Source organism: Pseudoalteromonas sp. Isolate3 (assembly GCF_022398505.1).
Lineage (GTDB): Bacteria > Pseudomonadota > Gammaproteobacteria > Enterobacterales > Alteromonadaceae > Pseudoalteromonas > Pseudoalteromonas apostichopi.
The window spans coordinates 1-47,160 of the sequence record NZ_JAKEVN010000021.1; the positions used below are offsets into that span (position 1 = coordinate 1).

Genomic DNA, 47,160 nt, shown 5'->3' on the forward strand with positions numbered 1-47,160 from the left:
ATTTTGATATTTATAGGGTTAAATCGGGGAAAATAGCCATTTTGTTGCAAAATGGCGAATTGGTAGCCGGAATTAGCTGTCTAATACCGAAAGGTCAATTAAGTGCTCTTTCATAAACGCTTTCATCTCATCTTCACTTGTATCAAGCTGCACACCCAGCATAAAACCACCCGCTCTTTTGCGAACGCTACATACTGTGCCACTAAACTCTCGTTTACTGAGTGTGATTTGACAGCTTTGTCCTTTAAAAGCGGTTAAGTCGTTACTGCTATTAATATCAAACTGCACGCCCGTAAGTGAAATATCTTTAATAAGTCCCGCCAGTGTTTGCTCTGCAATCACTAAGTTTGCAGGGAATAACGTAGGAATACGCGCTTCACTACGCAAGCTATAAAGCTGTACTTGCTGAGGAAAGTCGAGAAAAATTAAGCGATGTGGATGCGATGCCAAGGCGTTTATTTGCTGACGAAAAGCAATCACTTGCCCACCTCCCGCTTCAAGTACGGCGCGTATAACGACCATTACACCGTCTTTAATGACATCACTACTATTCGCTAAACGCTTTGCTGATGGATAGTTAAGAATGATGTACTGATCATTCATCAAACCAATAAATTCTGTTTTTACCCGTTTACTGTCGGTTGGTGTGGTAATTTCAACATCCACCAAGCTACCTGCAGGGATACAGGTTAGTTTCTCAAGATTGCGTTGTTTTTGAGTTTTTGGCACAGTAATGCCTCCACTTCTTGATAATCACCTTGCTTTGGTTAGCCTCGCCAGAAGGTAGGCGTAAACAGTACTAGTAGGGTGAATATTTCTAAACGACCAAATACCATTGCAATAGTAAGTAGCCATTTTGCCGTATCTGAAATCGCCCCGTAATGAGCAGCGACTTCACCTAAACCTGGGCCTAAGTTATTTAAGCAAGCAGCTGTAGCAGAGAATGCACTGATGTTATCCATACCAGTGCCCATCAGCGCCAACATGATAATGACAAACACCAAAGCATACGCAGAGAAGAACCCCCAAACCGCTTCGACAACTTTATCTGGCAGTGCCTTTCGGCCTAATTTAATTGAGTAAATAGCACGAGGATGCACAAGGCGGTTAAGCTCTCGAATGCCTTGCAAGTATAACAAGAACACGCGAACTACTTTCATACCGCCACCGGTAGAACCTGCACAGCCGCCAATAAAGCTTGAAAAGATAAGTAAAATAGGTAAGAACAGTGGCCATGCCGAAAAGTTATCGGTCGCAAAGCCTGCTGTTGTACTCATTGATACAGCTTGAAACATGGCTTGATCAAGAGTCTCATCACCATCCGCATAAATATTATTTGATGACAACACAGTAAAGCAGACAATTACCAATGCTAATTGAATCAATAAAAACACTTTAAATTCCGGGTCTCGTAAATAGGCCCGAATGCTGCGTGACGATACCGCCGCATAGTGAAGCGAGAAGTTAATTGCCGCAATAAGCAAAAACACCACACAAATAAAATTAATTACAGGGCTATCGAACTGCCCCATTGATGCGTCATAAGTAGAAAATCCACCAATCGCGATAGTAGAGAAGGCATGACAAATTGCATCAAACCAATCCATTCCTGCAGCCCAATATGCCAGCGTACAAGCAATGGTAAGCGACACATAGATATACCAAAGATGCTTTGCGGTATCAGCAATACGCGGCGTCATTTTCGAGTCTTTAACCGGACCCGGTGTTTCTGCACGGTATAGCTGCATGCCACCGACGCCTAGCATAGGCAGGACCGCCACCGCGAGTACGATGATCCCCATACCACCTAACCATTGTAATTGTTGGCGGTAAAATAGGACTGATTTAGGTAGGTATTCAATGCCTGTAAGTACGGTGGCCCCTGTGGTTGTTAGCCCTGAGAAAGCTTCAAATACAGAGTCCGCTAGGGAAAGATTAGGTTCTTGTAAGAACACTAAAGGTACCGCTGCGAAGGTGCCTAGTACCAACCAGAACAATACGACAATCAGGAAGCCTTCACGAGCTTTTAAATCACCGTGCTCATGGCGGTTTGGGTAATAAGCCGCTAAACCAATCACTACACTAAAAATGAAAGCGAGAACAAATGGCACACCACCACCGTCTTTGTAGATCAAAGACACGAGTGCCGGTGGCACCATAGTGATACTAAATAACGCCACCAGCTGGCCGAGAATTTTTATTATGGTACGAAATTGCATCTAGGCGTATCGCTTTCTTATTAATTGTTTAGCTAATACAGTTTATTGTCTTACAGCCTTAATTGTAAGTAAACGCAATGTATTATTTTTAGATTTCAAACTTTTCTGACTTTTAGGCTAACTGCACCGTGAGTCAGTTCATGAATATCATCAACCGCTTGCTCCGCCTGACGGCTATCGATTTCGATTTGCCAAGTGATGTTTTCTGCAAACTGTTTTTCGATATGAAGCACCTGGTACTGATTTTTTAATAGCTGCTCTATAGCCCCTTGTACGCTGTAATCACTTTGACCTATCAGCTCAACACTAGGTACTTTGGTAATAGTTTTAAGCTCACGCATCGCATTATTTAAACTACCACCGTAGGCGCGCACAAGCCCACCGGTACCGAGCTTAATGCCACCGAAATAACGGGTTACAACCGCTGTAATTTCACCAATACCAGAGCCAGTTAGTACATTTAGCATTGGCTTGCCTGCAGTGCCATTAGGCTCCCCATCATCCGAAAAGCCATATACATGGCTACCACCGGGGTTCCCTGCAACATGCGCCCAGCAATTATGACGAGCATCGCTGTATTTATCTTGAATCTCTTTGATAAAGGCTTTTGCTGCCGCAAGATCTGGGGTGTGGGCAATATGCACAATAAAGGTGCTTTTTTTGATTTCTTCTTGGTAAAAAACCGGCTCAGCCGGATATTGGTATTCAGACATAATTGCTTATCTAAAAAAATGGGGCCTAATGGCCCCGATATTCACTAACCTAAATCGTTAATCTAAGTGTAGATCACGGGTCATGTTTTCTAGGCTATCTTCATGAACGATGATGTTATCTTCAATACGGATACCGCCGAATGGCTTAAGCGCTTCAACTTTTTCCCAGTTAATGAACTGCTTGTTGTCTGTTTGCGCAAGGTCACCTAATAATGAGTCGATAAAGTATAAACCAGGTTCAATAGTAAATACTTGGTTCTTTTCAATTAATCGAGTACAACGAAGGAATGGATGACCTTCTGGCGGAGCTTGGTGTGCACCAGTATCATCAGCCATAAAGCCACCCATATCGTGTACTTGTAAGCCAAGGTGATGACCAAGACCATGCGGGAAGAAAGTAGAAGTAATACCACGTTCAACAATTTCAGCTGCTGGTAATTTCACAATATTAAAGTCGCTTAGCACTTGCGCTACACGCTGGTGGCAATCTAAATGTAATTCACCATATAACAAGCCAGGCTTTAATGCTTTACCTAAAGCAATTTGATGCTCTGTCATTACTTTAATTAAATCGCTAAATTCACCCGACTTTTTATAGTCATAAGTACGCGTGATATCAGCCGCATAGCCATTAAAGTTCGCACCAGCATCAATAAGAAAAGAATGATGTGAATGCGGCGCTTTAGGCTCAAAATGCGTGTAGTGTAAAATTGCACAGTTTTCATTTAGCGCAACGATATTACCGTAAGGCATTTCGTTTTCACTCTGACGCGTCGCCATGAGGTAAGCTTGCTGAATATCAAACTCTGAACCACCAGCAAAAAAAGTATCACGTGCAGCTTTGTGGCCATCTACCGCGATTCGGTTAGCTTGACGTAAACACTCAAGCTCGTACTGGGTTTTATAAGCGCGATGAAAGTGTAGGTAATTCATTACTGGCTCTGGGTTCATAATGCTAAAGCCCAGCGCTTGTGCTACTTCTAGGTATTCACCGATATAGGCAAATTTTTCTTTATCATAAGGAAGCAGCTTTTCGACCTGATCTGGCTGTACTAATAATTCAATATCAAAATACTCAGCCCAAAAATCACGCGGTTCGTCAGGCACTTTATGCCAAAAGTCCACAGGACGATAAAAAATCAGTTTTGGCTTAGATGCACCATCAACCACAATCCAGCAATGTGGGTTGTCGATTACTGGTAACCAAGCTTTAAATTGCGGATTCACCTTAAACGGATAATACATGTCATCTAAAAACTGACGTTTAGCCTGACCTGAGTGAATTACTAACCCTTCTAAACCTTCACGCTCTGTGATTGTACGAGTGCGTTGTTGCAAGGTTGCAATATGTTCGGCGTATAACACCGCTAATTTATCCATAGTAAACCCATCTTTAGTAAATTTAACTTGTTAGCAGTCTAACATAGCCAGCACTATCCCCCAACTGAGGGAGGATAGTGTGACACATCTTGTTTAACCACCCATCGACATATCTAGGATCGGTGCCAATACATTGCCGTCACGGCCTAATCGAGTGTGATAAACCTGTCTGTAGGCAAACACATTCTTAACGTAGTTTCGTGTTTCGGTATAAGGAATTAACTCTATCCACAGTTCAGCTGGCATTGCTTGCTCTGGGATCCAGCGTTTAATGCGATGATAACCTGCATTGTAAGAAGCCGTAGCAAGGATTTCATTGCCATGATTTTTCTTTTTCAAATACTGCAAATATTCACTACCTAGACGTATATTAGTACGAGGCTGATATAACTGCCTGCGTGACACTGTACTCTTATTCATATACTTAGCAGTACTTGGTAACAACTGCATCAAACCATGAGCATTGGCATGAGAGCGTGCATCTGGCGCAAAAGAGCTTTCTCGACGCGAGATAGCAATACTCCAAGCAACATCGATATGGCTGCGGTTGCTATAAGTGGCAAACACATCTTTAAACGCAAATGGGAAACGTAAATCGACATAATCCCACTCTTTTATTTGCGCCAAGGTATAAATAGTGCTGTCGTACCAATCTAGCTCAGCAGCAAGTAAAGACGCAGCAAGCTTTTCTTCTTTAGTAGATGTATCCGTTAAATAATTCCATTCACGACGCGCAGATGTATAACGCTCAAGCTCATACAAGGCGCGAGCTCGCTTAAAACCAGGGGCATTTGCCACTTCAAGCTTAAGCTTATTACTAATATTGATATCTTTGTTATTTAAACTAACCGGAATACCCAAGCGTGCAGATGCTAAAAAGCCGTAATAATCACGCTCTTTAGCCACCGTTTGCCAAATTTCACGAGCTCGCTCGACGTCACCACGTTGATTTAAGCTATATGCCAACCAATATTGTTGACCCAAACTCAGGTTTTCTTTACCCGTGAAAAACGCCACAATGCCAGACCAATCTTGTCTCTCTAGCATGTTCCCTAGCTGCCATTGCATTAGTTTACGCGTTTGGCGCTCTTTAGGTACTTTGTTTAACCAAAAGCGTGCTTGTTGATGACCGCTCGAGGCAAGCGAAAGCGCAAAGCTGTAGTAAACATCGGCTTTTTGCTCGTCGGTGTAATCGAACATAGCTTCGAGCTTTTCCCAAGCTCGTAATGCCAAATCTTTATCTCGCCATACTAAGCGCTTAACCCCATAGAGTGCAATTTGTCCTTCTTTAGTCGACTTTTTCTTGTAGCGATAAAGACCCGCAGCAGCACTTGGGTCTCTTCGTACCTTTAAATATAAATCAGCTAAATATTGATCAGCCCGAGGCAATAATGTTTTTAAGTAAGGAATTAAGCTTGATGAGCCCCCTTCAGCGGCCAGACTAATACGCTGCCAAACTCGCTCTTGGGTTTGGTAACCCTTTTTCTTCCACAGCGAGAATAATCCATCACACTCTTTTGGCTGTGACTCCCCAACAACCCATAAATCAGTAACTTGGTTCATTATGGCTTTTTCAGGTGCCCCCAAGTCCAATTGAAAGCTTAAGTAAGGGCACGTTAATTCGTTATTGCTCGTTTCGCGATAATTTCGAATATATGCAGCTTTCTTGTTGTACTTTTTTAAGTAATTAAGCCATGCCTTTCGTACAGGCCATTCTAGTGGCGTGTTTTGATAAATATTAAGATAGTTCTCTATTTCCGTTTGGTGTTTAAGGCTTGGGTTGCGTTGCCAATATGCCTTTTCGACATAAGGTTTCAACGGATGATCAAGTCCATTTGCTGCCTCTTTCATGTCTTGATAATCACCGTAACGCGCCTTTTTTTCTGCTTTTAAAAAAGCGTCATGTTTATCGTTGGCTTCAGCTGCAAAAAAAGGAAAAAGTAATGCGGCAGCTGTCCAACCAAGGAGTTGTTTTTTCATGATGACCTTTAACAAAAATTAAAGAATTAATAACAAAAAACTTCTGCTACACCTTAGCACCAAACCAGCTATATTTTAACCAATCGCGATAAAGCGCAGTAAATTTTTCGTTGCATTTTCATTTTAAAGCAAGCACACTGATTGAAATGCAAACTCATCGTACCAGTCTTAGTTAATAAACTAGGGAGAATAATAATGTTATATAAAAGCGATTCATTTGAAGTTGCTTTCATCAAGGACAACATCGCCGAGTTTAAGTTCTGTGCAGACGGCTCAGTAAATAAACTTTCGCAGCAAACCTTGCAAGATTGCGCTTTAGCATTAAAAGAATTGGCAACAAACTCAGATATCAAAGGCATGGTGTTCACCAGCGATAAAGATCATTTCATTATCGGTGCCGATATTTTCGAATTTTTACCTACTTTCACTAAACCTCAAGAAGAACTAGTTGCATGGATCAAAAATGCAACTGATGTTTTTGACGCAATTGAAGATTTACCTTTCCCAACCCTAAGTGCGGTAAACGGCATGGCGCTTGGTGGTGGATGTGAGTGGGCACTTGCTACCGATTATCGCGTTGCTAGCTCTAACGCTAAAATTGGCCTACCAGAAGTTAAATTAGGCATTATGCCTGGTTTTGGTGGCACAGTTCGCCTGCCACGCCTTATTGGCGCTGATAATGCGATGACATGGATCACTACAGGTAAAGAAAACCGTGCTGCTGATGCCCTAAAAGTAGGTGCGTTTGACGCGGTAGTTAGTGCTGACAAACTTTTAGAGTCAAGTATTGCAACACTTGAGCAAGCAATTGCTGGCAAGCTAGATTGGCAAGCAAAACGACAAGTAAAATTACAGCCACTGAAAATGAACCGTGTTGAGCAAGGTATGAGCTTTGCTATGGCAGAAGGTATGGTAATGGGTCAGACAAAAGGTCATTACCCAGCACCTGTTATGGCTGTAAAAACAATCAAAGCTGCTGCAAACTGTGAACGCGCTGAAGCAATGGCTATTGAAAACGCTAACTTTGCTAAACTTGCAGCAACAAGCGAAGCTGCCGCGCAAACCGGTATTTTCTTAGCTGACCAATACATTAAAGGTAAAGCGAAGAAGCAAGCTAAACACAGTGGGCTTGAGATCAAACAAGCAGCTGTATTAGGTGCAGGTATTATGGGTGGCGGTATTGCTTACCAGTCTGCTTATAAAGGCACACCTATTATCATGAAAGACATCAACCAAGATGCACTTGATTTAGGTATGGGCGAAGCATCTAAGCTACTAGGTAAGAAAGTACAACGTGGCCATATGGCGATGGATAAGATGGTTGCCACCTTAGGCAAGATCAAACCAACGTTAAATGATGCAGACCTACAAAGTGCTGATATCGTTGTTGAAGCCGTGGTTGAAAACCCTAAAGTGAAGCAAGCTGTTCTTGCGGGTCTTGAAAAAGACTTACCAGCAGGCACTATCCTAACTTCAAATACGTCAACTATTCGTATTGACGAGTTAGCATCTGCACTTGAAAAACCAGAAAACTTCTGTGGTATGCACTTCTTTAACCCTGTGCCGAAAATGCCATTAGTAGAAATCATCCGTGGTGAAAAAACTTCAGAAGCAACAATTAATGCAGTTGTTGATTACGCATTAAAACTTGGTAAATCACCTATCGTTGTAAACGACTGCCCTGGTTTCTTTGTTAACCGCGTACTATTCCCTTACTTTGCAGGTTTCAGCAAACTTGTTGTTGAAGGTGCTGACTTCACTAAAGTTGATAAAGTAATGGAAAATGTATTTGGTTGGCCAATGGGTCCTGCATATCTACTTGATGTTGTAGGTATCGATACAGCTTACCACTGTACTGGTGTAATGGCTGACGGCTTCCCTGAGCGTATGGCTCGCCAAGATAAAGACCCTGTTACTGTATTTGCAAACGAAAAACGCTTTGGTCAGAAAAATGGTGCTGGTTTCTACCAATACGCGCCGGACCGTCGTGGTCGCCTGAAAAAAGCAAAAGATGCAACAGCAACTGAGCTACTAAGTGCTATCACTGATGCACCTAAAGATTTCGACAAACAAGAAATCATTGACCGTTGTATGATTCCTATGATCAACGAAGTACTACTTTGTTTACAAGAAGGTATCGTAGCGTCACCACAAGAAGCTGACATGGCGCTAATTTACGGCATTGGTTTCCCTCCATTTAGAGGCGGTGCATTCCGTTACTTAGATCAAACTGGTTTAGCGAACTTTGTTGCAACAGCAGACAAGTACGCTCACTTAGGTGCGATTTACCAAGTATCAGATGAAACTCGCAAGTGGGCCGAAGAAGGCCGTGTATTCTATAAGGTGGAAGGATAAGAAACATGAATAATCCAGTAATCGTAGATTGTATCCGCACACCAATGGGTCGTTCAAAGAACGGCGTATTCAAAAACAAGCGTGCGGAAGATTTAAGTGCTCACTTAATGAAAGGTTTGTTAGACCGTAACCCAGCCGTTGATCCAGCATCAATTGATGATATTTACTGGGGCTGTGTTCAACAAACGTTAGAGCAAGGTTTCAACATTGCCCGTAATGCGGCATTACTAGCCGGTATCCCTCACTCTGTACCAGCGGTAACGGTTAACCGTTTATGTGGTTCATCAATGCAAGCATTACATGATGCAGCACGCGCTATTATGACTGGCGCTGGCGATACCTACATCATTGGTGGTGTTGAACACATGGGTCACGTACCTATGACTCATGGTAATGATTTTCACCCAGGTTTATCAACGTCTGTAGCACAAGCTGCTGGCGTAATGGGTTTAACTGCTGAATACCTTGCAACGCTTCACGGCATTAGCCGTCAGCAGCAAGACGAATTTGCTTACCGTTCACACCAACGTGCACACGCTGCAACAGTTGAAGGTCGTTTCCGCCGTGAAATCCTAGCAATGGAAGGTCACGATGCAGATGGTTCTTTAATCTTAGTTGAAGACGATGAAGTAATTCGTCCTGAGACGACTGTTGAAGGCTTATCGCAACTACGCCCTGTATTCAATCCAGCATCAGGTAGCGTAACTGCAGGTACTTCATCTGCACTTTCTGACGGCGCGTCAGCAATGCTTGTAATGAGCGAAGAGAAAGCAAAAGAACTTGGTTTACCAATTCGTGCGCGTATTAAATCAATGGCTGTTGCAGGTTGCGATCCATCAATTATGGGTTATGGTCCTGTTCCGGCATCGCAAAAAGCACTTCAACAAGCAGGTATCACAATTGACGATATCGATGTTGCAGAGCTGAACGAAGCATTCGCAGCACAATCTCTACCAGTATTAAAAGACCTAGGTCTGATGGATGTGGTAGATGAAAAAGTTAACCTAAATGGTGGTGCAATTGCACTTGGTCACCCACTAGGTTGTTCTGGTTCACGTATTAGCACAACGCTTGTTCACCTAATGGAAGACAAGAACGCTAAATACGGTCTAGCAACTATGTGTATTGGTTTAGGTCAAGGTATTGCAACTGTATTTGAGCGCGTAGAGTAACGAGCTCACACCAAACATCTTGGTGATAAAAAGGCGCACTGATTTGCTCAGTGCGCCTTTTTTATTTGCTTTGCTTTAGGTTATTGAAACAGGCGGCAATAGAAAGTTAAAATAGCCGCTTATTAATTGTCTCTTTCATTCAAAAGGTCAGCCATGAGTTTTGATAATCCCGATCACCAATTAGATGCACTTGGCCTTCGTTGTCCAGAACCTGTCATGATGGTGCGTGGCGCAGTGCGTAAAATGAAAGATGGTGAAACATTGCTTATCATCGCCGATGACCCATCAACTACCCGTGATATTCCAAGCTTTTGTACTTTTATGGATCATACTCTAGTGGCTAAAGATGTAGAGCAAGCACCGTATCGATACTTGGTAAAGAAAGGGTTGTAACGGGCTCGTAGGTTGGGTAGAGCGAAGCGAAGCGAAACCCAACGTAACTGAAGGATGATAGCAACAAATTAAAGTTCGTGAAGTTCAACTTTTAATCGAAATTAAACTACTCTTATCATTTAACATTCAAGGATGAATGTATGCGATACAGAAGAGTATTAATCCCCGGGGGCACCTATTTCTTTACTCTAGCGATTGCGCAAAGAAACTCAGCACTTTTAACTTCAAACATCACTCTGCTACGTTCAGCTTATAAAAGTGTGGCAAAGTCACACCCTTTTAAAACGCTTGCCATTGTCATTCTTCCAGATCACTTACACGCTATTTGGCAACTACCCGTTGGGGATTGTGATTATTCAAAACGGTGGCGATTAATTAAGTCTAATTTTTCTAGACAACTAAATAATTGCGAGCATAAATCGCCTAGCCGCATTCAGAAATGTGAACGAGGTATTTGGCAGAGACGGTATTGGGAGCATTATATAAAGGACGAGCAAGACCTAATGAACCATATTAATTATATTTACTTCAACCCTGTAAAACATAAATACGTGAATCAAGTTGAAGACTGGCCATTTTCGTCTTATAGGAAATTGAGTAAGTCATCTGTTTTTAATTTGTCAGATGATGAGTTAGATATCGCACTTAATCTATATGAAGATTGATGAGAAGGCTGGCGCTTTGTTCTAACGCTAGCCTAATCAGTGTAGGTTGTGTTGAGAGCAACGAAACCCAACGTGATTGCTAGCAAATCCAACACTCCCGATAATTAATCCGTTGCAGAGTTAGATACGCCAGCTAATCTTCAAGGTGAGTGTATGCGTTGGGTTTCGCTCCGCTCTACCCAACCTACCAGCGCAGAGCTTTACTTCCGAGTTGCTGTCACTTTTGGTTGATTGCTATTGCGGTAATCGAAGCTCACTACATACTCGCCTTTTGCAGCGGGTTTGAGTACGTAGGTTGGGTTGAGAGCAACGAAACCCAACGTGATTGCTGGCAAATCAAACCCTCCCGATAGCTAATTCGTTGCAGTGTATGCGTTGGGTTTCGCTCCGCTCTACCCAACCTACCAGCACAGAGCTTTACTTTCGGGTTACCGTCACTTTGGGTTGATTACTGTTACGATAATCAAAACTCACTACATACATACCTTTTGCAGCGGGTTTAAAGCTGAAATAATTGTAGATAGTATTACAGTCGGCATTGGCAGCTTGGCCTAAAACCAATGATTGCCCTGCAGGGTCTATATCACTGTAACCGCAGTTATAGCCTTCGCTAAAATCAGCATCCGCTATTTTGAATTCATAAACCTTACCAGGTGTTGAAAACTTAACTTCGGTTTGGAATATACCTGGTGCAACTTGCTTTAATTGATACTGAGGTTCGGCATCCCACAAGGTAAAGTCACCACGTAAATACATAGTACGGTCAAGGTCTTTGCTTGGCAGAATATCATCGATGCTTGGCATTTGCATTTGGCTAGAACAGGCTGTTAATAAGCCTGCTAATGCTAAAGTAATTACACGTTTCATTACTATTCCTTATGCTACAAAAAAGCCAGCACTGAGCTGGCTTTTATTAATTGGCTACTGCTTACTTCTGAAGTACAGAGATATCAGCAATATCTAAAAACAGGCGGCTTAGTTGGCTTAACAATGCTAAACGGTTTTGTTTAACTGCTTCGTCATCGGCCATTACCATTACATTATCGAAGAAGTTATCAACACTCTCACGGATACCCGCAAGTTGTGACAATGCTTCTTGGTAATCACCATTTGCATATAGAGGTGCAAGCTCAGTTGCAAACTTCGCAACATGCGACGCTAATACTTTTTCTGCATCATCGCTTAATAGGCTCTCATTTACATCACCTTGTGTTGTGATGTCATTCTTAGCCAGAATATTGCTTACGCGTTTATTTGCTGCTGCAAGCGCTTCTGCAGCCTCTAATGTACGGAAGTGACTTACCGCTTTAACACGACGGTCAAAATCAACTGGTTTAGTTGGACGACGAGCTAGCACAGCTTGGATCACATCAACTTCGATACCTTCATCTTGGTACCATGCGCGGAAACGACCTAGCATAAACTCAAACACATCTGTTGATACGTTTAGGTTTGTTAGCTTCTCGCCGAATAGCGTTTGTGACTTAGCAACTAGATCTAAGATATCTAGCGGTAATGATTTTTCAACCATGATGCGTAATGCACCAATCGCTGCACGGCGAAGTGCAAATGGGTCTTTGTCGCCTTTTGGCGCTTGACCAATACCAAAAATACCCACCAGCGTATCAAACTTATCAGCAATTGCTACTGCACAGCTGATCACATTGGTTGGTAAATTATCACCCGCGAAGCGAGGCATATATTGTTCATTTTGCGCTAGTGCAACTTCTTCGGCTTCACCGTCGTGACGAGCATAATGCATACCCATTACACCTTGTACGTCGGTAAACTCCATCACCATTTCGGTCATTAAGTCTGTTTTACTTAATAAACCTGCACGCTTAGCCAGCTCGGCATCGGCACCTAATTGCTCCGCAATGTAACCTGCAAGTTCACTGATACGCTCAGATTTGTCTTTTAACGTACCCAATTGCTTTTGGAATAAAACAGTATCAAGCGATTCTAAACGGCTCTCTAGCGTTTTCTTCTTATCAGTTTCATAGAAGAATTGCGCATCAGCTAAACGTGGACGAACCACCTTTTCGTTACCAGCAATTACCACGCTTGGATCTTTACTTTCGATATTAGAAACAAATAGGAACTTGTTAAGTAAGTTGCCGTCTTGGTCTAATAACGGGAAGTATTTTTGGTCGTCCTTCATAGTATAGATAAGCGCTTCTGAAGGGACATCTAAGAAGGCTTCTTCAAATGTTGCTGTTAATGTTACTGGCCACTCAACAAGAGATGTTACTTCTTCCAGTAAGTCTTCATCCATCGCTACTTTTGCATTTACAGCTGTTGCTGCAGCTTCAATCTGTTCACGAATTTGTGCTTTACGTGTTTCGAAGTCAGCGACAACATAAGCAGATTTAAGAACATCAAAAACGTCATCTGCGTGGTTAATTGTTACTTTTTCTGGATGATGGAAACGGTGACCTTGTAATTGGTTGCCAACTTGCTTACCAAGGATTTCACCTTCGATTAGCGTGCTACCAAATAAAATAGTCGCAGTGTGCACTGGGCGGATAAATTGTGTTTTATTTGCACCCCAACGCATTGGTTTAGGGATAGGTAATTTAGCAAGTGCTTTGTTTACAGCATCGCTCATAAGCGAGGTAGTTGCTTGACCTTCAACCTGTGCTTTGTGTAATAACCAAGCACCTTTATCTGTTTCTAGCGTTTGTGCGTCGCTTACATCGATGCCACAACCACGAGCCCAACCCATTGCGGCTTTAGTTGGGTTGCCATCTGCGTCAAAAGCCGCTGCTACTGCAGGGCCGCGCTTTTCTACAACCTTATCACTTTGTTTAGCTTCAAGTGCAGTAACACGTAAACCTAAACGACGTGGTGATGCGTACCAATTAACGCCTTGATGAGCTAATTCTAAGCTTGCAAGCTCAGCTGCTAAGTTCTCAGCAAACGACTCAGCAAGTTTACGAAGTGCTTTCGGTGGCAACTCTTCAGTGCCAATTTCTACTAATAAATTTTCTGCTGACATGCTAATTCTTAATCCTTACAAAGCGGGAAACCAAGAGCTTCACGGGCATCATAGTAACTTTGCGCACATGCTTTAGATAAAGCACGAACACGTAAGATATAACGTTGACGTTCTGTTACTGAGATAGCGTGACGAGCGTCTAATAAGTTAAACGCATGTGATGCTTTCATTACTTGCTCATAAGCTGGTAATGGTAAGCCTGCTTCAATTAGCTTTTCGCTTTCTTTTTCACAGTGATCAAACTGTGCAAATAAGAACTCAACATCCGCTTGTTCGAAGTTATAAGCCGATTGCTCTACTTCATTTTGATGGAATACATCACCGTATGTGACACGACCCATAGGACCATCTGCCCATACAAGGTCATAGATGCTATCTACGCCCTGAATGTACATTGCTAAACGCTCAAGACCATACGTGATCTCACCTGTTACTGGTGAGCACTCTAGGCCACCTACTTGTTGGAAGTAAGTGAACTGCGTCACTTCCATGCCGTTCAACCAGATTTCCCAACCTAGACCCCAAGCACCTAATGTAGGCGACTCCCAGTTGTCTTCTACGAAGCGAACTTCGTCAGTTAGCGTATCGATACCTACCGCAGCTAAAGAGCCTAAATAGAGCTCTTGGATGTTCTCTGGTGATGGTTTTAATACTACTTGGAATTGGTAGTAATGTTGTAAGCGGTTTGGGTTTTCACCATAACGACCATCAGTTGGACGACGGCATGGTTGAACATACGCGCTCGACATTGGCTCTGGACCAATCGACTTTAAGAAAGTTAACGGATGAAATGTCCCTGCTCCCACTTCCATATCGAGTGGTTGAGCAATCACACAGCCTTGCTGTGCCCAATAGTCCTGTAAAGCCAGGATCAAACCTTGGAAGGTTTTAACGTCATATTTTTGCATATTTGGCTTATAGTATCTGGTGCGTTTAGTCTGAAAATTGCTCTCAGTATACCTTGTGTGCAGTAAGGTTTTAAGCAGTTTGTGCTTTTTCAGCAATAAAAAAAGGAGCCAGTTGGCTCCTTTTTAAATATCAATTCTAACTTTACACGTCTAAGTTAACTACACGTAGTGCATTCGTTTCAATGAAGTCACGACGAGGTTCAACTTGGTCACCCATTAGTGTCGCGAACAATTGGTCAGCTGCAACCGCATCTTCAATTGTTACTTTCAACATACGACGTGCGCCTGGGTCCATGGTGGTTTCCCAAAGTTGATCTGGGTTCATCTCACCTAGTCCTTTATAGCGTTGGATATAAAGGCCACGTTTCGATTCACTAATTAACCACTCTAATGCATCAACAAAGTTATCAACAGCATGAGTTTTCTCACCACGTTGAATATATGCGCCTTCTTCAAGTAAGTTAGCAATGTTAACACCTGTCGCTGCAATGCGTTTGTAGTCACGAGATGTAATGAAGTCGAAGTTCAATACATGCGCTTTGTCCACACCATGTTGGCGAATATTCACAACAGGATAATACATGTTGCGTTCTGTATCGTGCTCAGTGCTCGCGTGGAAAATAGTTGCATCTTCATCGCGTGCAATTAAGTCTTCAACAAGCGTGTTAGTCCACTCTTTTACTTTTGCTTCATTTGCTAAATCAGCTTCTGTAATTTCGCTTTGATAGATTAAACGTTCCATAACCGAATTTGGATATTTACGTTTTAAACGTTCAATTACTTTTACTGTATTTTGATAATCGTGAACAATTCTTTCTAATTCTTCACCTTCAAGTGCAGTTGCACCTTCACTCGTATAAAGTGCAGCATTGTTCAATGCTAATGATGTTAGGTAATCAACAAGCGCTGGGTCATCTTTAATGTAGCGTTCTTGCTTTCCTTTTTTCACTTTATAAAGTGGTGGTTGCGCAATATAGATAAAGCCTTTTTCTACAATCTCTGGCATTTGACGGTAGAAGAAAGTCAGTAGCAAGGTACGAATGTGAGAACCATCCACGTCCGCATCGGTCATAATAATGATACGATGATAACGAAGCTTTTCTGGGTCATATTCATCACGACCAATACCACAACCTAATGCTGTGATTAATGTCGCTACTTCTTGCGAAGAAAGCATCTTATCAAAGCGTGCTTTTTCAACGTTAAGAATCTTACCTTTAAGTGGCAAGATAGCTTGATTTTTGCGGTTACGACCCTGCTTAGCTGAACCACCTGCAGAGTCACCCTCCACTATGTATAGTTCTGAAAGTGCTGGATCTTTTTCTTGGCAATCAGCTAATTTACCTGGTAAACCGGCTAAATCCATTGCGCCTTTACGACGTGTCATTTCACGCGCTTTACGAGCTGCTTCACGAGCACGTGCTGCATCAATGATTTTGCCAACAACAGTTTTAGCATCAACAGGATTTTCTAATAAGAACTCTGTTAGTTTTTCTGCCATTGCTTGCTCTACAGCAGATTTCACTTCACTTGATACTAGTTTATCTTTAGTTTGTGATGAGAACTTAGGATCAGGTACTTTAACACTTACAACTGCAGTTAAGCCTTCACGAGCGTCATCACCCGTTGCATTGCTTGTTGTTTTCGCTTTTTTGTTAAAGCCTTCTTTTTCCATGTAGTTATTTAGCGTACGCGTTAATGCGGCTCTAAAGCCAGCTAAGTGCGTACCACCATCACGTTGTGGAATGTTGTTTGTAAAACAATAAATGCTTTCTTGGAAACCATCGTTCCACTGCATTGATACTTCTACACTAATACCGTCTTCTTCACGCTCATGAGTAAAGTGGAAAACACTTTTATGTACAGGTGTTTTGTTACGGTTTAGATATTCTACGAATGCCTGAATACCACCTTCATATTTAAAGTGGTCATTTTTAGCTTCTTCACGCTCATCGGTAAGAATGATACTTACACCAGAGTTTAAGAATGAAAGCTCACGCAAACGCTTTGCTAAAATATCGTAGTGGAAGTTTAAGTCAGTGAATGTTTCACCGCTTGGCCAAAAACGTAATTCAGTACCGGTGTCAGTTGCATCACCAATTACAGCTAATGGTGCATCTGGTACACCCATAGTATAAGTTTGTTGGTGAATTTTGCCTTCACGACGAATTGTCAGTTGTAGTTTTTCAGATAGCGCATTTACAACCGAAACACCTACACCGTGTAAGCCACCCGATACTTTATATGAGTTATCATCGAACTTACCACCAGCGTGAAGTACCGTCATGATAACTTCAGCCGCAGAAACACCTTCTTCTTCGTGAATAGATGTAGGAATACCACGACCGTTATCTCTTACAGAGACTGAACCGTCTAAGTGAATCGTTACAAAAATATCATCACAATGACCAGCTAAGGCTTCATCGATAGAGTTATCAACAACCTCAAACACCATGTGGTGTAGGCCTGTACCGTCATCGGTGTCCCCTATATACATTCCTGGACGCTTTCTTACTGCGTCTAATCCTTTAAGTACTTTAATACTCGACGAATCGTAATTCTCAGACATGGTTAATCCCACTTATCTTGTTATTAGGTTGCCATGTTTCACGTGGAACATTTTTAGTTCTCGTTGCATGGGTTCCACCACAGCAGAAATACTTTCAGATAAAATTGATGAGATAAAAAGTTGCGAATCGCAATGAGTCAAAAGCTGACCCACTTTTTCTTTTGTATCTTCACCCAGTTCTGAAGGTAAGTCATCTATTAGCAATATAGATTGCTTATCTGTTTCTGACTCAATTAAGCTATTTTGCGTTACTTTCAACGCATAAAGCAAGAGCTTCAATTGACCACGAGAAAATGTATTTTCTACACTGTTACCAGAAACACTAAAACTAAAATCAGCTTTATGCGGCCCCTTACTTGTGAAACCTTGTTTGGCATCACGTTCAAAGCTTTGCTCAAGCGCCTCTGAGAGCGTTTCACTCTCTTTCCAGCCCGCATGAAAGTTAATTTCTAAATCGCTTACAAGCGTTAATTCTGCACACATTTTATCAAAAAACTGCTGCTTAAACCTACTTATATACGCGATTCTTAAATTATTTATTTGTTCAGCTAGTCTAACAAATTCTTTATCCCAAAACTTGATCTGTTCGAAATAATCTCGAGGTTTACTTTTTAATAAAGCATTACGTTGTTTCAGTACTTTATTAAAGGACTGCCATAAATAAAAAAAGTCATGTTCCACGTGGAACAATCCTAAATCGAGAAATTTTCTACGCTCTTTTGGGCCACCAAAAAACAATGAATAGCTTTCAGGTGTAATAACTTGCACCGGTACTAGCTGCGCTAATTCAGAAATTTTTCGGCTCGTTTTTCCCTGAATCTTTAAAGATGTTTCACCCGCTTGGTTTTTACTAATACCAATTGGGATAGACAAGTCGTGTAGTGCTTTTCGACCATGTATCACAAACTTGTCTTGTTGATGCTGAATGATATTTTTATGTTTGGCGGTACGAAATGATTTACCGTGAGAAAGGAAATAAATCGCCTCAAGGAGACTAGTTTTTCCGCTGCCATTTTCGCCGTAGATAATGTTTATGCCATTAACCGGCTCAAGTGTCAGCGCCTCAATATTCCGAAAATTATTGAGGCTTAAATGACTTAAACTCATATAAGCTTATAGGCGCATCGGCATAACAACGTACATAGCTTCTTCGTCACCCGCACCTTCAATTAGCGCACTGCTATTAGAATCTGCAAGCGTAAACGTAACATCTTCTGTTTTTAATGTATTAAGTACATCAAGGACATAAGAAACGTTAAAGCCAATTTCAAGTTCGCCACCTTGGTACATTACTTCAACGACCTCTTCAGCTTGTTCTTGCTCAGGGTTGTTTGCTGTAATTTTTAATAAACCTTCAGACAGGTTTAAACGTACGCCACGGAACTTTTCATTCGATAAAATAGACACTCGCTGAAAAGCACTACGTAGCCATTCACGGTTAGCAGTAATCACCTTGTCACCACCACGCGGCAATACTCGACGATAATCAGGGAAACGACCATCAACTAGTTTACTGGTAAACGTAAATTCAGTATCAATAATACGAATATGATTAGCACCGAATTGAATGGTAACTAGCTCATCATCAGCCACCATTAGGCGCATAATTTCTTGTACACCTTTACGTGGAATAATTAACTGACGTTGCGTATTTAATGATTGCGGTAATTGCTTTTGTGCAATCGCCAAACGGTGACCATCTGTAGCCACTGTTTTAATATCTGCGTTATCAACTTCAAATGACATACCGTTTAAATAATAACGTACGTCTTGATTCGCCATAGAAAAATGCGTGCTTTCTAAAAGCTTGCGTAACTCTAAACGCGTTAGTTGAAATTCAACTTCACCATCCCACTGCTCAAGATTCGGAAAATCTTCAGCGGCAAGCGTTGTTAAAGAAAAACGGCTTTTACCACTGGTTAGTAGTAACTGATGATCTTGGCTACTTAACGTAAGGTCTGAGCCATCAGGTAAACTTTTACAAATATCGAGTAACTTTTTAGCTGGTAAAGTGAGTTGCGTATCAGTGGTATCTTCACCTACAAACACACTCGCCACTAACTCAATTTCAAGATCGGTACCCGTCATCGAAAGTTGTCCGTTTTCAACAACTAAAAGTACGTTCGATAAAATAGGTAAGGTGTGCTTACGCTCAATCGCACCAGACACTTGAACTAAAGGTTTTAAAAATTGCTCTCTTGATATTGTTATTTGCATAATAAAGTCGGCCTTAAGATGACAAGGTTCTTATTAAGTTTTGATAATCTTCTTTCACTTCGTGGCTTTCATCACGTAGTGATTTAACTTTACGACAAGCGTGTAATACAGTTGTGTGATCGCGACCACCAAAAGCGTCGCCAATCTCAGGTAAACTGTGATTTGTAAGTTCTTTTGATAATGCCATGGCCACTTGACGTGGTCTTGCTACTGAACGGCTTCGACGTTTAGATAGTAAGTCTGATACACGAATGCGGTAATACTCAGCAACTGTACGTTGGATATTATCTATCGTTACCAGTTTATCTTGCAGAGCAAGTAAGTCTCGCAGGGCTTCTTTTACAAAGTCGATCGAAATCGGACGACCAGTAAAGTTTGCATTAGCAATAACGCGGTTTAACGCCCCTTCTAATTCACGCACATTTGAACGCAATTTTTTAGCGATAAAAAAGGCCACTTCATGGGGTAAATTAATTTTACTTTGCTGCGCTTTTTTCATCAAAATGGCAACGCGCGTTTCAAGTTCTGGCGGCTCAATAGCAATTGTTAAACCCCAACCAAAACGTGATTTAAGGCGATCTTCAACCCCTTCTATCTCTTTGGGATAGCGGTCTGAAGTTAATATAATCTGTTGATTTCCTTCAAGTAAAGCGTTGAAGGTATGGAAAAACTCTTCTTGTGAGCGCTCTTTATTAGCGAAAAATTGAATATCATCGATCATCAATGCATCAACACTTCGGTAATAACGTTTAAATTCTTCAATGGCATTATTTTGCAGCGCTTTAACCATATCTTGCACAAATCGCTCTGAGTGCATATAGACAATTTTAGCGTCTGGCTTATTTGCCATAATACCGTTACCAACAGCATGTAATAAGTGAGTTTTACCTAAGCCCGTACCACCATATATAAATACAGGGTTAAATGCTGAACCTGGGTTATCTGCAACTTGAGTCGCTGCAGCTTTTGCTAATTGGTTTGATTTACCTTCAACAAAGCTATCAAAGGTATAATTTTCTTTAATGTTTGATTTATAACCTGATTTTGGTGCAGGTTCAACCGCTACTTTTTCAGGCTTTGGCTGTTGTTTTTCGGCAGCTTGTTGTGGAACAGATGCGCTAGCTTCTGAAGCAGCCGGTGCTGATGCCACTTGGGCATTTAAAATTGGTTTACTACCAACATCAAAACGTAGCTCAGGTGCTTCATCACCACAAATTTCAACGAGTAGTTCATTAATACGGTTTAAATACTTTTCTCTCACCCAATCCAAAACGAAACGGTTAGGTGCATATATAGTCAACGTATCTTCGGTACTTTCTGCTTGAAGTGGTCTTACCCACATACTGAATTGCTGTGAAGGCAATTCATCTTGCAATACATATAAACAACTTTGCCAAACCGACAGATACACAGTTAAACTCCCAGAGATTTAATTTTTATTCCCGTTCATCTTTAATGATGGAAAATCAAACATTTATTGCTAATCTTTGACCAACTTTCTTGGCCCAGACCGACTATTATGAAGGTACTTTATCCACAAGTACAAGATTGATTTTTATGAAAAATATGATCTCAGCAACATAAAAGAATAAAACACTGATTTTTAAGAAATTTATTTTTTAAGCTCGAACAGTGATCATAACAAATTTGCAGGCAGATCGCGATCAAATTCTACGATCGAATTGGCTTTTCCCAAGCTTTTATTCACTTTTTATACAGAGGCTGTGGAAAACTTCTTATTTATGATGATCCTATATGATCACGAAAAAGGATCCTTTATAATTACTACCTCTGCAGCGTTTTAATGATTGACTTTTATTGTCTTCATCTATAATATCTCGCGCTCGCAATGGCACCTGTGCCAGGATCGCGACCTGCATAGGATGTTTTAACCTTAACCGATCGGATGGAATTGTTATGAAAAGAACTTTTCAACCTAGCGTTTTAAAACGCAAACGTACACACGGTTTCCGTGCTCGTATGGCATCAGCAAATGGCCGTAAAGTATTAGCTCGTCGTCGTGCTAAAGGCCGTAAAGTTCTTTCTGCTTAATATAAGTGGAAGACTTTAGCTTCAGCAGGGAGTTACGTCTGTTAACTCCCTCGCATTACTCTCGAATCTTTAATGAACCAGCACGCGCTGCGACTCCTTTCTTTACTCTATTAGCTAAACGCAATGACCAAACTAATCCTCGATTAGGTCTTACGGTCGCAAAAAAACGCGTTAAAAAAGCCTGTCAACGTAATCGAATTAAACGACTTGCTCGCGAAAGTTTCCGTTTAAATCAACATAAAATCGATAACATTGATATTGTGCTTATGGTTAAAAGTGGTATTGATGAACAGTCCAACGAAGAGCTAACAAAGCAACTAAATAAATTGTGGCGAAAAATTAACGAACGCTGCAAGCCTGGTGCACCTAAACCACCACCATTTAAAAAACGCCCGAATAAATCAGCTAAATCTAATAAACAAGCCTGATAGCAATAGAATTACAGGCTTAATTAAGGTATCTTTAGCTCACCTTTTAATCATGCATTTAAAATTCTACGATGGGAATTTAAATTCATGGTATCCATTGACTAAATTAACGCAGGGGCAGACACATCATGAGGTTACTTAAACCACTTGTTGCTATTCCAAAGCGCTGTTTAGTCATGCTAATACGCGGCTATCAAAAATGGATAAGCCCACTATTAGGCCCGCATTGTCGTTTTAATCCAACCTGCTCTAGTTACGCTATTCAAGCAATTAATTTGCATGGAAGTGTAAAAGGCAGTTGGTTAGCTGTTAAACGCATATTAAAATGCCACCCTTTACATGCTGGTGGGGATGATCCCGTACCGGCAAAAAATCATATTAACCACCAACACGAGAAATAAGAGCTGTTATGGAATCGCAACGCACGTTTTTATTAATCGGCTTGATGCTTGTGTCGTTTTTATTATTTCAAGAATGGAATAACGACTACAACGCACCAAAAGCTGATCCAAGTGCCACAACACAAACACTAGGCGCAACAACACCAGAATCTGATGACTTTATTCCAGCATCATCTGACGGTGAAGTTCCAGCTGCTACTACAGCAAAGCGCTCAGTTATCGATGTAACAACTGATGTATTCACTGTTAAGATTGACACCCGTGGTGGTGACATCATTGAGACAGACTTACTTCAGTACGAAGAAGATAAAGGCAGTAACACACCTTATATGCTATTGGGTGAGTTTGATGGTAAACAATACTTCTCACAAAGTGGCTTAATTGGTTTAAATGGCCCAGATGCAACTGTTGAAGGCCGCCCTGTTTATAAAACCACACAAAAAGCATTCACTTTAACGGGTGATGAACTACGTGTACCACTAGAGTTTACTGACAGTAAAGGTGTGACGTTTACTAAAACTTATATCTTCAAAAAAGGCGACTACGCTGTAGATTTAGAGTACACAGTAAACAACGTAACAGCTGATCCAATTCAAGTGCAGTTATACACACAAGTAAAACGCACAGTACAAGAAAAAGGTAGTCTAGTAGATCAAAACTACTTAGGCGGCGCATATGGTACTGAAGAAGAGCCATATGAAAAATACAGCTTCTCAGATATGGCTGATAAGAACCTTAATATCACTACATCTGGCGGCTACATTGCATTTATTCAACACTACTTTGTAAGTGCATGGGTACCTAAGCAAGACCAACAAAACACTCTTTACACTAAGCTTGTATCTGGTAATGCGGCAATTATTGGTACTAAAGGTGAAGCAGTTAACGTACAAGCGGGTACGCAAGCAACACTTAGCTCAACTTACTACATGGGTCCGAAAGAGTCTGACGTACTAGAAGCAATTCACCCAGACTTAGATTTAACCGTAGACTACGGTTGGTTATGGTTTATCTCACAACCACTATTCGTATTACTTAAGTGGTTACACAGCATCCTAGGTAACTGGGGTCTAGCTATCATTGCAATCACTGTTATCGTTAAGACAGCAATGTACCCGCTAACAAAAGCACAATACACGTCAATGGCGAAGATGCGTGCATTACAGCCTAAAATGGCAGCTCTAAAAGAGAAGTATGGTGATGACCGTCAAAAATTCGGTCAAGCTATGATGGAAATGTACCGCAAAGAAAAAGTGAACCCTATGGGTGGCTGTTTCCCGCTGTTACTACAAATGCCAATCTTCTTAGCATTATTCTACGTATTCTTAGAGTCAACTGAGCTACGTCATGCTGAATTCATTTTATGGCTAAATGACTTATCAGCAATGGACCCATACTACGTATTACCTGTTTTATTTGGTTTAAGTATGTTCATCACTCAAAAGCTGCAACCTATGACGGTTACTGACCCTATGCAGCAAAAAATGATGACCTTTATGCCAGTAGTATTCTCTATTTTCTTCTTATGGTTCCCATCTGGCCTAGTACTTTACTGGTTAGTATCGAACCTTATCTCAATCGCACAGATGCTAATCATCTACCGCGGTATGGAGAAAAAAGGTATTAAGGTAAGAGGCTAAACTCTCTACCCAACAAAAAGGCGCAAACTGCGCCTTTTTTAATGCCTGAAAATAGCTAACCGAGAATAGGTGAATAAACCTGATTGGGCACACTTCGCTCAGTAAAGCTCAAACTCGTAGTTAGCAGCGAAGCAACCACCAAACCAATTGCAATTCCCCCAGATAATCCAAGCCACTTTCCAGCTGTTGTTTTACGCTTAACCCTAAGCCAACTCATATAGATGCCTGCAGCGCTTACAAAGCTCATCAATGCACCAAATAGCGCCCAAATAAGCTTGGTACCAATTCCTGCAAAGTTACCAAAGTGCAGCGGATCTGCGGTGTCTTTAATTCGAGGTAGCAGATGTAATTCTTCTCCTTTTTGTATACCAAGTACCTCACCTGAAATTGGTTTTACATAAACACGGTTGGCACGTAGACGCAGTAAAATATCATCGTTATAACCGCGCACTTCAATAGGCTGATTTGCTTCATTAGGATAACGAATATAGCGAATATCAAGGCTACTAAATGCCTGTTGAGCTGCTTCATAAGCAGCAGCTAAACTAATTGGCGATAGACCTTTGCGAGGACTTTGTTTTTTAAACTCACTCAAGGCTTGTGGACTAGATACATAGTGAGGTACCTTCGCGGTTTGCAGTCCATGTTCTATCAGATACCAAACCCCTGTGATGGCCATCACAGCAATAAACCATAAACTCCAAAGCCCTAACAGCTTATGCCAATCAGACCAACTACTGCGCTTATCAAGGCAAAGCGTAGCAGGTTTTTTTATAAAACCTTGCCACCAGCGCCGATACACATAAATACTCGAGACCAATAAAATAACAAGTAAAATACTCAAACTGGTGACGATTAATTTACCCGTCCAGCCCATCGACAAATTCATATGCCAGTTACGTAAAAACCGCGATATTCGCGCCCACTCTCCTTCACCGAGTAAGCGACCCGTTGCTGCATCTAAATACACAAAACGAAATGAATCACCGACTTTAAGGGCCGCTTCAGTGGCTAGGTAATCTTGCTTATGACGTTGTATATAGAGTAACTGAGCTTGCGGATAATGCTTATTAAGGGTGTTTTCGAGAGCTTGGTAGTTAGTAGAGGCAGAAGAAGTTAAAGCACGGTACTTAGCGTCTGTTAAGTATTCGAGTTCATGACTTAACGTAGCGAGTGTGCCCGATACGCAGGTAACAAAAAGCAGGACTCCAACAAAGAGTCCTGCCCATGAATGTAAGTTAAACCAACTTTTAGCGTTCACACGCCACCATTAAAAGTTGTATTTAGCACTTAAATAGACACGGCGTGGTTCACCAGGAAAGTGCCCTGTTCGCTCGATAAAGCCACTGCTTGCGTATTCTTTATCAAACAAGTTCTTAACTGATAGCTGCCATTGCCAGTTATCAACGGTTGTTTGCCACGCCATGTTGTAAATAGTGTAAGGTTTAACGCGTTGACCACCTAAACTAAGCTGTTCATCAACATAATCTAAACCAGCAGAAATAGATGACGATAAACTAGCTAGCTCATAGCGTGTCCATATACCTAAAGTATTTTGCGGTGCGTTGGCAAATTTATCGCTATCAGGAATTTGGTTACGAATACTGTCATTTGCTTCAGTAATACGGGCATCATTATAGGCGTAGCTTGCAGTAACCACCCAGCGCTCAGTGATATCACCAACCACTTCTAGTTCAAAACCTTTACTTTGAACTTCACCCACCGCAACTAAGTCATCAACGCCGTCGCCTGCAACATCACCCAATAAACTAGGCTGCAGAATGTTTTTACGTACGATATCGTACACAGCCATATTAACAGCAAGTGTGTCTTCTAATAATTTGGTTCTTAAACCTAACTCATTAATACGGCTAGTCTCTGGCGAGAATGGTCCGCCTTTTGCTGTTTCTTGATCACTGGCACCCTGTGGTACAAAGCCAGTACCATGAAGCGCATAAGGAAAGAACATATTGTTAATGTTATAGCTGGTACCAATACGGTAGGTTAAGTCGCTATCAGAAAACTCGGTTTGATTTAACAGATCTTTATCTTCAAAACGGTCATATCTTAAGCCAGCAGTAACACTCCAATTTGCAGTTATATCAAGCTGATCTTGCAAGTATGCACCAAAGCGAGTGCTATTTGTTTTACCTAACCTTGGTTTAATACTATCAAGATCATAATCATCAGCAGAGGTTAAACCATATTCAGGATCGTTAAGAGCAAGGCCTGGTACAGGGCCTCCTTTACTCTGTTGCTTTGCTGTGCGGTAAGCACTTTCAAAGTCATGCTCATACCAGTCACTACCAAGCAGCACTTGATGTTGCATGTCTGCAATTATAAATTCTGCAATCGCATTAGCAGTTAAACTAAAGCCTTCGTTTTCACGTACTTGATCACGAAACTCACGATGGCTCCAATCTACAATACCGTCGTCATCAGTATCTACAAGCCCTCTTGGCTCATGGTAGTTTTGTACTTCTTTGTTATCAAAATAGCGTGTTGTGACATCTGTTCGCCAAATATCATTAAACTCATGTTTTAAAGTAGCCTGATAGACATGGGCTTCAACATTTTGAAAGTCAGTAGCTTCGTTATGGTTCCAGCTAATATCAGTTAAAAAATTGCCATTATCATCAGCAGGGACTCCACGTAAACGTGCCCCACCCAACTCTTGCTCTATATAGGTATACTGAGTGGTCAATTCGGTTGCACTGTTAATAAGCCACGTATAACCAAGATCAACAATAGTATTATCGCTGCTAGTGTTAGCACGGAATGGCTTTTCAGTATCACGGTAAAGACCAACACGGTAAGCATGATTATCAAGTGATTCACTCAATGTTCCAGTGCTTTCTAATGCACCACTGAAGAAGTCATCATTACCTACTTCAACTTCAATACTGTGTTCACTGGTGAATTTAGGCTTCTTAGTTACATAGTTAATAATACCGCCTGGATTACCACTACCATATATAGCGCCAGCAGGCCCTTTTAAAACCGCAACTTGTTCAATATTAAATAATTGCGGTACAGCAAAACCATTGAAAGGGTCGCCCTTTACGCCATCATATAAAATCTCATCTTGGCGGAAACCACGGAATGTCACGCCCGAATAACTAAAAGCATTAACGCCAGCAATATTGCTATAAAGGTCGGTAATTTGACGAGCAGCCTGATCGCTGATCAGCTCCTGCGGCAGAATTTGGATTGACTGAGGAATTTTCTCTAAAGGTGTATTTGTACGAGTTGCAAAGCTTGACTCGGTTGGGCGATATAAAGAAAACGCACGGCCAACAACTTCTATTTTTTCGATCTCTTTAGAATTGGTTTGATCAGAAGTAGTAACTTCTGTTTGAGCATGGGCAATGGCCGAAAAACCAGCAGCAAGTGCAATAAAAACAGCAGAAAGACGCATAATAAAAAGGGACAAAATGAATAATGCGAAACATGTTAATGAATATAATTATCATTTGCAATGCCGTTTTTTATTAATCGGAGCTAAATAAAGTATTACTTACAATGCGCTTTTAACACTTCATTGGTTAAACAGCTATTCGCATGAAATTAAGCCATAGGTTACAATAGAGCCAGCATTCATTCTTTTATTGGCATTTTTCATCGCATGATTAATCAAGACACAATTGCAGCACAAGCGACCGCACCAGGACGTGGTGGGGTTGGTATTATTCGCGTCTCTGGCAGCTTAGCTAAAACAGTGGCAGAGCACATTATTGGCCGTTGTCCTAAAACACGTTACGCAGACTATGTGCCATTTAAAAGCTTGAGCGGTGAGCAGCTTGACCAAGGTATTGCTATATACTTCCAAGGACCAAATTCATTTACCGGTGAAGACGTACTTGAGCTGCAAGGTCATGGCGGTCCTGTTGTACTTGATATGCTATTAAAAGAAATTAGCCAAATTGACGGTGTTCGTTTAGCAAAGCCGGGGGAGTTCTCTGAGCGCGCATTTATGAATGACAAGCTTGATTTAACTCAAGCTGAGGCAATTGCCGACCTCATCAATGCAACCAGCGAACAGGCAGCAAAAAGTGCCCTCCAATCTCTGCAAGGTGAATTTTCTAAGCACATCGAAACGCTGGTGGAAAAAGTCATTCACCTACGTATGTACGTTGAAGCCGCTATTGACTTTCCAGATGAAGAAATCGATTTCCTATCAGACGGTAAAGTATCAGCAGATCTCAATGCCATTATTGATCAATTAGAGAATGTAACTCAACAAGCTAAACAAGGTAGCATCATGCGTGAAGGTATGCGTGTTGTTATTGCAGGTCGCCCTAACGCTGGTAAATCAAGCCTATTAAATGCATTAGCTGGCCGAGATGCAGCTATCGTTACCGAAATAGCCGGTACAACACGTGACGTATTGCGTGAACATATCCACATTGATGGTATGCCACTGCATATTATCGATACCGCAGGCCTACGCGAAAGCCCTGATAAAGTAGAACAAATTGGTATTGAGCGCGCATGGGAAGAAATTAACCAAGCCGATCGCGTACTATTTATGTTAGACGGCACAGACACATCAGCCACTGACCCTCATGATATTTGGCCGGAGTTTATGGCCAAGTTACCAGAGGGTATGGGCGTTACTGTGATCCGAAATAAAGCCGATATTTCAGGTGAAAATGTCGGAATGGATGAACATGAACAATATCCGGTGATCCGTTTAAGTGCCAAAAATGCAGAAGGTATAGAGTTAGTTCGTACTCACTTAAAGGCATGTATAGGTTTCCAAGGGGCAACTGAAGGTGGATTTATGGCACGCCGTCGTCACTTAGATGCACTTGATCACGCAGCCTATCATTTAAACACAGGCAAAGAGCAATTAGAGATGCATATTGCTGGTGAGATCCTGGCTGAAGAGTTACGCCTAACACAACAGTTCTTAAATGAGATAACGGGTGAATTTACTTCTGATGACTTGCTAGGAAAAATCTTTAGTTCGTTCTGTATCGGTAAATAAATTCCGGTCATCAATATTATAAAAAAGAGTCTTGCGACTCTTTTTTTTGTTTTTAATTCAGCAATCAATTATCGGTTCAGGGCCGAAACCAGCCAGTAATTAAACCCAAATCAATTAGTCTAGCGATGTCATTAAACGGAGGACGTCATGGACAAATATCAACTCTTTCATCAATTACACCACCAGCAAATAGGCTTTGTACTCGCTAATGCCTGGGATCTTAGTTCAGCACAATTCATTCAGGCCGCAGGAGCTGAAGCTGTAGCAACAACCAGCTGGGGCATTACTGAAAGTTTAGGTTTAGCTGATGGTGAGAACATCTCTTTTCAAACTCAGTTAGCGCTGGTTAAAAGCTTGACCAAATACATACATATTCCACTCTCTGTCGATATAGAATCAGGATACAGTAACGATCCGCTGCAAATTAGCCAAAACGTTCTTGCGTTAGCAAAATTGGGGGTTGCAGGTATCAACATTGAAGACTCAGACAAAGACACGAATGCACTGAGATCTACCGAGCAGCAATGCACTATTATTAGTGAGATAAAGAAAGTACTTAACGAAAATGGCTTCGGCAGTTTATTTATTAACGCCAGAACCGATACCTACTTTGTTAATGACAGCCCTTTTAAAGTCACATTGAAGCGCGCAAAAGCTTATCAAGATGCAGGTGCAGATGGTCTTTTTGTACCTGGCTTAACTAATATAGAGCACATAACCAGCTTAGCTAACGCGATAGATATGCCACTAAATGTGATGGCTATGAACAATTTTAACTCAGCAAAAGCCGCTTTCGCTGGTGGCGCAAAACGGTTTTCATTGGGTAATTCGCTCTATGATCTAGTCGGAAATACGATAAAAACCACCCTAACTCAGATCGCAAATTAACTTAGCGAGCTAAAAAATCAGATCAAAACATCTTTTAAGATCGACTTTAGCTAAAAATGTTATCCACAATTGAGGTGTTTTTAGATCTAAAGGCTGATTTGATCATAAAAAAACGCTGAAATTTGAACTTATTTACAAACAACAGCCCTTTTTGATAATTAATTTTCTAAAAAGCAGCCTTTATTTGCCATATTTAAGTTTTTTTCGATCTATTTTATTGATCGCAAATTACAAACCGATCGTTATCAACAAGCGATCTATCCACAAAACGATCATACTCTCCATTTTAATCCGATCTAAAAACTAAAGCGCTTACACACAATTAAAGATCAACAACTTAGCAAAGTTATACAGTTTCTAAATTTTAGCTTGATCAGAACTTTCCCCAAATTTATTAACAGCTTGATCAAAGGGTTTAATTTACGAATAAATATAAAAAACCATTAAAAACAGTAAATTATAAAAAACATTGAATTTAAGCCGTTATTTTAGGCAGAAAAACTTATTCAGATCGTAATTCAACGCTTTACTCACACCCTAACTTAGTTATCATGTGGCCACTTATTTCTATACATGATCAATCACATGCAATCAGTAAATATCATCGTTGGCAGCCAAATGGGATCTGCTGAATACGTGGCAGAGCAACTAGCAGAAGCCCTTGAACAACAAGGGATCCAAGTGCAGCTTCATGAACAGCCTGTATTTGATGATATTGATCAGCAAGATACTATTTGGTTGTTATGTACTTCTACATATGGCGCGGGAGACTACCCAGAGAACCTACTGCCATTTGTTGAATCTATTAACCAACAGGCTGATCTTAAAGGATTAAACTACAGTGTGATCGGATTAGGCGACACTAGCTACGACACCTATAACTATGCAGGCCGTAATCTAGATGAGTTATTAGCAAATAAAGGTGCAAACCGCGTGGCAGAACGCTTAGAGCTAAATATTCTTGATGAAGCGTTACCAGAAGACACAGCTTTAGCTTGGTTACCAAGCTGGATCGAGACTGTAGGACTCAATTAAGCCGATCGGTGTTGATCGTTGTAATAAAAGTTACCCACAATTTACTGATAATTTAGATCAGATTGTGGATAAACACTGATCTAACTGCGATTTTAACCTAGTTTATCCCTTGGATAAGATCCAACCGATATTGCCCTGTGTATAAATAGCCCTTTTGATCAAAGCTTTTACGCCGGAAGATCCGATCATACTAACACCTTTAGATCTGCCTTAAAGCAATGTTTTAAAAAGCAAATTGAACATTATCAACAGATCTAGCCCTCACTAGTAGTAAGAGTAATAAAAGATCTCTTTAAAAGATCCTTTATATTATTAGAGATCACCTACTTAGATCTTGAGCACTGTTTAATCATTTATCTTCTCTAAATTTCTAGGTAGAATACGCTCCCTTTACAAAGTTTTGCTGGTTGATTAGTAGGATCCCATAAATGATTTTTCACGAACGTTTTGATGTTATTGTTGTAGGTGGTGGGCATGCAGGTACTGAAGCTGCATTAGCATCTGCTCGCATGGGCATGAATACCCTATTGCTAACTCATAATATGGATACTCTTGGTCAAATGTCTTGTAATCCGGCAATTGGCGGTATTGGTAAAGGCCATTTAGTTAAAGAGATCGATGCACTTGGTGGTGCAATGGCTCAGGCTATCGATAAAGGTGGTATTCAATTTCGTACCTTAAACTCATCTAAAGGCCCTGCAGTACGTGCTACACGTGCGCAAGCTGACCGTGCTTTGTATAAAGCCGCTATTCAACACACTTTACAACATCAAGAAAATTTAAAGATCTTCCAGCAGTCATGTGACGATCTAATCGTTGAAGGCGATCGAGTAATTGGTGTTGTAACTCAAATGGGTCTTCGTTTTAGTGCGCCTTCAGTGGTTCTTACTGTGGGTACTTTCTTAGGTGGTCAGATCCATATTGGTTTAGAGAACTTCAAAGGGGGTCGTGCTGGTGATCCACCTTCAATTGCACTTGCAGAGCGTTTACGTGAATTACCGTTCCGTGTTGATCGTTTAAAAACAGGCACGCCTCCTCGTATTGATGCGCGTACTGTTGATTTTAGCAAGATGCAAGAACAGCCTGGTGATACTCCTACTCCAGTATTCTCATTTATGGGTAAACAATCGGATCACCCACAGCAGATCCCGTGTTACATCACTTATACAAATGAAAAAACACATGATGTGATCCGTAATAACCTGCATCGTTCACCTATGTACTCTGGTGTTATTGAAGGTATTGGTCCACGTTACTGCCCATCAATTGAAGATAAGATCGTACGTTTTGCTGATAAAGATAAACATCAAATCTTTGTTGAGCCAGAAGGCTTAACATCATACGAATTATATCCAAATGGTATCTCGACGAGTTTACCATTTGATGTACAACTTGAAATTGTGCAATCAATCACTGGCTTTGAAAATGCACATATTTGTCGTCCTGGTTATGCCATTGAGTATGATTTCTTTGATCCTCGAGACTTAAAGCAATCATTAGAAACTAAGTTTATTAATGGTTTATTCTTCGCAGGCCAGATCAATGGCACAACAGGCTACGAAGAAGCTGGTGCGCAAGGTTTAATTGCTGGTATGAACGCAGCATTACAAGTACAAGGTAAAGAACCTTGGACACCTCGTCGTGATGAAGCATATACAGGTGTACTGATTGACGACTTAGCAACATTAGGTACTAAAGAACCATACCGTATGTTTACTAGCCGTGCTGAATACCGTTTATTACTTCGTGAAGATAATGCCGACATTCGTTTAACTGCTAAAGGCCGTGAACTTGGCTTAGTTGACGATGCTCGTTGGGCTGCCTTCAACGAAAAAATGGAAATCATTGAAAAAGAAACACAACGCTTAAAAGAAACCTGGATCCATAAAGATCACGTGGCTGTTGATCAAGTAAATGCGTTATTAAAAACACCACTGACTCGTGAAGCGAGCCTTGAAGATCTGATCCGTCGTCCTGAAGTTCGTTATAACGACCTAATGGCGATCGATGGTTTAGGCTCTGAGTTCGATAACCAAGCTGCACTTGAGCAAGTTGAGATCCATACTAAGTACGCAGGCTATATTGCTCGTCAACAAGATGAGATCAATAAGCAGCTACGTCATGAACAAACTGTATTACCAAAAGACTTTGATTATTCAACTGTTTCTGGTTTATCAAATGAGGTTATCGCGAAACTTACTGATAGTCGTCCAGATACAATTGGCCAAGCATCACGTATTTCAGGTATCACCCCTGCAGCTATTTCGCTATTATTAGTCTATCTGAAAAAGCAAGGCTTACTGCGCAAGACTGCGTAGTTGGTGAGGAATACAGTGTTACAACAACAATTAACTTCACTGTTAGCGCAAACTGATATTGCGCTAACAGAAAAGCAGCAACAACAACTTGTACAATATGTTGAATTATTAGACAAGTGGAACAAAGCATATAACTTAACCTCTGTTCGTTTACCTGAAGAAATGATGGTTAAACATATCATGGATAGCTTAGTTGTTGCGCCACACCTTAAAGGCAAACATTACATTGATGTTGGTACGGGTCCTGGTTTACCGGGTATCGTATTAGCCATTGCTTTACCTGATACACAATTTGTATTGTTAGATAGTTTAGGTAAACGCGTGCGCTTTTTGATGCAGGTAAAACATGCACTTGGCCTTGAAAATGTAACCCCAGTGCAGTCTAGAGTTGAAGAATATCAACCAAGTGTTAAATTAGATGGTGTATTAAGTCGTGCATTTGCCTCTTTACAAGATATGGTTGACTGGTGTGCGCACTTGATTGATCATTCAGGTAAATTTATCGCCTTAAAAGGCGTATTTCCGAGCGAAGAACTAGACTCATTACCTAAAGGTATTAAGTTTGATGAAAAAATCAGCTTGGAAGTACCTGAGTTAGATGCGCAAAGACATCTAATCATTCTTTCTAAAGACTAGGGATCAGAGCACTGTGGCAAAAGTCATCGCATTAGCAAACCAAAAAGGTGGTGTTGGTAAAACAACCACCGCTGTGAATCTTGCGGCATCGATGGCCGCGACGAAGCGTAAAGTGTTATTAATCGATCTTGATCCGCAAGGAAACGCTACCATGGGTAGTGGTGTCGATAAATACGGTGATGTTGCGACTATTTACGATTTATTGATTGAAGAAACACCAATCGATGAAGTTATCAATAAAGAAACCTCAGGTGAGTATCACTTAATTGCTGCTAATGGCGATGTGACTGCCGCTGAAGTTAAACTAATGGAATTGTTTGCGCGTGAAGTGCGTTTACGTAATGCGCTTGAACAAATTCAAGACCAATACGATTTCATTTTTATCGACTGCCCGCCTTCACTTAACATGCTCACTGTTAATGCAATGGCTGCCGCAGATTCGATTTTAGTTCCGATGCAATGTGAGTATTATGCCCTTGAAGGTTTAACGGCATTAATGGATACCATTACTCAGCTATCTAAGCTAGTAAATCCAGCGTTAACAATTGAAGGGATTTTGCGCACCATGTATGATCCGCGCAATCGCCTTGCAAATGATGTATCAGAACAACTAAAACAACATTTTGGCGATAAAGTATATCGTACCGTTATCCCACGTAATGTCCGTTTAGCAGAAGCGCCTAGTTTTGGTGCCCCTGCCATGTATTATGACCGTGCATCAAGTGGTGCGAAAGCTTACTTAGCCCTAGCCGGCGAAATGTTACGTAGAAAAGAGAAAACATCTTCAGCAGTAGCCTAACTTCGAGGTAAAAAAATAACATGTCTGCTAAAAAACGCGGTTTAGGCCGAGGACTCGACGCTTTATTAAGTTCATCAAAACCTGCCCCAAGTGCAAATAATCAGCAACAAGCGACTGCAACACAAGAGCAAGTCTCTGAGGTCGTTGCAGAGCAAAGTAAAGGTGAGCTGCAAAAGTTAGCGATTGAGTTTTTACAATCGGGTAAATATCAACCGCGTAAAGACATGTCTGAAGAAGCGCTTGAAGAGTTAGCTAACTCAATACGTGCTCAAGGCATCATTCAGCCGATTGTTGTGCGCCAAATTGGTGCAGAAAAATATGAGATTATCGCCGGTGAGCGTCGTTGGCGTGCTGCTCAACTTGCAAAATTAGATGCTGTTCCATGTATCATCAAAGATGTACCTGATGAAGCGGCCGTTGCTATCGCGCTTATAGAAAATATTCAACGTGAAGATCTAAATGCGATGGAAGAAGCGATTGCGTTAAATCGTTTACTTAACGAATTTGAACTAACTCATCAACAAGTCGCCGAGGCAGTTGGTAAATCTCGTACTACTGTGACTAATTTACTACGCCTAAATAATCTCAATGAAGATGTTAAAATTTTGTTAGAGCATGGCGACATTGAAATGGGTCATGCACGTTGTTTATTAGCACTTGAAGGCGAAGCGCAATCAGATGCTGCTCGATTAGCCGTTGCTAAAGCTTTAACTGTTCGTGAAACTGAAAAGCTAGTGCGTTCTATTTTAGAACCAGCCCCAAAGAAAGAAGTGCAAGAAAAAGATCCTGATGTCAAACAGTTAGAACAAAAGCTTGCTGAAAATTTAGGCGCTAAAGTAGAAATAAACTACAATAAAAAAGGCAAAGGCAAACTGGTTATCTCTTATACAACTCTTGATGAGTTAGATGGCATTTTAAGCCGTATAAATTAAGACTATTCCCGTCATTAATTAATAACATGTCCAAAAAGAGACATTTGTGGTGTTTTTGCACTACAAAGGGTCGACTCAAGTTGCAAAACTGGTAGGAATCAGTATAATTTCGCCAGTTTTCATACCCTGACAATTTAACGTTCTAAAGGTTAACAAAACGTGACTAATAGGTTAGCAAGGCCGTATAGGCTTGCCGCATTTAAATTAATTTGTCTTCAGGGTATCGTAGCATTTATCGCTGCAGTAATTGTTTTTATAGGTTGGGGAGTCAATGCCGGCCAGTCAGCGCTTGCTGGCGGAGCTGTTGCACTACTCCCTAATTTTGTATTTGCTGTCTATGCATTCCGTTATATGGGTGCAAGTCGAGTAAATCAAGTGTATGCCTCGCTAAAGCGCGGCAACGGATTAAAATTTATGCTAACAATCGTTTTGTTTGCACTGATACTGAAGTCTTATACGGTCGTTTTATTACCGTTTTTCTGTGTGTATGTATTGGTGTTATTTAGCGGATTGTTTGCGCCCGTTTTTTTTAATCATTAACTTTTGGGATATAACATGGCTGCAGAAGAAGTAACTCTATCAAGCCATATTCAGCACCACTTAACTAACGCTAAGATGTGCTCGACCGACGCTGGTCTTGCCTTCAACAAAGCGTGTGCAGACAGTGGTTTCTGGACATGGAATATAGATACCCTCGCATGGTCAATCGGTTTAGGTCTGGTATTTTTATGGATCTTCCGTGGTGCCGCTAAAAAAGCAAATACCGGTGTACCGGGTAAATTTCAGTGTTTCATTGAAATGATTGTTGAGTTCGTTGGCGACAACGTACGTGACACATACCATGGTAAAAGCGCATTAATCGCTCCATTAGCTCTAACGATTTTCGTTTGGGTGTTCTTAATGAACTTAATGGACTTGATTCCGGTTGATTTCCTACCTGCATTAGCTGGCTTTGTTGGCGAGCAAGCATTTGGTATGGATTCTCACGACGTTTACATGAAGATTGTACCTACAACAGACATCAATATGACTGCTGCACTTGCTATTGGTGTATTCATTCTGATGATCGGTTATGCAATCAAAATCAAAGGGATTGGCGGATTCTTAGCTGAATTAACGCTTCACCCGTTCAGCTCTAAAAACAAGCTAGCGATGGTGTTCTTAATCCCATGTAATTTATTACTAGAAACAATCGCTTTAGTTGCTAAGCCGTTCTCGTTAGCATTGCGTTTATTCGGTAACTTATATGCTGGTGAGTTGATTTTCATCTTGATCGGCGCAGTTGGTTTAATGCAACTACCGTTGCACTTTATTTGGGCTGTATTCCACATCTTAGTAATCGTACTGCAAGCATTCGTATTTATGATGCTTACAATCGTTTACCTAAGCATGGCAAGCTCAGATAATCACTAATTTTTTACACTTTTAAATTTTAACTTTAATTTACAATTGAAACTTTGGAGAAAAAAATGGAACTAATGATTGGTCTTAAGTACATCGCTGTTGCTCTACTTATCGGCTTCGGTGCAATCGGTACTGCTATCGGCTTCGGTAACATGGGTGGTAAATTCCTAGAAGCTTGTGCACGTCAACCTGAGCTTGCACCTTCATTACAAGTTAAGATGTTCATCCTTGCTGGTCTAATCGATGCCGTAGCTATGATCGGTGTTGGTATCGCAATGGTATTGTTGTTCGTACTTTAATATTATTTTTTGAACAGCTTACTATTTTAAGGAGGAGCGGTCGTGAACTTAACAGCCACTCTTATCGGTGAATTAATTGCATTTACGGTTTTCGTACTTTTCTGTATGAAATACGTATGGCCACCACTAAATGGTGCAATTGAAGCTCGCCAGAAGAAAATCGAAGATGGTTTAGCTGCCTCTGATAGAGCCGAAAAAGACTTAGAACTTGCGCAAAAGAAAGCTGCTGAGCAGCTTAAAGAGGCAAAAGCTCAAGCGGCTGATATCATTGAACAAGCTAAAAAGCGTGCCACGCTAATCGTTGACGAAGAAACTGTTCGTGGTCAACAAGAGCGTGAAAAAATTATTGCTCAAGGGCACTCTGAAATCGAAGCAGAGCGTAACCGTGTAACAGAAGAACTACGTAAACAAGTAGCGACGCTGGCCGTGGTTGGTGCTGAGAAGATTTTAGAGCGCGAAATCAATCAAGCCGCACACAGTGACATCGTTGAAAAACTTGTCGCTGAGCTGTAATTAGGAGGGTATGAGCATGTCTGAATTGGCTACTATCGCTCGCCCATACGCTAAAGCGGCTTTTGAACTTGCCGTTGAAAAAGGCACTGTTGAAAGTTGGAACGACATGCTGTTCTTTGCTGGCCATGTTGCCAGCAATGAGCAAGCCGCTGCCGCGCTAGCTGGATTGCCTACTGCTACTGAAAAAGCAGATCTGTTTATCAAGATCTGTGCAGAGCAGCTCAACGAACAAGGTCAGAACCTAATCAAGGTGATGGCTGAAAATGGACGTTTAGTTGCACTGCCTGCTGTTGCAGAGTTATTCGCTGAATTTAAAGCGGACTACGATAAAGAAGTTGACGTTGACGTGACTTCTGCAACACCGCTAGCTGCTGAGCAGCAAGCATCATTGGTAGCGGCACTTGAAAAACGTTTCGCACGCAAAGTTAAGCTGAATTGTAGTGAAGATACTACAGTTGTTGGCGGTCTTATCATTAAGGCGGGTGACACTGTAATTGACGGCTCAGTACGTGGCAAATTAGCCCGCTTAGCTACATCACTACAATCGTAATTGGGAAAAAGAGCATGCAACTTAATTCCACTGAAATTTCAGATCTGATCAAACAACGTATTGAGCAGTTCGAAGTTGTAAGTGAAGCTCGTAACGAAGGTACTATCGTATCTGTTACTGACGGTATCATCCGCATCCACGGTCTTGCTGACTGTATGCAAGGTGAGATGATCGAGCTTCCTGGCAACCGTTATGCTATCGCACTAAACCTTGAGCGTGACTCAGTAGGTGCTGTAGTAATGGGTCCTTACGCTGACCTTAAAGAAGGCGTAAAAGTTAAATCAACTGGTCGTATCCTAGAAGTTCCTGTTGGTCGTGGTCTACTTGGTCGTGTTGTAAACACACTAGGTGCACCTATCGACGGTAAAGGCGCTTTAGATAACGACGGTTTTGAACCTGTTGAGAAAATCGCACCAGGCGTTATCGAACGTCAATCAGTAGATGAGCCAGTACAAACTGGTTATAAATCTATCGATGCGATGATCCCAGTAGGTCGTGGTCAACGTGAGCTTGTTATCGGTGACCGCCAAACTGGTAAAACTGCATTAGCAATCGATGCAATCATCAACCAAAAAGGTACAGGCGTTAAGTGTGTGTACGTTGCAGTTGGTCAAAAAGCATCTACAATCGCTAACGTAGTACGTAAATTAGAAGAGCACGGTGCACTTGAAAACACTATCGTTGTTGTTGCATCTGCTTCTGAATCTGCGGCACTTCAGTACCTAGCACCATTCTCTGGTTGTACTATGGGTGAATACTTCCGTGACCGTGGTGAAGACGCGCTAATCGTATATGATGATTTATCTAAGCAAGCTGTTGCTTACCGTCAAATCTCATTACTACTTAAGCGTCCACCAGGCCGTGAAGCATACCCAGGTGACGTATTCTACCTTCACTCACGTCTTCTAGAGCGTGCATCACGTGTAAACGCTGATTACGTTGAGAAGTTCACTAATGGTGAAGTGAAAGGTAAAACAGGTTCACTGACGGCATTGCCAATCATTGAAACTCAAGGCGGCGACGTTTCTGCGTTCGTACCGACAAACGTTATCTCTATCACCGATGGTCAGATCTTCTTAGAAACTGACTTATTCAACTCAGGTATCCGTCCAGCTGTTAACGCTGGTATCTCGGTATCTCGTGTTGGTGGTGCAGCGCAAACTAAAATCGTTAAGAAACTAGGTGGTGGTATCCGTCTAGCGTTAGCTCAGTACCGTGAATTAGCTGCGTTCTCGCAGTTCGCGTCTGACCTTGACGATGCAACACGTGCTCAATTAGAGCATGGTGAGCGCGTAACAGAGCTAATGAAGCAGAAACAGTACGCACCAATGTCTGTTGCTGAAATGTCTCTGTCGCTATTTGCTGCTGAAAAGGGCTACCTAAAAGACATCGAAATCGCGAAAATCATGGATTTCGAAGCTGGCCTAATTTCTTATGCAAACAGCACATACGCAGAGCTAATGGCTCAAATCAATGAAACTGGTAACTACAACGCTGAGATTGAAGCTCAACTTAAAGAACTTCTAGAGAAGTTCAAGTCGACGCAAACTTGGTAATTTAGTTATGAATGGTGAGCTTTAGGTAACTAAAGCCCACCTGATTCGGAGAGAGAGTCATGGCCAGCGGAAAAGAGATTAAAAGCAAGATCGGGAGTATCAAGAATACTCAGAAGATCACCAGCGCGATGGAAATGGTTGCTGCGTCTAAAATGAAAAAAGCGCAGGAACGTGTGGCGTCAAGCCGTCCATACGCTGAAAACTTACGCCAAGTGATTGGTCGTGTTGCTCAAGCAAATCTTGATTTTACTCACCCTTTCTTAGAAGAGCGTGAAGTAAAACGAGTTGGTTATATTGTTATCTCTACTGACCGTGGTCTATGTGGTGGCTTGAACTCAAACGAGTTCAAAAAAGTTGCCCTAGACGTGAAAGCGTGGAAAGAAAAAGGCGTTGAAGCTGAGTTTACTACTTTAGGTAGCAAAGCAGCTGGCTTTTTCCAACGTTTTGGCGGTAAGTTAGTCGCTAAAAAAGCGAACTTAGGAGATACACCTTCATTACAAGACGTTATTGGTCCTGTAAAGACAATGCTAGATGCATACTCTGAAGGTAAAATTGACCGCTTATACGTAGTATTTAACAAGTTCGTTAATACTATGAAGCAAGAGCCAACAATCGATCAGTTACTCCCTTTGCCAAAAGCTGAAGAAGAAGTATCTCAACATTCTTGGGATTACTTATATGAGCCAAACCCAGATGCGATTTTAGAAGCTCTGTTAGTACGCTTTATTGAGTCTCAAGTATACCAAGGTGTAGTTGAGAACGCTGCCTCTGAACAGGCTGCCCGTATGGTTGCAATGAAAGCTGCAACAGATAACGCAGGCGACCTTATGGATGAGTTACAGCTTGTTTATAACAAGGCTCGTCAAGCTGCAATCACACAAGAAATTAGTGAGATTGTTGGCGGCTCGGCAGCAGTTTAACGCTTCGGCAAAGTTTAATGAGAGGAATAGACATGAGTTTAGGTAAGGTCGTCCAAATTATCGGCGCCGTTGTGGATATCGAATTTCCACAAGACAACGTGCCAGCCGTATATGACGCACTAAAAGTAACAGATGGCGACTTAGCTGGTTTAACTTTAGAAGTTCAACAACAGCTAGGTGGCGGTGTGGTACGTGGTATCGCACTTGGTACTACTGACGGTTTACGTCGTGGTACTGCAGTAGAAGGTACAGGTCAGCCAATCCACGTTCCTGTAGGTACGAAGACACTAGGTCGTATCATGGACGTATTAGGTAACCCTATTGATGAAGCTGGTCCAATTGGTGAAGAAGAGCGTATGTCTATTCACCGTGCAGCACCTTCTTATGAAGAACAATCAAGTTCAGTAGAACTTTTAGAGACTGGTATCAAGGTAATCGACCTTGTATGTCCATTCGCTAAAGGTGGTAAAGTTGGTCTATTCGGTGGTGCCGGTGTTGGTAAAACCGTAAACATGATGGAACTTATCCGTAACATCGCAATCGAGCACAGCGGTTACTCAGTATTCGCAGGTGTTGGTGAGCGTACTCGTGAGGGTAATGACTTCTACCATGAGATGAACGACTCAAACGTACTAGATAAAGTATCTCTAGTATACGGTCAAATGAATGAGCCACCGGGTAACCGTTTACGCGTAGCGTTAACTGGTCTTACTATGGCAGAGAAGTTCCGTGACGAAGGTCGTGACGTACTTTTCTTCGTTGATAACATCTACCGTTATACTCTAGCGGGTACAGAGGTATCAGCACTTCTAGGTCGTATGCCTTCAGCAGTAGGTTACCAACCAACTCTTGCTGAAGAAATGGGTGTACTTCAAGAGCGTATCGCATCTACTAAGACGGGTTCAATCACTTCAATCCAAGCGGTATACGTACCTGCGGATGACTTAACTGACCCATCTCCAGCAACAACGTTTGCTCACTTAGATGCAACAGTAGTACTTTCTCGTGATATCGCTTCACTTGGTATCTACCCTGCGGTAGACCCACTTGATTCATCTTCACGTCAACTTGACCCATTAGTAATCGGTCAAGAGCACTACGATACAGCGCGTGGCGTTCAAACAGTTCTTCAACGTTATAAAGAACTTAAAGACATCATCGCAATCCTAGGTATGGACGAGCTTTCTGACGAAGATAAGCAAGTTGTATCTCGTGCACGTAAAATCCAGCGCTTCCTATCTCAGCCGTTCTTCGTTGCTGAGGTATTCACAGGCGCGCCTGGTAAATACGTGTCACTTAAAGACACAATTGCTGGCTTCAAAGGTATCTTAAACGGTGAGTTTGATGATATGCCAGAGCAAGCGTTCTACATGGTTGGCTCTATTGAAGAAGCTCAAGAAAAAGCCAAAAGCATGTAATTAGGAGGGTAGTATGGCGGCTATGACTGTACATCTTGACGTAGTAAGCGCAGAAGAGAGCTTGTTCTCTGGTCTGGTTGAATCGATTCAAGTGAGTGGTAGTGAAGGTGACCTTGGTGTTAACTATGGTCACGCTCCATTATTAACTGCCCTAAAACCTGGTATGGTACGTTTGGTTAAGCAATTTGGTCACGAAGACGTGATGTATATTGCTGGCGGTACGCTAGAAGTTCAACCGGATCGCATCACGATTCTTGCAGATACTGCAGTACGTGGTGAAGACCTAGACGAGCAAGCGGCTGAAAAAGCTAAACGTGATGCTGAAGAGCAAATGGCGAATACGTCAACTGCTGAGTTAGATTATCAACAAGCTGCAGTGCAACTTGCTGAAGCAATCGCTCAACTTCGCGTAATTCAACAATTACGTAAAAAGTAAGCCTACTCGGTTTTCAAAAAGCCCACTTAATGTGGGCTTTTTTGTGCCCGAAATTCACGGCTTTCTACCCTACTTAATATTTATACTTATATCCTTCATCAAAGCTCGCTACAATAGTGTAAATTAATAGTGAATAGCTGTTTCATCCAAGGTTCAGTCCAACTCATTAGGATTGCGTATTTACACATGATGTGACTTACACAACTTTGTATGTTTCCCAGAACTCACAAAATATTGCACACCTAAAACAAAGAAAGAAGGATATTGTTTTAATGTCTCTGACTACCGTTATTCTTGCTGCGGGTAAAGGCACTCGTATGCGCTCTGCTCTACCAAAGGTTTTACACAAAGTTGCTGGTAAACCTATGGTGCAGCACGTTATTGATAATGCCACTGCCCTTGGCGCTCGTGAAACGAACCTTGTTTACGGTCATGGCCGTGAACAGCTGCAAGATGCCCTATCGCACAATCAAGTAAACTGGGTATTACAAGAAGAGCAACTAGGTACGGGTCATGCCGTGGCAGTTGCTAAAGAACACATTGCTGATGACGACACTGTATTAATTCTCTATGGTGATGTGCCACTGACAAAACGCGCTACCTTAGAGAAGTTACTCGCAGCGACACCAGAAAAAGGCTTAGCTGTATTAACCGTTACCCTAGATGACCCATCAGGTTATGGTCGTATGATCCGTGAAAATGGCAAGCTAGTGGGTATTATCGAACAAAAAGATGCCTCTGCTGAGCAACTTGCAATTAAAGAAATTAATACCGGTATTATGGCTGCCAATGGTGAGCTACTTAAACGTTGGTTAGGTAACCTATCGAACAACAACGCTCAAGGTGAATACTATTTAACAGATATCGTTGCTATGGCACATAGCGAAGGTGTTGAAATTACTTCTGCACAGCCCGAGCACCCGATGGAAGTCGAAGGCGCAAATAATCGCGTTCAACTTGCAGCTCTTGAACGTGCATACCAAGCATGGCAAGCCGAAGAGCTAATGCTTAATGGTGCTACACTTGCTGATCCTGCGCGTATTGATGTGCGTGGTGAAGTTACTACCGGCGAAGATGTACTAATCGACGTTAATGTTATTTTCGAAGGTAAAGTAACACTAGGTAATAACGTGCAAATTGGCCCTAACTGCGTACTTAAAGATTGTACTGTTGGTGATAACGTTGTAATTAAAGCTAACTCACTTGTTGAAGAAGCGAGTGTGGCTGCTAAATGTACTTTAGGCCCTTATGCTCGCCTTCGCCCTGGTGCGATTATGGAAGAAGACTCGCATATCGGTAACTTTGTTGAGATGAAAAAGACTCGCTTAGGCAAAGGCTCAAAGGCAAATCATCTTACCTACTTAGGTGACACTGAAGTTGGTGAAAAAGTGAATATTGGCGCAGGTACTATTACTTGTAACTATGATGGCGTAAACAAATCAAAAACTATTATCGGTGATAACGCCTTTATCGGTTCAAACTCATCACTAGTAGCACCGGTGAATATTGGCTCAATGGCAACGATTGGCGCAGGTTCTGTTATTACTAATACTGTTGAAGACGAGCAGCTTGCAGTAGCTCGTGGCAAACAACGTAATCTAACTGGCTGGAAGCGTCCAACCAAAAAGTAGTGAGCTACCCTACTAATTTATAAATAAAAGCGAGTTTATACTCGCTTTTTTTGTGGCTAAATTTTGTTCTCATAAAAGTGCCATATAGTTGTAATGCCTGCGTGTTGTAATTGCCTCAATACAATACCAAGGAAAAATAATAATGTTAAAAAGATCAATTATTGCGCTATCACTTTTAACTATTCTTACAGGTTGCTCGTTAGACGGTGACGACGGCAAAGATGGCCTACAAGGTGAACAAGGTCCTGCAGGTCAAAATGGTACTAACGGAATTGATGGGGAAAATGGCTCCGATGGTACTAACGGAGCTGACGGAGCAAATGGTACAGATGCAAACGCGGCTTTAAGTATAAACCTTATCGGTCGTGCAGTGCTGAACGCAGAAAGTCCGGAAGGTGCAGCAGAGATTGTCGCTTATCAAGCTTCTAAACAACGAATTTTTGCGATCAATAGTTCCGGTGATTCGGCAGTTGTGAATATCATGAAAGCCGATAGCTTTGACCGTGCAGCTTTAGTTAAAGATAACGAAGGGGTTATAAACGGCACTAATTTAACCTCAGAGATTACCCTTGCACTTAATAAGTACAGTGCGGGTGATGCAAACAGTATCGCTATTGATGCTAATAATGAACTTCTTGCAGTTGCAATGGCCGCAGATATTACCGGTGATGAAGGTTTAATCGCATTTTATGATATCAGTGGCGATGAGCCTCTGTTTATTAAGAATGTAACGGTAGGCGCCCTACCCGACATGGTTACTTTTAGCCATGATGGCAATAAGGTACTGGTTGCAAATGAAGGTGAGCCTAATGGTGATTACAGTATTGACCCTGAAGGCTCAATTAGCATTATAAATATCAATGATGGTGTAATTGCAGATACTGCTATTAGCATTACTTTTTCAGCTTATAACGACAAACAAGCAGAGCTTGAAGAGCGAGGGATTGTATTTGCTAACCCGACAGGTCGAACAATCAACGGTAATTTGATTAATACAACCGTGGCTATGGATTTAGAACCTGAATACATCAGCGTTTCGAAAGATAATAAATTTGCCTACGTGTCACTACAAGAAAATAACGCCCTTGCTATCGTCAATCTTGAAGATAATAGCCTAGAGCTTAAAGGCTTAGGTTTTAAAGATTGGTCTAATTTGCTTTTTGATGCATCTGATAAAGACGGTGGGGTTAACTTTAAATCATACCCTGGCCTCTATGGCATGTATCAACCAGATACTATTTCAAGCTTTACCTGGAAAGGTGCTAACTTTATTGTCACAGCGAACGAAGGTGATGCACGAGAATACTTCTTTGATACAAACGACGAAGCTGATTGCATAGCTAAAGGTGGTCTTGATTATGATAAAGATGACGGTTGTTTATCATATATAGATGAGACAAGAGCTAAAGACTTAACACTAGCAAGCAATTTTGACTACCTGAACAATGACAACAGTGATATTGGCCGTTTAAAAGTGACCACTGTTAAAGGTGATGAAGATAATAATGGCGAATACGAATCACTATATGCATATGGTGCCCGCTCCTTTACCATCTGGGATAATAACGGCATGGTAGTTTTTGACTCTGGCGATCAAATTTCACGCATTACTGCATCAGTTCACGGAGCAGCATTCAATAATAACGAAGATGAAAATGACGGTGATAGTCGCTCTGATGACAAAGGTGCAGAACCAGAAGCATTAGCACTCGGTACTATTGGCGAGCGTACATTTGCATTTATTGGTTTAGAGCGTATGGGTGGCATTATGGTGTTTGATATTACTAATCCATACAATGTGACATTCCAAGATTACTTTTTTAATCGTGGTCTAGAAGCTGATGCAGATATTACGGGTGATCTTGCCCCTGAAGGTATGGCATTTATACCAGCAGAACAAAGTGCAACGAATGAAGCATTGCTAGTTGTTGGTAATGAAATTTCGGGTTCAATCGCTGTTTGGGAAATTTCTACTAACTAATCCGCCTTATAAAAATAAAAAGCGACATAGCTAATTTAAAGCATGTCGCTTTTTCTATGCCATTTTACCTTCACAAAAATGACTGCTTTTTGAGCTAAAACCCCTTTGTAGCCCTTTGTTTGTATGGTTATTGTACTAATTTGAAAATAATCAAAAAAACCTGCAAAAAGTGCTTGCGTTAATTCTTCGCATCCCTATAATGCGCATCCACTGACACGGCGGGCAGCAACGAAAGACGCTGAACAACGTAGCAGAGAGTTAAGTGAAACTTCGGTTTCAAATTATCGAAAGAAAGTTTGAAATTAAGTGTTGACTCGAAAAATTAAGGATGTATTATACGCATCCCTAGCGACAACGTCGCAACGTTCTTTAACAATATAAAGCAATCATCTGTGTGGGCACTCGTACAGATTGAGTTCTAACAGCCGATTCTAGTTCGCTAGATGACGCAAACAAATTTAGAGTCTCAATTGAACTGAGTGACCAACGGAAACAAGTTTACTTGTTTCAGCACRGTCAATTCGATTCGAAAGAATCAAAATCAGAATTCATTGAGCATGTCCTTCGGGACAGAAAAAACTTTTAATTGAAGAGTTTGATCATGGCTCAGATTGAACGCTGGCGGCAGGCCTAACACATGCAAGTCGAGCGGAAACGAAGAGGTGCTTGCACCTCTGGCGTCGAGCGGCGGACGGGTGAGTAATGCTTGGGAATATRCCTTATGGTGGGGGACAACAGTTGGAAACGACTGCTAATACCGCATG

General features: G+C 41.5%; 40 protein-coding genes and 1 rRNA gene. 27 read left to right on the forward strand and 14 right to left on the reverse strand.

Features of this window, described 5'->3' with window-relative positions; genetic code table 11:
* Window positions 1-72: 72 nt before the first annotated feature.
* The 5 genes from L1D46_RS06700 to L1D46_RS06720 all read right to left on the reverse strand — a co-directional run bounded on the left by L1D46_RS06700 (window position 73) and on the right by L1D46_RS06720 (window position 6,292).
* Window positions 73-729, reverse strand: a complete 657-nt coding sequence (locus L1D46_RS06700) for a flagellar brake protein (RefSeq protein WP_130050115.1) — start codon at window positions 727-729, stop codon at window positions 73-75.
* Window positions 730-767: 38 nt separating this feature from the next.
* The gene (locus tag L1D46_RS06705) at window positions 768-2,219 is read right to left on the reverse strand and encodes a TrkH family potassium uptake protein (protein ID WP_130050116.1); all 1,452 of its coding nucleotides are present in this window, start codon (window positions 2,217-2,219) and stop codon (window positions 768-770) included.
* A 95-nt stretch (window positions 2,220-2,314) separates the two neighbouring features.
* The gene (locus L1D46_RS06710) at window positions 2,315-2,932 is read right to left on the reverse strand and encodes a YigZ family protein (protein ID WP_130050117.1); all 618 of its coding nucleotides are present in this window, start codon (window positions 2,930-2,932) and stop codon (window positions 2,315-2,317) included.
* A 57-nt stretch (window positions 2,933-2,989) separates the two neighbouring features.
* Window positions 2,990-4,312, reverse strand: coding sequence for a Xaa-Pro dipeptidase (pepQ, locus tag L1D46_RS06715; RefSeq protein ID WP_239977136.1), 1,323 nt, complete (start codon window positions 4,310-4,312; stop codon window positions 2,990-2,992).
* Window positions 4,313-4,405: 93 nt separating this feature from the next.
* Window positions 4,406-6,292, reverse strand: a complete 1,887-nt coding sequence (locus L1D46_RS06720) for a transglycosylase SLT domain-containing protein (protein WP_130050119.1) — start codon at window positions 6,290-6,292, stop codon at window positions 4,406-4,408.
* A 195-nt stretch (window positions 6,293-6,487) separates the two neighbouring features.
* Between L1D46_RS06720 and fadB the strand changes: the two genes are divergently transcribed.
* From fadB to L1D46_RS06740, 4 genes are all read left to right on the forward strand, one after another.
* The gene (gene fadB, locus L1D46_RS06725; RefSeq protein ID WP_130050120.1) at window positions 6,488-8,647 is read left to right on the forward strand and encodes a fatty acid oxidation complex subunit alpha FadB; all 2,160 of its coding nucleotides are present in this window, start codon (window positions 6,488-6,490) and stop codon (window positions 8,645-8,647) included.
* A 5-nt stretch (window positions 8,648-8,652) separates the two neighbouring features.
* On the forward strand, window positions 8,653-9,819 hold the full coding sequence (gene fadA / locus L1D46_RS06730) for an acetyl-CoA C-acyltransferase FadA (RefSeq protein ID WP_130050121.1): 1,167 nt from the start codon (window positions 8,653-8,655) through the stop codon (window positions 9,817-9,819).
* Window positions 9,820-9,972: 153 nt separating this feature from the next.
* On the forward strand, window positions 9,973-10,212 hold the full coding sequence (tusA, locus tag L1D46_RS06735) for a sulfurtransferase TusA (protein ID WP_054554785.1): 240 nt from the start codon (window positions 9,973-9,975) through the stop codon (window positions 10,210-10,212).
* Between the two features lie 140 nt (window positions 10,213-10,352).
* The gene (locus tag L1D46_RS06740; RefSeq protein ID WP_167659035.1) at window positions 10,353-10,877 is read left to right on the forward strand and encodes a transposase; all 525 of its coding nucleotides are present in this window, start codon (window positions 10,353-10,355) and stop codon (window positions 10,875-10,877) included.
* Between the two features lie 417 nt (window positions 10,878-11,294).
* On the opposite strand, the gene L1D46_RS06745 is transcribed toward L1D46_RS06740, so the two are convergent.
* From L1D46_RS06745 to dnaA, 7 genes are all read right to left on the reverse strand, one after another.
* Window positions 11,295-11,744, reverse strand: a complete 450-nt coding sequence (locus L1D46_RS06745) for a hypothetical protein (RefSeq protein ID WP_239977138.1) — start codon at window positions 11,742-11,744, stop codon at window positions 11,295-11,297.
* A gap of 61 nt (window positions 11,745-11,805) precedes the next feature.
* Entirely contained in the window at window positions 11,806-13,875 is a 2,070-nt protein-coding gene (glyS, locus tag L1D46_RS06750; protein ID WP_167659033.1) for a glycine--tRNA ligase subunit beta, read from the reverse strand.
* A gap of 8 nt (window positions 13,876-13,883) precedes the next feature.
* On the reverse strand, window positions 13,884-14,783 hold the full coding sequence (gene glyQ / locus L1D46_RS06755; protein ID WP_054554789.1) for a glycine--tRNA ligase subunit alpha: 900 nt from the start codon (window positions 14,781-14,783) through the stop codon (window positions 13,884-13,886).
* A gap of 142 nt (window positions 14,784-14,925) precedes the next feature.
* Complete coding sequence (gene gyrB, locus L1D46_RS06760; RefSeq protein WP_130050124.1) at window positions 14,926-17,352, reverse strand: DNA topoisomerase (ATP-hydrolyzing) subunit B; 2,427 nt, start codon at window positions 17,350-17,352, stop codon at window positions 14,926-14,928.
* A 12-nt stretch (window positions 17,353-17,364) separates the two neighbouring features.
* Entirely contained in the window at window positions 17,365-18,459 is a 1,095-nt protein-coding gene (recF, locus tag L1D46_RS06765; RefSeq protein WP_054563761.1) for a DNA replication/repair protein RecF, read from the reverse strand.
* 6 nt (window positions 18,460-18,465) lie between these two features.
* The gene (dnaN, locus tag L1D46_RS06770) at window positions 18,466-19,569 is read right to left on the reverse strand and encodes a DNA polymerase III subunit beta (RefSeq protein WP_054563760.1); all 1,104 of its coding nucleotides are present in this window, start codon (window positions 19,567-19,569) and stop codon (window positions 18,466-18,468) included.
* A 13-nt stretch (window positions 19,570-19,582) separates the two neighbouring features.
* Window positions 19,583-20,980, reverse strand: coding sequence for a chromosomal replication initiator protein DnaA (gene dnaA, locus L1D46_RS06775; protein ID WP_239977140.1), 1,398 nt, complete (start codon window positions 20,978-20,980; stop codon window positions 19,583-19,585).
* A 506-nt stretch (window positions 20,981-21,486) separates the two neighbouring features.
* Between dnaA and rpmH the strand changes: the two genes are divergently transcribed.
* The 4 genes from rpmH to yidC all read left to right on the forward strand — a co-directional run bounded on the left by rpmH (window position 21,487) and on the right by yidC (window position 24,090).
* Window positions 21,487-21,621 carry a 50S ribosomal protein L34 gene (gene rpmH, locus L1D46_RS06780; RefSeq protein WP_045980711.1) on the forward strand — a complete coding sequence of 45 codons (135 nt, stop codon included), beginning with the start codon at window positions 21,487-21,489 and terminating at the stop codon, window positions 21,619-21,621.
* Window positions 21,622-21,626: 5 nt separating this feature from the next.
* Window positions 21,627-22,049 (forward strand): ribonuclease P protein component, encoded by a 423-nt coding sequence (gene rnpA, locus L1D46_RS06785; protein ID WP_130050126.1) that lies wholly within the window; start codon window positions 21,627-21,629, stop codon window positions 22,047-22,049.
* A gap of 128 nt (window positions 22,050-22,177) precedes the next feature.
* Window positions 22,178-22,450, forward strand: a complete 273-nt coding sequence (gene yidD, locus L1D46_RS06790; RefSeq protein ID WP_054563758.1) for a membrane protein insertion efficiency factor YidD — start codon at window positions 22,178-22,180, stop codon at window positions 22,448-22,450.
* Between the two features lie 8 nt (window positions 22,451-22,458).
* Entirely contained in the window at window positions 22,459-24,090 is a 1,632-nt protein-coding gene (gene yidC / locus L1D46_RS06795) for a membrane protein insertase YidC (RefSeq protein ID WP_178926439.1), read from the forward strand.
* 55 nt (window positions 24,091-24,145) lie between these two features.
* Here yidC and L1D46_RS06800 read toward each other — a convergent pair whose 3' ends face one another.
* Together L1D46_RS06800 and L1D46_RS06805 are read right to left on the reverse strand one after the other, a co-directional pair.
* Entirely contained in the window at window positions 24,146-25,351 is a 1,206-nt protein-coding gene (locus L1D46_RS06800) for a PepSY-associated TM helix domain-containing protein (protein ID WP_239977142.1), read from the reverse strand.
* Between the two features lie 9 nt (window positions 25,352-25,360).
* On the reverse strand, window positions 25,361-27,508 hold the full coding sequence (locus L1D46_RS06805) for a TonB-dependent siderophore receptor (RefSeq protein WP_239977144.1): 2,148 nt from the start codon (window positions 27,506-27,508) through the stop codon (window positions 25,361-25,363).
* Between the two features lie 207 nt (window positions 27,509-27,715).
* Between L1D46_RS06805 and mnmE the strand changes: the two genes are divergently transcribed.
* From mnmE to L1D46_RS06900, 19 genes are all read left to right on the forward strand, one after another.
* Window positions 27,716-29,080 (forward strand): tRNA uridine-5-carboxymethylaminomethyl(34) synthesis GTPase MnmE, encoded by a 1,365-nt coding sequence (mnmE, locus tag L1D46_RS06810; RefSeq protein WP_130050130.1) that lies wholly within the window; start codon window positions 27,716-27,718, stop codon window positions 29,078-29,080.
* 147 nt (window positions 29,081-29,227) lie between these two features.
* Window positions 29,228-29,968 carry an isocitrate lyase/phosphoenolpyruvate mutase family protein gene (locus L1D46_RS06815; RefSeq protein WP_239977145.1) on the forward strand — a complete coding sequence of 247 codons (741 nt, stop codon included), beginning with the start codon at window positions 29,228-29,230 and terminating at the stop codon, window positions 29,966-29,968.
* Between the two features lie 585 nt (window positions 29,969-30,553).
* A complete protein-coding gene (gene mioC / locus L1D46_RS06820) occupies window positions 30,554-31,003 on the forward strand; it encodes an FMN-binding protein MioC (RefSeq protein WP_239977146.1) in 450 nt (149 codons plus the stop codon).
* A gap of 428 nt (window positions 31,004-31,431) precedes the next feature.
* Window positions 31,432-33,321, forward strand: coding sequence for a tRNA uridine-5-carboxymethylaminomethyl(34) synthesis enzyme MnmG (gene mnmG, locus L1D46_RS06825; protein WP_130050133.1), 1,890 nt, complete (start codon window positions 31,432-31,434; stop codon window positions 33,319-33,321).
* Window positions 33,322-33,336: 15 nt separating this feature from the next.
* Window positions 33,337-33,957 (forward strand): 16S rRNA (guanine(527)-N(7))-methyltransferase RsmG, encoded by a 621-nt coding sequence (gene rsmG, locus L1D46_RS06830; RefSeq protein ID WP_054554802.1) that lies wholly within the window; start codon window positions 33,337-33,339, stop codon window positions 33,955-33,957.
* Window positions 33,958-33,970: 13 nt separating this feature from the next.
* Window positions 33,971-34,756: a ParA family protein gene (locus tag L1D46_RS06835; protein WP_054554803.1), complete on the forward strand. Its 786-nt coding sequence runs from the start codon at window positions 33,971-33,973 to the stop codon at window positions 34,754-34,756.
* A gap of 20 nt (window positions 34,757-34,776) precedes the next feature.
* Window positions 34,777-35,688 (forward strand): ParB/RepB/Spo0J family partition protein, encoded by a 912-nt coding sequence (locus L1D46_RS06840; protein ID WP_167659028.1) that lies wholly within the window; start codon window positions 34,777-34,779, stop codon window positions 35,686-35,688.
* 159 nt (window positions 35,689-35,847) lie between these two features.
* Window positions 35,848-36,228: an ATP synthase subunit I gene (locus L1D46_RS06845; RefSeq protein WP_239977147.1), complete on the forward strand. Its 381-nt coding sequence runs from the start codon at window positions 35,848-35,850 to the stop codon at window positions 36,226-36,228.
* A gap of 15 nt (window positions 36,229-36,243) precedes the next feature.
* A complete protein-coding gene (gene atpB, locus L1D46_RS06850) occupies window positions 36,244-37,101 on the forward strand; it encodes a F0F1 ATP synthase subunit A (RefSeq protein WP_130050136.1) in 858 nt (285 codons plus the stop codon).
* Between the two features lie 56 nt (window positions 37,102-37,157).
* Window positions 37,158-37,391, forward strand: a complete 234-nt coding sequence (gene atpE, locus L1D46_RS06855; RefSeq protein ID WP_010561330.1) for a F0F1 ATP synthase subunit C — start codon at window positions 37,158-37,160, stop codon at window positions 37,389-37,391.
* Between the two features lie 42 nt (window positions 37,392-37,433).
* The gene (gene atpF, locus L1D46_RS06860) at window positions 37,434-37,904 is read left to right on the forward strand and encodes a F0F1 ATP synthase subunit B (protein WP_054554807.1); all 471 of its coding nucleotides are present in this window, start codon (window positions 37,434-37,436) and stop codon (window positions 37,902-37,904) included.
* Between the two features lie 16 nt (window positions 37,905-37,920).
* Complete coding sequence (atpH, locus tag L1D46_RS06865) at window positions 37,921-38,454, forward strand: F0F1 ATP synthase subunit delta (RefSeq protein WP_130050137.1); 534 nt, start codon at window positions 37,921-37,923, stop codon at window positions 38,452-38,454.
* Window positions 38,455-38,468: 14 nt separating this feature from the next.
* The gene (gene atpA, locus L1D46_RS06870; RefSeq protein WP_054554809.1) at window positions 38,469-40,010 is read left to right on the forward strand and encodes a F0F1 ATP synthase subunit alpha; all 1,542 of its coding nucleotides are present in this window, start codon (window positions 38,469-38,471) and stop codon (window positions 40,008-40,010) included.
* 59 nt (window positions 40,011-40,069) lie between these two features.
* Window positions 40,070-40,930, forward strand: coding sequence for a F0F1 ATP synthase subunit gamma (gene atpG, locus L1D46_RS06875; protein ID WP_062568484.1), 861 nt, complete (start codon window positions 40,070-40,072; stop codon window positions 40,928-40,930).
* Window positions 40,931-40,962: 32 nt separating this feature from the next.
* Window positions 40,963-42,348, forward strand: a complete 1,386-nt coding sequence (gene atpD / locus L1D46_RS06880) for a F0F1 ATP synthase subunit beta (protein ID WP_054554811.1) — start codon at window positions 40,963-40,965, stop codon at window positions 42,346-42,348.
* A gap of 13 nt (window positions 42,349-42,361) precedes the next feature.
* Window positions 42,362-42,784 (forward strand): F0F1 ATP synthase subunit epsilon, encoded by a 423-nt coding sequence (locus L1D46_RS06885; protein WP_054554812.1) that lies wholly within the window; start codon window positions 42,362-42,364, stop codon window positions 42,782-42,784.
* A 272-nt stretch (window positions 42,785-43,056) separates the two neighbouring features.
* On the forward strand, window positions 43,057-44,415 hold the full coding sequence (gene glmU / locus L1D46_RS06890) for a bifunctional UDP-N-acetylglucosamine diphosphorylase/glucosamine-1-phosphate N-acetyltransferase GlmU (RefSeq protein ID WP_130050138.1): 1,359 nt from the start codon (window positions 43,057-43,059) through the stop codon (window positions 44,413-44,415).
* Window positions 44,416-44,557: 142 nt separating this feature from the next.
* The gene (locus L1D46_RS06895) at window positions 44,558-46,396 is read left to right on the forward strand and encodes a choice-of-anchor I family protein (protein WP_178926432.1); all 1,839 of its coding nucleotides are present in this window, start codon (window positions 44,558-44,560) and stop codon (window positions 46,394-46,396) included.
* Window positions 46,397-46,979: 583 nt separating this feature from the next.
* Window positions 46,980-47,160, forward strand: a 16S ribosomal RNA gene (locus L1D46_RS06900); the annotation flags it as partial.

Excerpts from the sequence above, each read along its gene's own strand:
- L1D46_RS06705 (WP_130050116.1), bottom strand. The coding sequence starts at position 2,219 with ATGCAATTTCGTACCATAATAAAAATTCTCGGCCAGCTGGTGGCGTTA.
- L1D46_RS06710 (WP_130050117.1), bottom strand. The coding sequence starts at position 2,932 with ATGTCTGAATACCAATATCCGGCTGAGCCGGTTTTTTACCAAGAAGAA.
- pepQ (WP_239977136.1), bottom strand. The coding sequence starts at position 4,312 with ATGGATAAATTAGCGGTGTTATACGCCGAACATATTGCAACCTTGCAA.
- L1D46_RS06720 (WP_130050119.1), bottom strand. The coding sequence starts at position 6,292 with ATGAAAAAACAACTCCTTGGTTGGACAGCTGCCGCATTACTTTTTCCT.
- fadB (WP_130050120.1), top strand. The coding sequence starts at position 6,488 with ATGTTATATAAAAGCGATTCATTTGAAGTTGCTTTCATCAAGGACAAC.
- fadA (WP_130050121.1), top strand. The coding sequence starts at position 8,653 with ATGAATAATCCAGTAATCGTAGATTGTATCCGCACACCAATGGGTCGT.
- tusA (WP_054554785.1), top strand. The coding sequence starts at position 9,973 with ATGAGTTTTGATAATCCCGATCACCAATTAGATGCACTTGGCCTTCGT.
- L1D46_RS06740 (WP_167659035.1), top strand. The coding sequence starts at position 10,353 with ATGCGATACAGAAGAGTATTAATCCCCGGGGGCACCTATTTCTTTACT.
- L1D46_RS06745 (WP_239977138.1), bottom strand. The coding sequence starts at position 11,744 with ATGAAACGTGTAATTACTTTAGCATTAGCAGGCTTATTAACAGCCTGT.
- glyS (WP_167659033.1), bottom strand. The coding sequence starts at position 13,875 with ATGTCAGCAGAAAATTTATTAGTAGAAATTGGCACTGAAGAGTTGCCA.
- glyQ (WP_054554789.1), bottom strand. The coding sequence starts at position 14,783 with ATGCAAAAATATGACGTTAAAACCTTCCAAGGTTTGATCCTGGCTTTA.
- gyrB (WP_130050124.1), bottom strand. The coding sequence starts at position 17,352 with ATGTCTGAGAATTACGATTCGTCGAGTATTAAAGTACTTAAAGGATTA.
- recF (WP_054563761.1), bottom strand. The coding sequence starts at position 18,459 with ATGAGTTTAAGTCATTTAAGCCTCAATAATTTTCGGAATATTGAGGCG.
- dnaN (WP_054563760.1), bottom strand. The coding sequence starts at position 19,569 with ATGCAAATAACAATATCAAGAGAGCAATTTTTAAAACCTTTAGTTCAA.
- rpmH (WP_045980711.1), top strand. The coding sequence starts at position 21,487 with ATGAAAAGAACTTTTCAACCTAGCGTTTTAAAACGCAAACGTACACAC.
- yidD (WP_054563758.1), top strand. The coding sequence starts at position 22,178 with ATGAGGTTACTTAAACCACTTGTTGCTATTCCAAAGCGCTGTTTAGTC.
- yidC (WP_178926439.1), top strand. The coding sequence starts at position 22,459 with ATGGAATCGCAACGCACGTTTTTATTAATCGGCTTGATGCTTGTGTCG.
- L1D46_RS06805 (WP_239977144.1), bottom strand. The coding sequence starts at position 27,508 with ATGCGTCTTTCTGCTGTTTTTATTGCACTTGCTGCTGGTTTTTCGGCC.
- mnmE (WP_130050130.1), top strand. The coding sequence starts at position 27,716 with ATGATTAATCAAGACACAATTGCAGCACAAGCGACCGCACCAGGACGT.
- L1D46_RS06815 (WP_239977145.1), top strand. The coding sequence starts at position 29,228 with ATGGACAAATATCAACTCTTTCATCAATTACACCACCAGCAAATAGGC.
- mioC (WP_239977146.1), top strand. The coding sequence starts at position 30,554 with ATGCAATCAGTAAATATCATCGTTGGCAGCCAAATGGGATCTGCTGAA.
- mnmG (WP_130050133.1), top strand. The coding sequence starts at position 31,432 with ATGATTTTTCACGAACGTTTTGATGTTATTGTTGTAGGTGGTGGGCAT.
- L1D46_RS06840 (WP_167659028.1), top strand. The coding sequence starts at position 34,777 with ATGTCTGCTAAAAAACGCGGTTTAGGCCGAGGACTCGACGCTTTATTA.
- atpB (WP_130050136.1), top strand. The coding sequence starts at position 36,244 with ATGGCTGCAGAAGAAGTAACTCTATCAAGCCATATTCAGCACCACTTA.
- atpE (WP_010561330.1), top strand. The coding sequence starts at position 37,158 with ATGGAACTAATGATTGGTCTTAAGTACATCGCTGTTGCTCTACTTATC.
- atpH (WP_130050137.1), top strand. The coding sequence starts at position 37,921 with ATGTCTGAATTGGCTACTATCGCTCGCCCATACGCTAAAGCGGCTTTT.
- atpA (WP_054554809.1), top strand. The coding sequence starts at position 38,469 with ATGCAACTTAATTCCACTGAAATTTCAGATCTGATCAAACAACGTATT.
- atpG (WP_062568484.1), top strand. The coding sequence starts at position 40,070 with ATGGCCAGCGGAAAAGAGATTAAAAGCAAGATCGGGAGTATCAAGAAT.
- atpD (WP_054554811.1), top strand. The coding sequence starts at position 40,963 with ATGAGTTTAGGTAAGGTCGTCCAAATTATCGGCGCCGTTGTGGATATC.
- L1D46_RS06885 (WP_054554812.1), top strand. The coding sequence starts at position 42,362 with ATGGCGGCTATGACTGTACATCTTGACGTAGTAAGCGCAGAAGAGAGC.
- glmU (WP_130050138.1), top strand. The coding sequence starts at position 43,057 with ATGTCTCTGACTACCGTTATTCTTGCTGCGGGTAAAGGCACTCGTATG.
- L1D46_RS06895 (WP_178926432.1), top strand. The coding sequence starts at position 44,558 with ATGTTAAAAAGATCAATTATTGCGCTATCACTTTTAACTATTCTTACA.